Genomic DNA, 57,671 nt, shown 5'->3' on the forward strand with positions numbered 1-57,671 from the left:
CTGGAGTTTGATTCATCATTAAAACTTTCTTGAGTATTATTGACTTGGGTTGCAGTTGCAGTATCAGAGGAAATCGCTGAATGTGTTCTTTCAGAATCATGACCGAACCTTTTTAATGGCATAGTTTTAGAATTGAAACTTACAATATCATTAAAACCATTATCTAAAAAAGAGTTAGAAATCACATAAACACCAGTTTACAATTGTATTGTTATTATAAATAAATATTATTAATTACTGATTTTAGAACAGAGATGCTTTTTAGCCCAAACTCTTAATTATTTCCTCTATATTTTTTAGGACACAGGGGATCATCGGTGTATCTTTAATGATATATTTACTAACTTGAGTTTCACGTAAGTCTATGATCAAGCTCTGGAATCTTGAAAGATTGTCAGTTTCAAAAGCCAACATGAAATCCTGATCATCAATTCCAAATGAATATGTGGTATTAAGTCGAATTTCAGGATATTTTCTTCCAACCCTTATATGTTCTTCCATCATTTCTTTTCTTTTCTCAAAGGGCAAAAGATACCATTCCCGAGATTTAATAAATGGATATACTACCGCATACCGCAATGGCTCCTCTTCAGTTTCAAACCCAAGTTTAACCTGATTTGAATAAAATGATTTTCTAGTTAAAGAAAGATATGTGGATGTAGGTTCGATATATTTTCCCAGTATAGTGGTGTAAATTTTTGAAGCTAGTACCTGAATATTTTCTAGTGATGGCGACATGGTCCAAATCATAAATTCACTGTCGTGTCTTAAACCGATGGTAGAATAAGTTCTAATTTTTATTTTCTTGCGTGCAGCATTTAACAATTCAAGAAACTCGCGTGAAGCCTCATCTTTGCCCATCTCATTTAGCCAACGCCACTTGGGATCGACTTTATAAAATGTAAAAGTAAAGAATTTTTCAGGATTATTTTTATTATCGGATTCATCGGTCTTAGTACCCGGAAGTTCAGAATCCTTGGTAGTTGTAGTTGTTGAAGTGCTCACACCATCATCTTCTCCTACATTATTTAAATTATCAATTTTATTTTTTTTAATTCTAGATAAACTATCAACTTCTGTAGGGTTTTTATTCTTGTTTCGCATGACTTGTATGCTATCTTAAATTAATAAATAGTTTAATACATTCGCTCGGCTCTGTTCATTTAAAGAAATATCGTATCTAGAATGTTCTTCATTTGTGACTATAAGAAAGAAACTCAGTATGCATGCATGGTTTGTAGTTGTACTTTCTAAATCTTCTAGCAAGATATTTGAAGGATTTTCCTATTTTATCAAGCGAATCATGTTTTATTTAGGCAAGATAGGAAACAGGATTCGGCAGTATCATCTTCAAAGATTGCAAAAAGAAAGAAAACGTCTGACTTTTATGTAGATGGGATATTAAGCAAGGTGGGTTCTGTAGAATCCATTTGGATTTGGATAGGAACATAACTTACAAAGAGAAAATTCTCTTACCAAACTTGAGGAAGAGACACGTGCATATCAAAGCAACATTCATTGAAGCTTGGCCAAGATTCATGAATTGTCCTCTATCTCACCAAGAGGGATGTACATAATTGATATCCACAAGCGTACAGATTTCCTAGATTGAATCCTCTTCGATTCTTTTGTGAGAAAAATCGGACAGAACCAGTATGATTCATTTGTGATAGGAGACTCCACGCTAAAAGCTACTTTCTATATGACAGTATATTTTCTGCTACAGACCTGCACATAGATTATAACTATAAACTGAATAAACTGAATTGACAACCAAGAATAGCCAGATTTTGCTAGTTATTGAACACACCAGTAGAAATTCGTCATTATTGAGTTTTATTGTATAGTTTTTAGTAATATTTGGGTAGAAAGATGTTATTCCGGTCATTAATACATTCTTTTTAAAAATAAGTATACCAGTGCTGTGATATGCTGACCCATAAATCTAAACTAGAGATGCTCTATGTTTGGTTGAACTTTCTATCTCATATATTAGACGAAGAGAATGTAATGTTATATAAGCAAATTCATGTATATGCATATATAAAAAGGAAAATTCCTGACATATTTGTGTCCCTTTGTGTCGCTTTTATAAAACAAATGACGAATTGACTGATAAACACTATAATTAGAATATATTCATAAACCACTTATAAACAACTTGTGGTGACCATCGTGATCTGGTTGGGTTATCTAAATTACGCGATTAATATGCACTTTGCATTGTCCTCGTCAGACCAAAATATCATGATAGCAAGTACATCATTGAACTCATGTGTCCTTTTTTCATAAAAGATGGCATTGTCAATTGCTGTTTGCCAGGTTATGTGGTATTGTATATATTAGAACCTTCATTATTTTACTTTCGTGGCCTAGCTCCAGCGTCATCTAAAGAAATACTATCGGCGATAATATAGTATTAGAATTATTGACCTTCGTACCCTTTTTAGTCCTATATTGAATGTTAGCTCGTCCGAGAATTCTCTACTCGATAACCCCGTCAGATCCTAATAGATTTAACGTCTACCTCGAAATCCTCCATGGTATTTTTTAACTGAAGATCGGGAGTCTAACACACCGTTGACTTTACAATCATAAACTCAAAAACATGATTAGGATAGTATATAGATGTTTGGGAGGTATGTATCATAACCCTATTTTTTGGCCGCCCATAGTCCCTTCCCATTTTCTTCTGGAAGAGTACGGAGCCACTATATCGACAGTAAACCATCATGACAAAAATTATTCGTAAATCGAGGAGTGATTTCTTTGGGATGGGTTTATATATTTTAGACCACGGCTGGCATTATCTCTTTTATTCGAAACCTTTTTCTTTTTATCCTTATCTGTTAATTTTTCTCTAACTTGATCGTCTCTTTTGCTTTCCAAGTTAGTGTGGGCAGACTTAAAAGTCGCAGAATATGGATCATTAACAAATGTGCCTTGATTTTTTAACTCATTGTTTTTTATTATTCTTACCTTCTTTTTCATATCGAATACCTTTTCGTTCTGGACAACAGATTATCTAGGGATTACTCGCTCGCACCAACCGGATACCTAGATTGCAATTTGGTATAACCAAGTGAGAGGTAATAATAAAGTTATTTTAATTCATAAAATCAAAATAAGAATTCCGTAAATTATATTAATTCACCTAAACTAGTCCTAAAGTTATTCTTTTGCATACTTTTTTGATAAATGGAAGTTTCAATAAGCCAACTGTTTTATTAGAAATGGCTTCCTCGTTGACCCAGCTCGGTTAAAAGTGGGTCATTGCCCGGTTTTAGTTAACTCCGCATAGATATCTTTTAAACAGCATCTACTGATTCATCAGACAGTCCAAGCCAAGCATAACCTTTGGACTCTAATTCCTCCGATAGCTCCTTTCCGGCTGTTTTTATTATTTTTCCTTTTGACATCACATGAACCTTATCTAGTTTTTTCAAATAACGCAAAATCCTTGCATAGTGAGTAATAACTATTACTCCCGCACCAGTTTCAATTAATTTATTGATGGCTTCAGCAACAGACTTTACAGCGTCTATATCCAATCCAGAATCAGGCTCGTCAAGAATAGCAAGATTGGGTCTTAAGACCAGCATTTGCATTACTTCAGATCTCTTTTTTTCTCCTCCAGAAAAACCTTCGTTAAGATATCTGCTTAAAAAGCTTGGATCTAGACCCACATTATCAAGATTTCTTTTTAGATATTCGTGGAATTCTTTTACGGTTATGAAAACTTCTCGATCCTTTTGTTCGGCCGTCAGAGATTTACTTAATAAATTATAAGCATTGCGTAAGAAATGACTATATCCTACTCCAGATACTTCAGTCGGATATTGAAATCCTAAAAATAATCCCTTTCTTGCTCTTTCGTCTGTTTTTAAATTAATTATGCTTTCATTATTAACTAAAATATCACCTGAAGTTATGGAATAACGCGGATGACCCAATAAAACGTTGGCTAATGTGCTTTTTCCAGAACCATTTAATCCCATAATGGCATGGACTTCACCTTTATTGACATCCAAATTAACACCGTTAAGTATTTTTTTATCTTCAATATTGACATTTAGATCTTTGATGGTTAAGAATGACATAAAATTTTATATATCAATACATAATATAAATATTCGTCAAAATAACACTGTTATAAATATAAAATTTATATATTTTGTGTAAATTTTGGTTAATTAATTGATTAAAGTATAATATTTTATATGAATTTTTAAAAAAGAATACAAAGAAAATGAATTTTTAAAAAAAAATTAGGTTATTGTTATTGTTCCTTTCATGAATGGATGAACGGTACAATGGTAACTATGTTCACCTGGACCCATTTTTTCTGCAGGGACGCTAGCTTTAGCAGCTGGCATTATAATACTTGTATCCCATAGTTTTCCGGTTTCTGGGTCTTCAGGTCCGGTTCCGCTAGTAGCTGTGTGTGGAACAGTATCGTCGTTAACCCAAGTCACTAATGCATCACTAGAGGCACTAGCAGGGTCAGGTCCATAGGCAGGATTTCCTTGTGTTGATGAACCCTTTAATATTTGCACTTCAACCTTATTGGCAAATGCAGATTCATCTACAGCCTCAGATGATGAATCTCCAGCTGCATCGGTAGCACTAGCCGCAGGTGCTGGTGGAAGTTCTTGTCTGTAAATAGAATCAACTACACCCGCTTTTGGTGTAGCTGCAGTAAACAAATAATAAGCAATTATTCCGACAATAACCGCCATTCCCATAAGCGTTAAAAAAGCTCTTTTGTCAGTCTTATCAGCTTCAACCATATTGACAACAAATTGTATAAAACGCCCTTATTAATTTCTTTTATGATCTTATTTGACCAAAAAGACTGTAATTTCATATTTATTTACTATTAATGGAAAATGGAAAATCAGCTTGCGAATCCAAATGAATAACTTTTATTTCTGGTTTCTGTACTTTTATTGCAACGAGAGAATGCTGAAAGGGAGAGAAAAAATCAACTGTAGTATATGTAATGACAGAATTGGTGATTTTAAATACGAGGCAATGCCACAATGGAATATTTCAGGATTCTTATGTAGCAAATGTTATTCAAAGAAGATATCAGAATACTATATAAAACAAAACCCAGAAGAAAAAAAATTAAAGTAAAAGCACACTATATTAGACTAGCGGGGGCTTGGCAGGATTGGACAAAGCTGAAATCAAAACTAGCGGAATCATGAAATTATTAATTAATAATTAATCGACTTTACGGATTTCGACGGCCTTATTGTTTTCTATTATAGATCTAGCATTCTCAAAAGGTAAAATTGCCACATCATCTCTCTGATAAGGACCATATTTATTCATATTAACTCCTACAAATTGCTCCATGGAATCTAAGAACCTTATAATTACAAAATTCTGATTTATTGAAGATACGATCTTTTCTAAAGTTTTCGATTTTCCATCAAGTAGCATTTTTAGTACTATGTTAATTCTTTGCTCTCTTTCTCTATTTCCAAAAAACACGTATTTTTCTTCATCTGTAAGATTAGAATATTCAAACATATTTTGTGATTTTGAACTATCGAAAATTTTCTTGCATCTTAATACGAATATCAAAGTCGTTAATTTAACAACCAAATTTATCAAATTGGAACTAATTTCTTTGGAAATTTTCTCCGTAGCCCCATTATTCTCTTTTTCATTTTGATCTTTTAACAAAGAAACAAGATTTGAAATATTTTGATAAAAATTGTGAGGAACAGGCTGAGGTCCATTATCAAGATGGATCTCTGCTTTTAAGATATTAAAAATTTCATCTATTTTTATTAAATTTGTTGGCTTTCTTTGATCCATCAGTTCTCACACAATTTGTATACATGATAAGCTTAATTAGAGGTTTTTATTTTACTATATCGAATATTTCATTTGCCTTATAAAGTTATAGATGGAAAAATTGAATCTTTGAATTTTACCGCAGAACAAATAATGATGAGATTAAAGGATGAAGAAATTAAATTTCTAGATTTACAGTTTACAGGTTTAACTGGTAGATTCCATCATACTACAATGGCTTCCAATATGTTCAAAAAGGAAGATTTTGAATATGGATTGCCAAAATTGGATGGTTCTTCAATTAGAGGTTTTACTGAGATCCACGAATCTGATTTGATAATAAGACCAGACCCTTCTACGTATGCAATAATACCATGGATAAAAGAAGACAAAACAGCTAGACTAATTTGTGACATATTATCAGGAGGAGAAAATAGAAAACAATTCAAAAAAGATCCTCGAGGTATCGCAAGAAAGGCAGAAGAGTATGTCAGACATCAAGGTTATTATAATTCATTTTGGGGACCTGAGGTAGAATTCTTTGTTTTTGATAAACTAGAAGTGAACACAATGACGCCATATAGATCCCAAAGTTATAACATTATATCAAAAGAAGCGCCATGGTCAACAGAAGGTGTAGGGTATGCACTCAGATTAAAAGAAGGATACCTCCCAAGCGCCCCAGGTGACACATTAATGCAGTATCGTAATGAATGCGTTGATGTTTTGAGTAATAATTTTGGTATTATTTGCGATGCCCATCATCATGAAGTAGCAACAGCGGGACAATGTGAAATCGATATAAGATTTGATACTTTAGTTAATGCCGCAGACTCTGTTCAAAGCTATAAATATATTGTTAAAAATATAGCCAAGAAGCAGGGCATGATTGCAACTATGATGCCTAAACCAATCGCACTTGATAACGGTTCAGGAATGCATGTAAATGTGAGTTTATGGGACAAAGAAAAAAATCTATTTTATGATATTAATGATTCATATGCAGAAATGTCTCAACTAGCCCGATATTTTATGGCCGGAGTATTAAACCACGCTCCTGCATTGGCGGCAATAGTTGCTCCTACAACTAATTCTTATAGAAGACTGGTGCCTGGATACGAAGCACCCGTGTACATTGCATGGAGTACTGGCAACAGATCTGCGATAATTAGAAATCCAGCTCATTATAGGGGCGAAAGGTTTGCACACATGAAAAGGATAGAATTCCGAGCTCCTGATCCCTCATGCAATCCATATTTAGCATTTTCAGCAATAATATCAGCTGGTCTAGATGGGATAAAGAAAAAAACATCGATACCTGACCCAATAGACGAAGATATTTTCAAAATGGCACCACAGCGCAGACGTGAATTGGGAATTAGACAATTGCCACCTTCACTTAGAGAAGCATACGAGGAATTAAATATTGACAGAGAATTTTTAAAGCCGATATTTGACGATGAAATTATAGATTCAATAATCTTGCAGGAAGCTAAGGATCATCAAGACGTTACCATAAGACCCCATCCACATGAGTTCTCTCTATATGCAGATGTATGAAATATGGGTTGAAATGGTAGCCCAGACCAACGGCATGAGATAAAACAAAGGTTAATAACACTGGATTAACACAGTTCTAAATAATTTTTTGGAGGGGTTGTCTAGACTGGTTAGGATACCTGCCTTACACGCAGGTGGTCATGGGTTCAAATCCCATTCCCTCCACTGTATTCACGGGTATTGACATAGAGTTTTGAATTAAAAAATAGAAAATAGTTTAGTTAATGCTCCATACCATTACTAGCACCACCGCTGTCACTATCAATAATGAAAATCAAAATCAAATAGTTGAGGCAGAGAAATTTAATTTGCTTCAATGGATGCGAAAATGGTCAAATAATCAATTATTCTTAAATTATAAGACTAATTGAATTTATTCATTGGAATTTCATCTTTACTAATTATAGTTTCTTTGGATACTATTTTTGAAGGATATTCTAAAAATTTTGCATTTTTTTGTCAGACTCATATCATCTAAATCTGCACTACTCCCCCATCAACAAACAACTCTATCGGTGTAATGTAACTACTATCTTCTGAAACAAACAATAAAAAAATTAATAGTATAACTCTAATATACTGAGATATGCAAATCAATTATTTTTGAGTAAGTTATTTCATTATTATATCTTGCACTAACTGTCAGAGTATAATTTCCTGGAACAACAGTTTCAGTGGGACTGATATATAATGTTGTTTTGAGTGGCAGTAAAGATGATATCGGAAGGTCGGATACCGAAAATGTGCGTTTGTCAAAATTGCTGGTAAGATTCCATAACTGACCATTTTTGGCAATTGAAGATGTTGCAAACATGGTAATATTGAACGGTTTATCTGACAAATTGTCAAAAGACGACATTTTCGATGATGATTCATAACCATTGTAAGAGGAGATATCATCTGAATTGTTTAATTTGTTTCGAGAAACAAACACATCCACAGAATCTCCTATGTTTGCCTTGCTATCGATAATTATCTTATCTTTTGAAGTAGATAGCGAAATGGGTATGTTATTCATGTTCTCCTTTGAAATACGTCCGATTTTATTTTCAGTCCATTCTGTAAACCACACAGAACCATTATTGTCAATTGTGAACTTGAGAGGATTAGACGTGTTACCCCATGCAATGTTTCTTGTCGCTATATGATACTCAATCAATGTCTTGTTTTTTATGTCGTATTGAGCTATTGCATTTCCCTCATGTTCGTTAAACCATATCTTACCATCATAATATTGATTGTAATAGGGCAGTGTTGTTGTGTTTCTTGTTGATGCAGGTGAGGTTGCATACTGTTTTACTTGATTTGTTTTAGGATCAAGTACTAAGAAAAGATTTGATGCATGGTCGTTTGTCCAAACTCTTCCTTTATCATCTTGGGCTATGCTAATTGGAAGGCTCTTTGTCTTATTCAGATCATATATTGTATAGTTCTGTGTTTGCATATTGAACTTGACTATCTGTCCGCCGTATGGGAAGTCTACTGTAGAGAACCACATAGTATCGGCATCTTCCTTTTCTTCTGTATCGTTAAAATTAACTGTAACATTAGAACTGCTTGAATTTCTTTCTAAAAGGGTATTAGTTTTGCTCTTGTCAGTAGGACTGAAACTCATCGAAGATGGTCCCATTGTCTCAAAGTTGATCCTTTTGCCCAAATCTATTTCTCTAATCCCCATTGTTGTATTGTTTTTAACCTCTTCGGGATTTAGAATTCCTAGTTTCTTTCCAAAAACATTTGTAAACCATACCAAACCATTTGAGTCAAAAGTTAGAGATAAAGGGTATGAAGAATTAGTTGGCGATATGTATCTTTCAAATTTATTTTGCTTGACAAGATATTTCCAGACAGAACTGCTTTGCTCATCAGTAAACCAAAGATCTCCATTCTTATCAAATTTGAGATCCCACATCATTGAACCAAATGTAGTCTTTGGATTCCAGTTTGGAATCGATATATTTTTTATAAAATTGTTTGTCGATGTATCAAAGACCAAAAAACGTCCTATCCAGTTTGCAGCAATCCAGATGTTGTTATTTTTATCTGCTGTTAGCCCGACCGGCTGGCTACATGGAAATGGTATAACAAACTCTGTGATATAGTCGTTTGAGTTTGCCATGCTGTCCCCACAGACATATTTTTTATCTCTTTCTGCTACTGGTGTTATAACAGATCCTTTATCTAATTGAGAGGATAATGTATCATCCTCTTTTGTTGATGAGAAAAGCCTGTCAAATGATTTATCTATATTTAGAAGGCTACTAAAGAAAATACTATTTGTAAATAAGTAATTAAGAGAAAGATACGTTACAGTAGCCACAACAACTACTGAAATTATCATATTTCTAACGTATTTATCCATTGAATATTTTCTCCTTTATAATATCATTATGAACTATCTTGATAATCTTTATGAATATTTTGCTTCCTACTCAAATTTTTTTCTTCTTGTATAGTATTACAACTGCAGTCACGGCAAGTGGTAACACTATGATGATTATATATACAAAGTATACAAGGGTTAATGGAGATAAGTGACTAAAAGAGTTTGATACATTTTGAAACTCACTAGTTGTATTATATGGATTTTCATAAACAAAGGTTCCAAACTGTACAAATGCACTCTTATTGTCTGCACTTTCAACTTTGATAATAGTGGGTCCAGTGGAACTAAAGGCATATGTTTGAGAAGAGGAACCGATCTGAGCTATACCGCTTGTCCTAAATAATTCAGTGTTATTCTGTAAGATTACAAAATTGTATGGCCACAAATGCATTCGAGTATTGGCGGGGTACTCAAAAAAATCCATTATAAAATGTATAGGCTCGTTTGTTATAATGGAAGTGGGAGTCCATGAAAGTCCAATCTCAACTTTACTATCATCTGTGAAGTTGTATAGAGGAAAATCGTTGATCTTCTTTTGAGATTCATCGACTGCATATGAAGGAATGTTCATGTTATTGTCTTGAACATGGATTATACCCTCCATCCATGGATGTATCGTACAAAAATAATGATATGTTCCTGACTGATTAAACTTGATCGAGGTAGTACCTTTTGGATCAAATAACCCACTATCAAATAAACCATCAGGTTCGCCTCTAGAATTTGATAATAAACTGTTTAATCCGCCACCAGTACCGCTAGTTACAGTATGAGGTTCCGTGTCATTGTTGGTCCATACTATAGTATCATTTACGTCCACAGAGATTTCTGTTGGGTCATACCATTGTTTGGGCGTTAGATTTGTTATATCTACTTCGGGATTCGCAGATCCTTTTGGGATTGTAACTATAGTTTGATTTGATCGTTGCGCTTGAGCAGATAAAAAAGATAATAATTCAATATTACTATAAACATAAAAAATACTATACAATAGCAAAAAAGTAAATAAGACTTTAAAAATCGTCAAATCATGTTACTTTAGATATTGTTATTTATATGTAGTTTAGATAAAGCAGATCGAGTTCCTTTTTCTACGCGTTTTTAGCTTTGTAATATATGGATAATTATTAATTGAAATCTGATTTAGCATTAGAGTAAGTATTATGGAAGAATAGATATCAAGTATCCTCAACTGTTATTCTCACAATATTCTTAATTTTGTCAATCATGATACATACTGATAACATTTTGAATTATACGAAGGATCGTTGGCTAAAATTGTGATATACGGTTCTGATTCATCTAGTTCACAGATGAGTGATATACCATTTTCCAAGATTGTGACTCCGTTCATGAAATTATATTCAGATTACGAACTAACTCAAAGATCATGTTCATTTCTCATCATCTAAAAAAGTTAGAGTATGCGACTATAATTAATCCAAATATTGGCGTCACATGAACTAATTAATCAAAGTAAAGGCATACATCACACTAAAAATTAAAGAAATAATACCTGCATTGAAATATGGTGATATCAGATATATTTCATATTCTATTGTTATGAACTTCTATAGTTGTACAACAATAGATATTAATTCTATAAGATATACTTTCAAACCATAATGCTATTAACCAAATGCAGTATTGCAGGAATTTCTATTATTTCTAGTGTAATAATAATTGGACTATATATTTTCTCTATGAATAGTAGTTTACTAACTTTAACCAATCCTTTAGTTGTTTATGCAATGACTAATGCTGCTTCTCATTCAGAACATATGTCAGAAATGAACCATGATCCATCCAATACGACGACTTCAGAAGAAGACAAAAAGAGATTTTGTGGAGATGACATTCCAAACTCTAACCTGTACGTTAGTGAATATACCCTCCCTATTCAGTGTAGCCAGCCTGTAGGAATAGCTGTGGATAAGGATAACAACATCTGGATAGCATCTGGAAAGTTAGGAAGTTTATTGGTTTTTAATACAAAAACCTTAGAATTTGACAAAATTATAAAAATACCAAACTGGCCAGAACAAAAAAGAATTATTGGATCTATGATATGGGAAATGAAATTTGATAAGAACGGTAATTTGTGGTTTACTGATGAACTTAGCAATTCAATTTGGAAGTATTTTACCAAGGATGGAAAGTTTGAGAATTACAGACTATTAGAGGAAGGCGGATATCCACAATCGATCTCATTTGATTCTGATGGCAATGTATGGTTTACACAATTTTTTGGGAAGAGACTCGGATTTATTGATCCGTCAAAGGTAATAACAAACACCACAGAAGGCATTTCAGAATTGGATATGTCCAAACAAATCGATTTTCAAACTATGGGACCTATTTCAAATGGTTTTGGATTTACCAATACCAATACCAATACCACTAACACAAATGAGACACTATGGTTTTCAACTGCTATCTTTCCAATGGGAGGACAGATTATCAAGTATGATATACCTTCAGAGTCTCTGACCATTCATGATGTGACATATACTCATAGTGTTCCCTTCAGTATAGCAGAGGATGAAAACGGTATGCTTTGGGCTAACAGTCATATTGCAAATCTTTTCTTCTCATTAGATCCCAATACAGGTGCGGTAAAACAGTATGCCACATCCAATCCTTCTGCCTCTGGTAATTTAACCACTTTGCCTTATTATAATGAATATAGAGATGGAAAAGTTTGGTTTAATGAACACTATGGAAATGCTATAGCATCCTATGATCCTGAAAATAAAACCCTGGTGGAATATTATGTTCCATCTCAAAATCCATTATGGGTTAATTCCTCAAATCCACTTAGGTTTACATTTGATAATAATGGTTCTGTGTGGTTTACAGAATGGACTGAAAATAAATTGGGAGTTATTACAAAAGACAGATTAGATCAGATACCTATAACATTGGGGGTATCGAAGAATAAATTAGTCTTAGATAGTAAAAACAACAAGAGTGATTCTATAGACATTTACATTCATGAAAATATTTTAAACGCTAGTAAGATTATAAATTCTACTACTGGTAATGAGGCTGCAAATAGTATAAACAAGTCTCTGAATATAACTATGGATGTAACATCTTCTATCGCTAAAAATGGAAAACTAACTAACCTTACTAGTAGTTTTAGTCAAGACAATATAACATCTGGAAAAAAACCAGCAGATGAAACCGGACCATCGCCACAATTAAACACGACATTAACGATTGCTCCAACAAAAGACGTGATTCCAGGAAACTACACATTGACAGTTAGTGCAAAACCGAATAAAGACATCACTGTCTCAAAAATTGTGGATATAGAAATTAAATGATAGGGTTGTTGTGATGATGTAAAACTACTATTATTCCGTAATAGCCTATATTTTACTTTCTGACAATGACGACATTTCCTATAATATTAGTTTTTGAGAATATGCTAAATAGTTATACGCTAGAATGATTCGATGTCTAAAGATATGTAATCCCTCTTATATTTTAGAATAAATATAAGATGATATTATAAACGAGTAAATTCCTTTTGCATAATAATACAACAGAGATAATAAAGAGTAATGTAAAAATCAGAAAATTAAAAATTGTATTGGTTTTGATTTCTACCTACCTTGTTATAGAAATCCTGGCTGGGTTCTATACAGGGAGTTTGGCACTACTAGCAGACGCTGGACACATGTTTACTGACACTTTTGGAATAGGTATTGCTTTGATAGCCGCCATATACAGCAGAAAGGAAGCGACTCCAGTTCATACCTTTGGCTTTTTTAGGACTGAAATATTAGCATCTCTTCTCAACAGTATAATATTATCGCTATTGTCTATTATCATAATCTATGAAGCTTATAGACGCATATTCGAGCCTGTAGATATTCAAAGTTTGCCTATGATCATAGTAGCTATGATTGGATTAATTGTAAATGTTACAGGAATGTATATTCTACGTGGAGAACACGTTCACGATCATGGAAGTAGGAATAAAATCAATGACAATAATATTAAAAAATCACTCTCCATAAAGGAGCACCCAGATAGATCAAGTGATCCTATACACAAGGAACATTCAGATCAAGAAGAAGATCTAAACATAAAAGGAGCACGTCTAGAGCTACTAAGTGATACTATCGGTTCTATTGGTGTTATAGGTGGAGGAATAGCGATTGCAATAACCAATATTACAATAATAGATCCTATTTTAAGTATTGGACTAGCAATATTCATTTTACCTCGGGTATGGGGTTTACTAAAGAAATCTGTACACATATTAATGGAAGGAGTACCGTCAAATATTTCGTACGAAGTAATTCAACAAGCATTACTCCAAACTAAAGGGGTTACAGGCGTATTCGATTTACATATTTGGACCATAACTTCTGGATATCATGCTTTATCTGCTCACATAGTTGTAATGGATACAAGCAATTCTTATCAAGTTCTGCACGACATCAGTTCAGTACTTGAGAAAAGATTCAACATAATCCACTCTACTATCCAAATCGAAAAATTTCATCCAACAGATATTGATGAATGAATAATGAATTTATAGATAAAGATAATTGCAATAAAATAATTGTGGATATGATCATTACAAATTAGCTGATGTTTTTATAAGAAGGCCTCTCTTTTGTTAAAAATACACTCTCCGTATGAAGATTGGATGGAATATCCATTTCATCAATAAGATGTCTGATTTTGACAGATGAAACTTTGGATATTTATTGTTCAAACACACCTCGAAATATTCCTCGTCATTTTATTGCAATATATGCAATTATTTATTATTAAGACTTCATTCTAAAGATTTCATTTTTTAGTTTTTTCAATTCATTTATCGAACTTTTCATTCACTCTTTTTACATCTTTACGTGTCTTTGATTTCATAACAATAGATAATCCAATCAATGCGATTAATGGAATGTAAAAGTAGTAGTAATTCATAAAAAATGCTTTCAATAAATTGAGGATTCTTTCTGTTACTGGTAGTACGACATCAACCTCAAACATAAAATTTACGATATCTAAGATATAGAAAATGTCCTTGATATCCATATAAATAAAAGATATTTTCCGGGCTCACTGAAGGTATAATTAAAATCGTAATGCCCTTGACTAACCAGAGTAAAATTATTTGGATTTGAGAATACCGGCTTTCCGTCTTTAAAAAAATAAAAAGAAACAGGAAGTTTTATTAATACATCTCCGGCGTTGGAAGTAAGACGAAAAAGAAAAGATGTAGTTCTGTCAATAATGGGTTTTGATGAGTTTACTAAAAACTCTACAGTGTAATTTCCTATTGACTTAGTTTGAGTGCCATTAAAACTGGCATCATTACCTCCAAAAAAAATGTGCAAAAGCTAGTGGCTCAATGTTAAGTGGGGAGAAATAAATCACCATAAACAAAGAAAAGAAAGAGACAAATAACAATAACCAAATTTTTGACGTTTGAAAACGTCCAGAGATTCTGACTAATGAGGAATGATGGTTATTTACAATAGATGTTAAACCTGAAAAAATAACATATTTAGAAAAATACAAAATTTAATTAGATTTTTGGACAGTTTAAATAGGAGAACCACAAATGTCAGCTTTATCATAATTTTGATAACAATAGAGATAATAATCAAATTATTGGTTCAAATCAAATCAAATCCTCTAATATATTATCCATTAATGAAGAAAACTTCAACAACGCAGCGAAAGGAAAAATTGAAATTGTTTCAAAGGATCTTAAATCTCACATATCAAAAATTATTGAATAAAGTTCCACAGATTAATTAAAACAATGCGAAAACAACTATTTTTGCAGTAAATGAAATGAATTATTCAAATGTAAAGATAATATATAAAAAGTCTTATTGTAAACATAGTTCATGATACTTAACTTAAAAGTCGACCTCGGTAATGGTTATATTCATGGAATAGCATCAAATAATCAAAAATCTTTTAAAATAAATATTCAGGAAGGATCAGAAATTCATATGGTTATTCCAGAGGAGTTGCAAGTAAATTCCAAAGAAGGATCGATTTTTTTTACAACTGAAGCAGGATATGATATTTCTCTACAATTAAGTTTTAAAAAATTGGAAACAGATATGATTTTAATTTATACAGATATAGATACGTTAATGAAGTTAGCCAAAGATCTCCCTATTCAGATGGAGATAAAATAATACAAAATAAATATCTTTTTTTGGTAATGCAATACTCTCACATGATATATCATATCATAACTAGATTCTATAATTACTAAGATATGTATCATAAATCTAAAAAGTATTGGTCAAAGTATACTACAATAAATCATTCCATTTCTTTCCCTGTAATTTCGAACAAATATCGATAACCATTTCTTGTTCCGAGATATTTATAATCCTCTAGATTCTCTACTATATCGCCATCCATGATCCACTGAAAAGTTCTTTTCTCCTTTTCACTCATCGAATCATCTTCGATGCAAACTAGCGTATCATGTTGCTCTATGTTGAAATTGTAACCAATTACCTTAGTTCCCTTGGTTAAGAGAAGGGTAAAGGGACTTTGCTCAGTAGGTCCAGGATCAAATCTATGTACTTTTAATTTCATAAGATAAAATAACGATGTCTCTTAATTATTGTATTGTCCTAAACATAAGCTGATAAGTTTGATAATGATATATGATAAAGATTATTGTCTAATTAAATTGAACAGATTTTGTGATAATTAATAAGCTAACATGATAAATCAATGTTACAGTATTATAATTCATATAGATGAAAAATATTGAAGAAATAAACCGAAATATTATCCAACAATCTTACAACATCAATAAGCTTGCCAATACGATCAAAATTGATTACAAGGCGTATTATTTCACATACATGTATTAAAGAACAATCTAGTCACTGACTCTGGAGAAAAATATAGTATTCTTTAATCTATATTGAACCCTACAGACAAACACAGTTGCACTCATAGAAGTCAATAACTATTTCTATCTTTTGATCTTACTAATTCATTTTAGTTCCAAATAGAAAATCATAATAGTCATCAGATGGTAAACCATATTCTGTTGTTTTCATTCAGTTAACTAGCAGAGTCAACTTGTTGAGACTTTTCGTGACTTTTTTGGTTCCATTTTCCCGTTACAATTGACATTGAACTAATCAGAGCAGTAACAGCATCTAAAAAGAACTGTTTACTCAAACCATCATAAAATATTACCTTATATAAGTTAATTAACGGGGGAGACTTGATCATAGAGATATTCTTAGGTAATATGAGACTGTCTAACTCTATATATGTTAAATCTAGTTCTTTTCCAGTAATTTGGCTTTCAATATTTTTGTCCAGTTCAAAGGTTGTTCGGATTATAAAACCATCATCTAAATCCTTCTGAAATTCCAAAAAGAATGGAGTAGACAACCCCGACGAATAAGGCAATTGTGGAGATATTTGTGCTTGAAATTCGATACCTTCAGTTTTATTTTCCTTTGTTGCATCCTTTGTTTCATAGCCCCATTTTTTTAACCAATCAATTAACTCATAAAATTTTGATTCTTTTAATTTCATCAATTCAGTTCCATCTTTACCTGCGTCTTTTTCAACCGTTATCTCCTTACTTACATTACTAGAGGTAGATTCAGCCGCACTATCGGTTTTGTTCGATGTAGACATCTTCTTAATTAAAATTAGAATATTATATAAATAATGATTTCAATCTCAATTATGAGACTAACGTTTAGTTCAATATCATAAAAGAAACTTAGTTGTTCCTTATCAAAGTAGTCGCTCTTGCTAATTGAAGTGAGAGAGAAGGAATATTAAGATCGCTAGTATGATAAACATATAGAACCAATTAAGAATTAACAGAGTTGATCATGTTCTTATTTCGATTTGGATCCGTATCTCTTCATTCCAAATAGTCTATTATGAGGCTAATAACATAGATAAAACCTCTGTTACTAAGGTAATATACTGCAATCAAGGATTAATTGTAAGTTGCCAGCACTATTTAATAATGATCTTTATTATCGGTTTCGATTCTACATTTTAAAAATCACTGAAAGTCAACTGATAGTATTTCTAAATATTAGGAATTAGATGTTATAATAGTTAATTGGCATGGATGCTAACAGGAAATTTTGTTAGATCATTGGTTTTAAAGAATTGCAACCTCGTAAATTCATCATGCAAAGATTTTATGGACATATTGTGACAATTGGTTCTCATTGCATCAGACAAGAACTAATCAATGAATGATTAATTGTCAGTATTTGAATAGATTATAGAAGAGTTTGAAGGAAGTAGACATGGAAAGCAAAAAAACGTTAATTTGTACTAATATTTCATTAATTTGTACTAATATTTCATTAATCTGTACTAATATTTTATAATTTTTCATATAAAATTAAAATATTTATATAAAAGAACTGTATAATATATTTGATCAATATGGGTAAAATGTCAAAAGAAATTGCTGGGCCTGGTGTTGAAGGTACAGTACAAATGCTCAAAAAAGCATATGGCGCTGAATTATCTGCATTTCATTACTTTTGGTTCGTATCACAGAATATAGAAGGATTAGGAGTGTTACATCAAGGTTTCTTTGAAGATAGAGCAAAGGAAGAACTAGGACATGCAAAAAAAGTTGCATTCAGGTTAATGCAGTTGGAAACACAACCAACCGATGAACCATCACAATGGGAACAAGACAGCGGTCTTGGAAAGCTACAACCTTCAAGATATTTAACACTTAGGAGTGCATTGGAAAAAGCATTAGAATTTGAAAGGGCTGTGATTAAACATTATAATGATTTGGCAAATAATGTAAAAGATAAAGACCATGCAACATACCATCTTGCATTAGAACTATTAGATGCAGAATTAGAAGATGAACAAAACATAGAAGATATTTTAGCAAAGCTAGAAATCCAATAAAATATTTTTCTTTTATTTTTTGATTTAAAACAATAATATAAATATATTGTAAAAGTACTTAGTCAGGTTGACTGACACTATTTCTAAATATTCTACCTATTGTACAGTGTGTAAGATTAGCGTAAATTTATCAGATATTAGATTTGTTAGATTAGCAAATAATATGGCGACAATTGAAGGCAATTGTACTATTTGTGGTCTTAGGTTGATGAAGGGAAAGATTATGCCAAAAGCAGGAAAAAATCCTCTCCAAAAGAGTAAAAGAAAAAATAATAAGAGAAAATCAAATCCCTATAATTTGTTAAAGTCGAAGAAATAATTTTGAATAATTTGTAGTAAATAAAATGGTAAGGAAAGCAATATTATGTTTTGAAATTCATTTCATCAAATACGTTAATTAGCCATTATTTTCTCTTTTTCTGTTAGATGGAAGCTCCAAACCGATAATGCCCATCATTGACTCACCGATGGGTTCAAATATAGTTCTTAGAGATTCATCATCATAATACTTTGCTATATCAGACAACTTTGATTCGATTTTCTTTTGTTCAATTTTTAATAAAACATATCTAGCTATAAGGGCCTTAACCTCGTCTGCTTTATCTTCCTGAATTGGGTGCTTTCCTGATGAAGTAGAATTTGATGTATTAGTAGAAGTGGTTTTAGTAGGCAATACCAATTTTATTAGTTACTTCCTGATACTATGGTGCATCTTTGAGAACTACGATAGGACCATATCTTATGGCTGTCTCATTTAATGCAAAAGTCATTTGGTCGATTGAGTCAAGTATTCCATCTGTGTTTTCGCAAATATAGGTTATGAAATTGTCTTCAGACTCTTTTTCTTCATTTTCATTTATGAGTGACGATGACGATGGCGATAAGGATTGTTGGTGGTGGTCGGTAGCAGACATTAGTATGGCCTAATTAATCCAGCCTAATATTTAAATTGTTTCATAACAAAGAAAATCAAAATTATTTCTATTATTATGCGTACAAAATTTATTCAAAATAATGGAATGTTGTCATATTTCCATATCATTGCGTCTTTGTATAGATTAATTAGTTCGATTTTATTAACACTAAAAATAACCAGTCCATAATTGTAGAAAACGCTAAAAAGAAAACGAAATGGATGTTTCATTGAAGCTAATAATTTCTTGAATTTCTAATTTTTGTTCATTTTGTAACTTAGTTTTACATCATATACCCAGAACTAAATCTCATTTTTGAAAATCGAGATCAGGATTAAATAAAACTTTATCTCAAGTTACAGAAAAGTTCCAATGGACCTATTGGTTGACTTTGAATCGGTAAGAAAGGCTACAATCATGACATAAGTTCACATACCACTTCTCGGAGCAATATGTAACAAAATCATGAGTAGGTCATCCGTACCTAAAATGATGCCTTGATTACTGTTTTAGTGACAAACATTTCTATTTGATGTGTATATTTAATCAACCATGAATATTACCCAGAATTTTTCTTGACCTGTAGAATCAAAAACGAAAATCTAGATCAGGATTAAATAAGTATTAGAGCAATTCAATGATACTACTCGGAACTCAATAGTTCAAAGGATTTCCTCCAGTCAAACCTAACGTGATATTTGGGGAGTAATAAGGCTACAATCATGCGATAAGTATCTTCTATTGAAGAGTGTTTATGACTGAATGAAAGCAATATCATCCATACGGATTTATTGATGTTTTTGAGACCTTATTGACGCCTTCATTACTCTTCTATGTATCAAAATTTAAGAAAAAGTTGGATAAATCAATTACTATATGAATATATCAACAGGTCCGAACAAAAAACCAAATAGTCTAGAAATCCAGACTATTCTATTGTTGACCTAATGCGTTGTTACCATCATTCAAGTTGAATGACAAAGCAACGTTGTTACCGGATGCTGTAGAATTCCCATTTTCAGAGAATACTTCGCTAGATTGTCCAGTAAACTGATCTTGTAAAACTCCTTGGGTCGAGTTGTTTGATTTGATCTTTTTTGCAAAAACACTTTGGTTATCGGTGTTCACATTTAACCCACCTGCAACTAGCAGTGTGGTAGCAAAAGTAATTACTACTGCAAGAATCATTGATTTATTTTTAATTATAGACATCTTAATTATATTTCACATCAAATAATCGGAATATTTAGATTATCGAGTAAAAAAACTGTAAAATAATTCTATAACCTAACTAATTTTACATCCTAAATTTGCATGTCAAGTATTGCATCAATTATTCCCTTGCATTTTGCAGTCAATGGCTAACAAAATTCAAATTCATGTGCTTATTAAAACCCATTTTCTATAAAAAGATACTAAAAAGCAAAATATCATTTTTGGAAAAAAATGTCTACGTATAATGAAATATTAAATAGCATGACTAGATAATCTAGATCCTCAATTCATTTACTTTATTTTGGTTAAAGAAAATCAGGTTTGTATAATTTTGTCTGAAGAGGTTATTTACATCGACCATTGCCATAGGGTAAAAGAAACATCAGTGTTTCTCTAGTCAGTTAGCGTTACCTTCATAAAAATCCTAATAACTAAAAACTAGAAATTAACTTGCAATATACCAGTAAACAGTAATTATGTATTTTGATTTATTTATATTACCTAGTAATTTATTTTCATGATACAAAATAAAGATAAGATCTGCTTTGTTGCATAATTCCTTATTCTCCGGTTATCATCATGATCATCATGTTATATTCTTCTAAAAATGTTATACAATGATACTTTTATCATGATCTCCTTTACCATGTTTTGAAACCTGTTTGCTGATGTGTATTCACCAAACATTCTCTTTATAGCTGAGAACACAGTTTCAGATATCCATCTCTGTCCGTATTTTCTTTTTGTCTTCCATTTCAACAGATCCTTTGCTTGTAACTTTACTTCGTTGTTCCTTAACCTATTGTTTTTAGGAGAAACAATAGAGTTCCTTCTTACCTTTATACCTGGATTGATCTTTTTGTCCTCAAGATACACAAAGTTTGGATTTGAATCATAGGCTCCATCAGCTAGTACCGATTTTATCTTTACAGTGTTTGGTTCTCTCGAATCCAAAACATGATTGACTAGTTTCTTTAGCATTTTCCCATCATGTACCTTCTCATCTGTCACTTCCAAAGCAATGATTTTCCTGGTCTTTATGTCTACAGCAACGTGGATCTTGAGATATCCTTTTCTATTTTGTGTATTCCATTTCTCATCCATCCACTGACCTCTGTTAGTAATCTTGATACCTGTACTGTCTATTGATATTATTAGGTCATCATCGTCATCCATCTTGTCTCTTTTAATATCGATGTTTAGCTTGTTGATTCGTTTACAGATGTGACCATAACTTGGTGGATTAGCAGGTAACCTTTTTCCTGTGGCCTTAATTATACCTTGGGTTTGTCTGTATGGTAGGTGAAATAAATAGCGAATGTAACCAATGGCCAAGATGAAAGAATCTGGAAATACAAATGGTTTACCCTTTTTGTTTATATTCATATTCTCTATCTCTGAACCCCAACCATCAAGGAAATCATACGAGAAGAGGATCTCACCGCGTTGAACTAATGAGCGATTGTAAGAGGGCCAGTCTATCACAAATAATCAATCTGTTCATTCCAGCTAAATATGTTGAGTTAGGCGACAAAGCAGATAAGATCCACCTATTGAGTTAGTAGATGGTCTCCCATAGCAAGTTTTAATGGGTAATAACACCTAATTTACCATTCCTATAATCTTCGATTGCCCGATATATCTCCTGTTTTGTATTCATTACAAAAGGACCATATCTTGCTACTGGTTCGTTTAGAGGAACACCTGCAATGAAAAGAAATTGTAATGGTTCCTTAACATCTTTGGATGACTTTATCTTTATGTTCTCCCCGTCATTATTAAAAATAATTACGTTTCCTCTTTTTGTATATTTTTCATCATCTCCAAAAGTACCCTCACCTGATATGACATATACAAACGCATTATAGTTACTTTGAAGTTGATGGATAATTTCAGACCCGGAGCTTAAGGTAAAATGCAAATACTGAATTGGAATTTTTGTCTTGATGACTGATTTGACATCAAAAGCCTCTCCAGCAATTACCTTTACATGTCCACTATCCTCTGATAATTTGACAACTGGAATTTCTGAAGAAGGAATGTCTTGATAATATGGATTAATCATTTTATCTTTCTGAGGCAAATTTACCCACAATTGAAATCCGTGCAATCTTCCCCCTTTCTTCCTGAACTCCACTTCGGGCATCTCTGAATGGATTACCCCTGATCCGGCAGTCATCCATTGAATATCTCCGGCATTGAGCTTTCCCGAATTCCCTGACGAATCCTTATGTTCAAAAATACCCTCTATCAAATATGTTACCGTTTCAAATCCTCTATGTGGATGATCTGGTGCTCCCTTGGCTTCCCCAGGTTTGAAGTCCATTGGGCCCATTTCATCGAGAAGTAAAAAAGGATCTATATAAGATATAGAATTAGTCGGAAATGATCTATTAACTATAAACCCTTCACCTTCACTAGTCTTTAGACTGGTTATTATTTTATTTATAGAACGATTTTTGTTGACAGATTCTTTTGGATTTAGCTGCTGTTGTTGTATTTTTTCCACCATATTATTTCGTTAATCTGGTATATAACTCTAGTAGTAATTTATTACTTAGTTAGTTATTATTAGTATTAAACCATGATTTGGTGAATTCTTGTTTGTTACCTAAATTAATATACATGATAACAAAACCCGATGGAGTGTATTAGATACCCAAATAGCAATAAGATTTTAAAATTTTAATACCTGAAAAGCCATTATAATTTGGAAAGGAAATTCTTATGAAAGAAGAAAAATGTGATGTAGTGGACATATGGGAGGTATTAGGAAAAAGATGGTCACTACATATTCTAAAGAATTTGAGCACAAATGGAATAATCAGATTCAATGAACTTAAAAGATTGATACCAGAAATTAGTAGTACCGTTTTATCTCAAAGATTACTAGAGCTAGAAAGGGAAGGTCTAATATCAAAAAAAATTTATTCAGAAATTCCCGTTCGGGTAGAGTATAGTTTAACACCTAGAACGAAAGAATTAGAGACAATTTTGCAACAGCTTAATGATTGGATAAACAGATGGAAAGGATATGAGAAAAGAAAAGAAATCAAGAGTGTGACGGCTACCATATCAAAATCTACTTCAACATCATAAAGATTATAGAAGAAATTAATCCCCCAGGGGACGAGTAATTCTTTATTCTAGTAATTTAACATCTTTTCATTATTCCATTATGAAATAGATCTTTGTACTAAACTTTATACTCATTATAATAGTCATATCGTTGTTAAGATTCATTCATAAACTTAATTAATTTACAAAAACGATGGTATTTACTGACAAAATCATGCATGAACGCAAAGTCTTGACTTTTTGTACTTTTATGTTAATCATTTTTTCTTCAACATTTTCATCATATATCCAATTTTCTTATGGGGCTTATGCTAAAGCACCCCTGTCTCCTTATGGACCAACCGTAAATGACGATAATCTTACAGTCGAAAAGGTAACTGAAGGTCTTGACTTTCCTACAAGTATGTCTTTTCTTGGAAATAACGATATTTTAGTTACTGAGAAAGAAACCGGTATTGTCAAGAGGGTACTAAATGGTCAAATACAAGATACACCCGCACTAGATGTGTCCGTCGCCAATAGTATAGAGCGCGGGCTCTTAGGAATCGCAGTATCTAAACAACCCGATGGCAAAACATACGTTTTCTTGTCTTACACTGAATCCGGTGATGATGCAGACGGTAGTGATGTTGAAGACAACGTTGACCCGTCAGGCAACAAACTATATCGCTACGATTATGTTGATGGCAAATTGATAAACCCTGTCCTTTTGTTTGATTTAACTGCTATCCCCGAAAATGAAAGAGGAGAACATAATGGTGGTAAAATTCGCATTGGACCTGATAATAATGTGTACTTCATAGTTGGAGAGGTAGGAGGTCATCGAACTCAAGCTCAAAACATCGCTGATGGTCCGGCCCCTAATGGGCTTGGAGGTGTTTTAAGAATCTCCCAGGATGGTGGAATAGTGGACCCGGACAATCCTATTTTTGGAGAGGGGTTACCATTGAATGTATACTATGCTATGGGTATTCGAAATAGTTTCGGGTTTGACTTTGATCCTTTAACAGGTAATTTATGGGACACAGAAAACGGGCCTACAGTGGCAGATGAAATCAATCTTATTTTGCCAGGCTTTAATGGTGGTTGGTCTCAGGTTCAAGGCTATTTTGACCAGGATTTACTAGGACGAGGAATTACATCTGTAGACGAACTTGTAACTTTTGGGAACAGCAAATACACTGATCCAAAGTTTGTATGGGTTACCACAATTGGAGCCACAGCATTAAAATTCTTGAATTCTGAGAAATTGGGTAAAGAATATGCAAACGATATGTTTACAGGAGACATCAACAATGGCTTGTTATATCGATTTACTCTGAATGAGGCACGGGACAATATACTAATTAATGATACTTCTCTAGGTAATGTCAATCTACTAGCTGACAATCAGGTTGATGAGACCACCGAAAATCGACCTTTAATATTTGGTCAAGGTTTTGGAGGTATAACTGATCTTCAGGTGGGCCCAGACGGTTACCTTTATGTATTAAGTTATACCGGTGCGTTATATAGAATAGTACCCTTATCTGAAAGTAATACTCCCAAAAATCAACCCGCTTTAGCCGCTCAAAATGAAACCCAAAGTGCAAACTCTATACCTGTGGTCATTGTTGGATTAAAAGGTGATCAGTCATATTCACCTAACCCTATTAACATAGAAGCTGGCCAAACCATAACGTGGTACAATGGTGATTCCATATCGCATACTGTAACGTCAGGACAGGATAATGACGGGGATGAGGGTGCTGAATTTGATTCGAATGCAATCATACCTAATCAACAATATAGTCTGACATTTGATAGATCTGGAGAATACCCATATTATTGCATATACCACCCTACAATGGTCGGCGAGGTAATAGTAGAATAGGATAAACAAAACATATTTTTTAGAAATAGTATATTAATTACATCAGAACATGTTTAGTCCTTGGTAAAATCAGTTATAGTAACTAATTCAGCTACTCTAATTGGAGTACGATAATTGTAAAGAAATCCAACATGCTTGTAATTAATAATTGTTTAGAATATCAAAATTAATCGACTGTAAATTTATCATATATATATAATATTTGACTAAAGAGAAAATGTGAAAATCTCTGTATCGTTGATTTCGAAGTCTGTTGTGCTAGTTTTCACTATTTATACTTTTTTGTCCTTAGTTTTAGAATACGAAGCACAAGATGTTTCTAGCACAATTATCAACGAATCTTCATTTACGTCGATAAATCCGTCTATTTTGATAAATACGACCAAGGTGTCTAACTGCATACCGCAAGACACTACCAATAATAATGGTAGCGATAATTCAACCGCATTACTTAAGACCGAATCCAACAAAACAAATGAAGTAAATATCAATAATGAGACTACAGGTATTTGTAAAATTCTTAGAGTATCAGATTCGATTTCCTGCGCTGAATATAATGGTAATAGAACTGAAATACCCTGTGAATCAAACGATTCTGACGAAGAGGGTCTTAAGATAGATAATTTTGGCGACAATGGTCATCTATTAGCCGACACAAGATTTGATCAACAATATTCATTTGAATTAAATGATCCCGTGGGTCAAGACAAAAAATTCAGGGTAACTATGGACTTTGATAAACACACACAAAGCGAAAATAACGATATAAACTCACCTCGATTAGAGATAGTGAGAGAAGATTCAGAAGGAGTACCAGATATGTCTGCTGCAAAGAATCAGGAAATAATATGGCATGGAAACATACATGAGTATTTTAAAGAACCTAAGGATAAATTTGAAAATGAAACTTATATATCTCTTCAATTTAATACCGGGCGTCACGGAAGCAATGACCCAGATGAAGAGCGTGGCTTTGGAATATTGTTTGATGTTTCTGGCAGTAGTAACCCTAACCTATTAGAATACCGGGATGATGGCAAATATGTAAAATATGATTTCAATACTACAAAGGAATTAGCACAAGATAGTTTTATTTTCCATCAATTGGATAAGAAAGGTAATCCCATATTTAATAACAATTTGACAAACAAAGAAAATGTAGAACTTAAAGTAAGAACATTGTTGACAGATAACGATACTAGAATGGTCGAAACATTTATTGATAATGGCTCGGGTAAGGAAATCCCCTATTGGACCTTAAATAATCTCTCCAAGTTAAAGGAACAAGAAGATGTTGATGACCAAAACGGATTCATGGAGACTATAAATCAAGGGTCTGGATATATTATTGCACGTACTGATAACATTGATACAAGGCCTTCGTCCTTTAAGTCATTTTCTTTTGATTTATAGTAAACCGTATATCTTAATTTTATGAGTTTTTTTTTTGGTTGTACAAAAATCAACCAAAGTCATAAACCAAAATTTTTTTGCCATAGGATGAGTTAATCAGTCAAATAATCGGAATGATATAATATTTAATAAGAAATATCATATTTAGTCTGGACTATTCAAAATCAAACATATCATCAGGGGAGGCATCTTTACGATATTCATCCTTGTAAAAATAATAACCCTCATCTTGCCCATCACAAACATTGTTTTTTTCTGATTGATTTCTTTCATGAAGTTCAATTCCAAAGTTGTTATTAGCAGTTATTTTTTCGATTTCGCCGCTGTCTAACCAAATACCTTCACATTCTGGACATTTATCTAATTCCACGCAGAATCTGGAGGTCAAGACCATTTCTGAAAAACAATTAGGGCATTTCAAAATATTAATTGATTTTTGTTAATGATATATATAAAATGATCTTATTAATTAAATTCTTAGAATAATTATTGTTATTTTATTAGATAATACAATTTCTATAAGTTCACTTCTATAACACTAGAAAAATTGGATTGAGAATCCAGATCTATTGCTACAACTAGCTTCTGTAATTATTTTCATGGGTTAATATCATAATAGATGTCAATCAATAATCTTATTTACTATAGAGATAAATTTAATTAATGAGCGAATCTACGAAATTTAATTATTCGATAGTTAGAGAGAATTCAATTAATAATTTCATTAAGGATCTGCTAGAGGACAGGATTGAATTTGATTATTCAAAGGGTATTAAGGAAGATAAAAATGAAGTTTTTAATGCTGCTATGGATTTAAAGACAAAAATAATTCCATATCTGGCTGTTGAAAAGGACTATGCCAATAAAGAATATCATAAGCTTCAAGAAAACATATTTTCTTGTTATCTGACCTTAAAAATTTTTGGAGTAATACGTCCAAAATTAAGTTAAGTTACGTATCTTTCATATGTTTTATGAAAGAGAATCATCACATTATTCAACTGACATAGACAGTTTAGTTTTATGATGACCATCCTTCCTTACGTCTTTTGTTTGATATTAAGTAATCGAAACTAATTTTCTACTCTGACTAAATATTCCTCTAAAAGACATACAGTCCAACTAATTAGTAAGTAAAAATCGTAACCAACTGGATGAATTTTTTTTGTGTAGTATTATGATCAACAAACAAATTTCTAATTGGTAATATTTATGGATAATATTTCCTGTATTTAACATTAAAGTACAAGATTTATTTACAGATGTTATTATGACTAATAATTTCATTGGTGTTGAAAAAACTACAAAAAGTTTTTTAGATAAACTACAAAAAAATCCTGGTCCCCCTATTTACAAATTATCACCTACCGATGCGCGAAATGTGTTGTCAGGTCTTCAATCAGTACCAGTTGCAAAGCCTGCAGCTGACATACAGGATCTCTCCATCTCCGGCAAATCTAATGAAAAAATAGATATTCAAATTGTGAGACCGTCTAATAGCGGCGATAAAACCCTCCCGGTTGTGATGTATTTTCATGGTGGTGGATGGGTTTTAGGAGGAATAGATACTCACGATAGACTTGTAAGAGAATTGACCAATTCCATTAATGCGGCAATTGTATTTGTTAAATATAGTAGATCTCCTGAAGCTAAATATCCAACAGCTCTAGAAGAAGCCTATGATTCAATAAAATGGATTTCAGAAAATGGTAAATCATTGAATTTAGACCCTTCTAGAATGGCTGTGGTAGGAGACAGTGTTGGCGGCAACATGGCAACTGCCGTTGCGATGCTTGCCAAGGAGCGTCAGGGACCAAAAATTCTTTATCAGGTTCTTTTCTATCCGGTTACCGAAGCAAATTTTGATACCGAGTCATATCAATCTTTTCAAGAGGGTTACTTCTTGACTAGAGAAGCTATGAAATGGTTTTGGGAAAGTTATGTTTCAAATAAAGCCGATTTGAAAAAGCCCACGGTTTCTCCGTTGCTATCTTCAGTAGAGCAGCTCAACGGATTACCACCAGCACTTGTAATAACAGGCGAATTTGATGTATTAAGGGATGAGGGGGAAGCTTATGCACATAAGATGATGGAAGCTGGCATAAACGTAACTGCGTGTAGATATCAAGGCACCATTCATGATTTCGTAATGTTAAACGAAATTACAGGTACGCCCGCAGCTAGAGGTGCAATTGAACAGGCATCTGATAAATTAAGAAAGGTATTATGGGAAGGAGAATAGATATTTTAGACTATTCTCATTTCAAATTATTTACTGAAGAGAGAAAGACGATTATTTTCAATAGTTTTGTTATACCCCATAAAGTATGTATTTCTATTTAGAAGACTAGAAAGAACACGTTACTAAACATTATTGTTATTATTTTCAATATTTTTGAAGTACCTAATGATAGTTGTTTAAAGGATATAATGTAATTGGATTGGATTTTATCAAAAGGGGGTAATACCTGTAAAGATGGCTAATTGATCTAAATGTTCAGATTTAAAATCCCATTTGTTGATGGATGTATGTTTATGAATATCATTTTTCAAGTTTTTCATACAGGATTTAAATCGACATGATGAATTTATTAAATATCAAGACAACAAATAGGTAGAAAACATATTGGATAAAGTACAAAGTTATCACGTTGAACCTCACATAAAAGAAAGTAACTACATTAGAGACATTGTTTTTGGCTTTGGTGATGGAGTTAATACTTCTTTAGGAATAGTAGCCGGCATAGGTGGTGCCTCTGTAGGTGTTGATATAGTCATTTTAGCGGCGATAATAGGAATGTTTACTGGTGCTAAAGCCATGGCCGTACAAAATTATCTTGCTGTTAAATCTCAAATAGAAATTTTACAATCTGAAATCAAAAGAGAAGAATATGAAATTGAAAATACTCCTGAGGACGAAAGAAAAGAGATAGAAGAAATCTACAAATCCAAAGGGTTTGCCGGTGAAGAATTGAACATGGTTGTAAATAAGATTACATCCAATAAGGGAGTTTGGTTGAAAACGATGCTAACAGAGGAGTTGGGTCTGAATCTAGAAATCCTAGGCAATCCTATAAAGGGGGCTATTGTTATGTTCATTTCATTTTTAATAGGAGGTATATTACCAATACTACCATATTTCATAGTCAAAACTGGTTTAATCAACAATTTTACGGCACTACTAATAGCCATTTCTATGAGTTTAACGTCATCTTTCATGATTGGTGCAATCAAAGGTAGATTAGCTAAGAAAAGCTGGGTAAAAGGAGGATTAGAAATGTCTCTATTAGGAACAGGCATTGCGTTACTCGGTTACGGAATTGGATCTGAAATGAATAACCTAGGAGTAGTTAACTTTGAATAACTGGTATGTGTGATGCTGAGGCCTTACAATTTAGATATATATGTAACAGATGAGAAATAATTTAAGAGGAATATTTTTTTTTCAATTTCTTAGCTAGTTTTGGACCTATTTTTGGGATCATAGATAGTTTTGATTCTGAAATTAGTAGGAGATCGTTAGGTACGTTGATTCCAGCCCCATGAAGTGATCGCGCTCTTGCCCTTCCGATATCTTTAATCTGTACCAATGGAACAAGCTCTGCCTTTACTCCATGCTTAATTCGACTTTCGAGTGAAAAAAGAACGGGTAAAAGATCGTTTCTGTTTAACAATTTACATATTTCGAATATTGAAGAGACTAACCAATTGGACACTTCGACAATTCTATGGATATCGCCTGGCTCCACACCAATTCTCTCATTCATCCTTTTTTCTGTAGACTCATTGATCCATTCGTAAAGAGTCCATAGACTTCTAGAACAATCCATTATGTCTACGTCTGAAAAAAAGTCATCATAATTGTTATAAAATAGATAACTGAATTCTTCGATGTCTTGTTTTCTGAACGAGAGTTTAGGATAAAAGTCTGGGCAAGTGGTAATCATATGAAGGAAACCAAATACATTGTTGATTTTTACAGACTTTGGTTTTATATCATTGATGGTGTTTCTAAACGCAACAGCAGTCTCAGGATTAAGATATAAATTTGAAACTAATTTTCCAAATCCAGTCACATTATACATATTGTTTTGCAATCGAATTAGATCTTCCTCTAGAAAATAATCTAAAGATGAATCTATTTTATCAAATAGGGAAGTATTGTTACTATCTTGAAATGAATAAAATGTCTTTGAGAACAGGTCATAGATATCATCCAGACTAATTCCGTTAAATGAAGCAATTACCCCCAGTAGATGGATTTTAATCGCTATTATATTTCCAAGGTTTGAATTTAGAGGCTCGGGAATCCCTAATATATAATGATCATACAAATCTTCATAAGATGTTCTTGAATCTGAAATAATTATGGATTCTCCATAAGCATCATATTGAGGTCGTCCAGCTCTGCCACAAAGTTGTTTATATTCAAGCACACTAATAGGAACTGAAGCACCGTATACAAAATCATACCGGGTTACGTTTGTTATTATGACCCTACGTGCAGGGAGGTTGACGCCAGCAGCTAGTGTGGGTGTTGCAAACAAGGATTTTATGATTCCATTTTTGAATGCCTCTTCAACAACCCCTCTACTTGAAAGACTTAATCCTGCATGATGAAACCCTATACCAGTAGATATCAAATTTGACAAATTTTTAGTTAAATCCGTGTCATCACCCTCCTCCAAAATTTGTTTAGAAACCTTTAAGGTATTTTTCTTTTCTTCTGGCGATAGGGTCTTGGATACAACCTCTGAAACCTTCTTAGCTAAGGATACGGCTCGTTTTCTTGTTTCAACAAAAATAAGATTTTGTCCATTACTATTTAGAGAATTCATGATTAAATCGATAGCCATCGAAGTGGTGTCCTTACCTGACTCAGAAACTTTAATTCTGGAATCGTCATTAGAATATATTACTCCATCAGAATATACCCCCTCTATCAATTTTGTTGGCCTCCAAGTGCTTTCTATTAATCTTGATCCTAACCATCCTGCAATTTCGGAGGCATTAGTGATTGTAGCGCTTAAGCCAAGGATCTGAGATGAGGAATAGTATTTCTTTATTTTCGTTAGGACCATTTCTAAAACCGGTCCCCTATCTTGATCGCCGATTAAATGAATTTCGTCTGAAATAAATAATCCAACATTTGATAACCATGAAGCATTATGTCTAAGAATCGAGTCAATTTTTTCGTTTGTCATAATAATTATGTCGGCTGAACTTAAATCGGCGTTTGAAGTATTAAAATCGCCAGTGCTAATCTTTATTCTTATTTTTCTGGAAAATATACCAGATTTATCTATAGAAGTAAATTCTAAATATTTTTCATAAGCTAATGCTCTTAATGGTGTAAGATATACTACTTTCTTATTTTTTTCTAGGGATTTAATTGCAGCCAGTATGGCAATTAATGTTTTTCCGCTTGCGGTAGGAGTAGTAATTAAAATATTGGAATCCTCTAACAAGCCTTTTTCTATAGCCAATTGCTGTGGAGGATATAGAGAGGTATAACCTAAAAATGAAAGATAAGAAGAAATCCTATCATCATCTAACTTCAATTGCATGTATAAATTACTAATATTAAGAAATCATATTACATATTAAATTTCTTTCATTGGTATACAAGCTATTGTTATTAAGGATAGGTAAGGATGTGATCGATAAATTTTTTGCTTGTTTCATGAAGTGTTTTTGAATCTTGCTCGTCTTTGATTGACTAAAATGAACTAAAAAATGCTTATGATCACTATGATTACAATAATTGACACATTTTCCGTCTGTTGAATATTATTATAATATTACCAATAAATTAATAACAATTAATAAGTAAACTTTATATTATTAATAACCAAATTATTTTCATGCGAGAGAATTATAAGACTTGGATCTCTTTTTGCTTTATTGTTTTAACTATAACTTTATTTTCTTCAATCATACCAAAGTCTATTGCTACCACTAATTTATCTCAAAATAATAATAATATTATCAATGAATCAAAGGGTCAGGGCGTAATTACATCAAATAATACAAACCTAAAAATTTTCGCATCTTTTTATCCGATTTATGATTTTGTCAAGAAAATAGGCAAAGACAGAGTAGATGTTTCAACTATAGTACCTGCCAGTATAGAACCCCATGATTTTGAACCCACAGCCAGACAAATAATTGAACTACAAAAAGCTGATGTAATTTTTATTAATGGAGCTGGATTTGAATCCTGGATTAACAAGATAGGAAATGCAGCAATAGTTGACTTGAGTAAGGATCTTCCAATTGAAAGTATAGGATCTACTCCAGATCCCCATATTTGGCTTGATCCCAATTTGGTTAAAGCATATTCAAAAACCATATTTGAAAAATTAGTATCTTTAGATCCTCAAAATACAGATTATTATACAAACAATCTTAATGAATTTAATAGCAAACTAGAACTATTAAATTCAGATATTAATACGAACTTGACTAATTGTAATCTGAATGATTTTATAGCATTTCATGATGCTTTTGGCTATTTTGCAAAAAGATACGGGTTAACTCAGCATTCAATTAGTGGTCCATCACCTGAAGGAGACATTAACCCTCAAAAAATTGCAGATGCAATAAAATTAGCTAAGCAACTAGGTGTAAACATTATTTTTTCAGAAGATAATGTTGAGCCTAGACTTTCAAACACAATAGCAAATGAAATAGGAGGGAAGGTAATGATATTGAGCCCGATCGAAATGATTACACAGGAAGAACAAACTTCAGATAAAGATTATTTCTCAAAAATGTACGATAATTTAGATAATTTGAAAATAGCGCTCAGATGTGAAAATTAATTATTTGAATTATATAGAATATGAAAAAAGAATTGAATAGCAATGATTGAAATTCTCCAGTATGAGTTCATGCAACGTGCCCTTATTTCTGGAATAGCAATTTCTATAAGTTGTTCGCTGATTGGATTGTTTCTTATATTAAAAAGATTTTCTTTGTTTGGTGATGCAATGTCGCATGTTGCTTTTGGAGGGATTGCATTAGGATTGTTTCTAAAATCTAATCCTATTTGGGTATCATTAATTGTTTCAATAATTGGAGCATTAGCAATCATAAAATTGAATTCAAGCAAAAGAATCTATTCAGATTCATCTATCTCAGTTCTATTATCTCTTGGGCTAGCGATGGGATTGGTATTAATCAGCTTATCTGGAGGAATTTCTATAGATATAACAAGCTATCTTTTTGGAAGTATATTATTAGTCAATATCGAAGAAACAGTTAGTACCGTACTTTTAAGCGTTATAGTTATTGCATTTGTTATATTATATTACAAAAAATTAATATATCTTGTATTTAATGAGGAACAAGCATTAGTAAATGGCATCAATACAGTTGTATTAAATATTTTATTCATTACTTTGGCAACCATTGCAATTGTAATGTCCATTAGATTGATAGGAGTACTAATGGTTTCGTCTCTCTTAATAATTCCTAATGTTTCTTCGTTGCTACTTGGATATGGATTCAAGAAAACCATACTATTCTCGATTTGTTTTTCTTTGATATCTGTTATTTTGGGTATAATATTAGCATTTGAATGGAATATTACACCTAGTGGAATGATAGTGATAACCTCTGCTGGAATATTCTTTGGAGTAAATGTATTAAAGTTTTTTTCTTCAAAAATAAAAATCAAGACCGAAACAAAGATAAGATCTTGACAATTAATAGTTTTTATCAGCTATTACCCGATATTATTATGTACTTGTATAACCAGTATGTTTTTAAAGAAATGAATTTTGGTATGAAATTTACATTTGTCTTTCTTTTTGCTTCATCACTTTTGTTTTTTACTTGCTTACTTATTTTTGATAATATCACAGTATCTGCTCAACAGGAAAATAAAACAACAACAACCATAAATGCAGATGATCAATTCGGTATTGAAAAAATATATCCTACCAAATCCGATGGCAGGGAATGGTATGTTAACATGTCGAACCCCAAAAATGATCCAAATGTAACTTTTACCTTTAACCCTAGATTAGCCAAACAGGATGATGGATCTTGGAAAATAAGGGATGACAAAATTCGAATTAATGTAGACACATTAAATGGGACAGAAGAATGGAAAAATGTTGAAATTACTGGATATGTAAAAATAGACTCGATAATCAACCCGCGTAAAAGTGTTATTACAGATATTGACTGGGTAGCAAGAACTGATCAACATAATGAAGACTTTCCGTGTCACGGCTTGTCCCTTCATGGTGGCATTTATCCCGATGGTTCTGCAGCATGGAAAAAAGAAATTTGGTTTACCGGAGGATATACTAAAGAAAAATCAGTTCCTAAAATAACCGACTCATTGATGAATAGATGGATTGGTTGGAAAACTGTGATCTACAATACAAATAATGATTCCGCGGTAAAAATGGAATCATATTTAGATAACTCAAATTCTAATCATTGGGTCAAAGTTTTTGAAATTACGGATAACGGGGGCTGGTATGCAAGTAGTTCAGATAAAGTATTCTATAGTGCAAATTGTGGTAGATCCAAAGATCATATGGTTTTGAATTCAGGACCTATTGTTACTTTTCGTGCAGATAATGTGGTTTTGAACTTTAAAGATTTGAGCATAAGAGAAATAGAGCCACCAAAGTAGGATAATGATGATACGGATTTATACAATGGAAACCATTCGTAAATGGAAAAAACAAATATTATGAAATGATCATAATAGAAAACATTGCCAATCATAAGCATTTCACTGAATGAAAACATAATCCAAGAACTAGATAAATTGCAAAAGTTTTTGGGGTTTTCAGGCAGATCAGAAATCGTAAGAGCTAGTGTTAGAAACCTACTTTTAGAAGAGAAAAGAATAGACGAATTGTCAGGAGTTCTACATTCAGTTCTTCTGGTAATACATGATGAAAAATCTGATCAAGAAATTAGTGAAATTCGACATGGATTTGATAAAATAATTAATACCCACATTCACAATAAGATAGACAAAGACAGATGCCTTGAAATTTTTGTACTTTATGGTGATGCAAGAGAGATTAAAAATATTACAAAGAAATTTCAAGGGAACAGAAAAATGGATCAAGTTAGGTTAGTGGTAACATAGTAGTTCAACATATTAATTTGAAAGCCATAAGTGGGATTTGAACCCACGGCCTAAGGTTTACGAAACCTTCGCTCTGCCAGGCTGAGCTACTATGGCGGCAGCGTTAGAACCAATCTGCAAATAATTTCCAAGTATTAGAAGTATGAAAAAGTTAAATAATAATGTATTTTTTTCTATGATGTGACAAAATGCAACATACATGAATTTTTTTTTGACTGGAATTGTAATGATTGCAAAGAAGAATATAAGAATTTGAAGGGAACTAACAAAATTGATGAAGAGTCACATGAGGAAGTAGAACCAATAAAGGCAAAGAAAACAAAGAAGATTAATGATTACAAAGAATTCACAGAGGAGAGAGCTAAAAAACTCTATGAAGAAATTTTTTTGCAGTATTTAAAAAAGGGTAACATAAGTGAAGCAGAATCCATTGAACGCTCAAAGAAAATAATAAGAAAACAATGTTTAATGCGCAACATTGAGCCCTGGTCATGGGTTTAATCTATATTCAGAAATAAATAGTTAAGTTAAACCTAAATAACAAAAAAAAGTTATTTAACTTTATTGTCGTCACCGAATAATCAATCCAATATCTTACAAGGAAGTGTAAATAAGGACATCCTTCTAAAACTAAAAGGAAAGAGAACTATCAAGGGAAAGCTGAAAAGTTTTGATCAATACATGAACCTAACACTGGAAAATGCAACTGAAGTTTTAGAGGGAGATAAAGTTCAACAAATGGGAGAAATATTCATCAAAGGCGAAAACATTGTTATCATAGCAACAGATTGATTATATATAGAATAGTGAATCCTGATAATGATTATAATCACTAACTTGATTATAATCAAGTTTTTCAAAAAAAATTAAGTTAAATTATTTGAAACTGTCTCGATCTTTGGCACATTCAATAATTTCCGAGTCAGATAAATAGTTATCAATGCTAAATGCTCTATCAAAACATGCAGAGATTTCCTTTGAATGTTTGTTATCAGTCTTACCGTCATTGTCATTATTCTTTATGTTGTCGCTTAAAGCATAATTGTGAAGGCTATTTTGAGAATAACTGTCTCGATCTTTGGCACATTCAATAATTTCCGAGTCAGATAAATAGTTATCAATGCTAAATGCTCTATCAAAACATGCAGAGATTTCCTTTGAATGTTTGTTTTTGCCATCTAGAGACTCGCCTAATTCACTACTAGTTGGATTAGTATAGATATTTTTGTTGATTGATGTATGGAATGACTGGAATGAATACGGGTTAGATACTGGTTGATTCATATTTTGCTGTTGTAACCCCGAAAAGGTCGAAGGGTTAGATACTGGTTGATTCATATTTTGCTGTTGTAACCCCGAAAAGGTCGAAGGTTTGTCTTGGGGTGGAGACTTGACGAAGGTCGAAGGTTTGTCTTGGGGTGGAGACTTGACGAAGGTCGAAGGTTTGTCTTGGGGTGGAGACTTGAAGGTATCCATATAATTACCATTAGCTGAATTTGATGAATCAGAAGTAAAAGTGGGAGTACTGACGTCACCGTCAACAGTATTTTTGCTCTGAAATTCATGATAGAATGGATTGTTCTTACTTAAATTGTATGGATTGCTACTAGAGGAGGAAGATACAGAAGTGGTACTATCAGGGGCTTTGTCTGAAGAAGATACAGAAGTGGTACTATCAGGGGCTTTGTCTGAAGAAGATACAGAAGTGGTACTATCAGGGGCTTTGTCTGAAGAAGATACAGAAGTGGTACTATCAGGGGCTTTGTCTGAAGAAGATACAGAAGTGGTACTATCAGGGGCTTTGTCTGAAGAAGATACAGAAGTGGTAATATCAGGGGCTTTGTCTGAAGAAGATACAGAAGTGGTACTATCAGGGGCTTTGTCTGAAGAAGATACAGAAGTGGTACTATCAGGGGCTTTGTCTGAAGCTGTTGAATTTGTTTTATCTAGGTTGTCAGTACAATCAGAATTTATACCAATAAGCGCACTAGTCATCATACTCGTAATACAGTCAGTAGTTTGGGCGATCAATGAATTATCAGGAACCAAACTTATTTGACCGTACGAAGGAGTAAATTTTGCATATATAGTTGAAAACGATATCAATAAAAACACCATTAGAATGGGACTGATTTTATTTGCTATGTGCACGAAAAAATAAAACAATCATACTTTATAATGAGCACTTTAGAATGCTAGTATTAACTTAACAATATATCTATTATACATAAATAAGATAGATTTTTTTTATAAATTAAAAGGGATGGTTTAGTATGTATATGATGATCTTAGGCGGCCATATTCTTCTTTTATGTGTAAAGTGTTAAGGCGATACCTCGATAGAATCAATTTTGTACTATCTTTAAAAACAAAATTGTAGTTTTTTGGTTAAATTGACCCATATTATATATATAGATAATCTATAATAAAATAGTTGTTTTTGCCTAATTTTGAAGAGTTAGTAATAGGCACCGTTATCGCATCTATTATCGCTTTTCTAATAAATCTATTTTTGATGCCAAGTTTTATTAAATTTCTAAAACTCAAAGGAAAGGTTGTAAATGATAATCACAAACCAAATAAACCCAAGGTTCCTAGACCCGGGGGGCCGATATTATTATTAAGCATTGTCATTGGTGAGCTAATTTTATATTTTGTTACCGGGAATCTCGAGATAATAAGCATTTTACTTACTACGACTATTGCCTTCATAATAGGAATTATTGACGATTTTAGAATAATGCCAGGATGGTTTAAACCTGGGGCATTGATTTTAGCCTCAATACCTTTAATTATTTTTCACATATACGACAACGAATTAAACGTGATTTTTGGGAGTGTGTTTATCCCAATCCTATACATCCCATTAATATTAATATCAATACCACTAGCAGGAAATACAGTAAACTCGATAGACGTATTCAACGGAGTAGCAACAGGTTTCATGATTATAACGATGTTTCCAATAATTATTAGTACCTTTTTGTTTGGAGATCTAGAAATTCTTATGATCGAGATACCATTTTTAGCGGCTTTATTAGGATTTTATATGTTTCATAAATATCCCAGTAAAATATTTCCAGGAGATTCAGGTACGCTATTGATGGGAGCAATGTATGGGGCATTAGCAATTGCGTCAAAATCAGAAATAATTGCAATCATAGCATTATTACCAGCAATAATGAACTCATTTTTGTTCTTGAGTAGTGTAAGAAAGATTGTTGAACACAGAGAATTGAAATCTAGACCAACTATACTAAATGAAGATTTTACGCTACAGGCTTCAAAAGATAAGAATGCGCCTATCACTCTAGTTAGGTTAATTTTGTTAGATGGAAAACTTTCTGAAAGAGAAATAGTTATGAAAATTTATAAATTAGCTACCTTTTCGTCATCACTTGCACTAATAACAATATTATTGCAATTTATTATATCCAGTGGATAGAGTAGGAGTAGGAGAAGAAATGAATTTTCTAGATCTCAAATTCTTTATCTTGTTTATGTGGGTACTGGTCATGACAGCATGTATTTTTATTATTTTTGTTATAGCCCCAATCAGCAAATTTCAAATAGATCAAAATGATTCTCTATCTTTTCTAAAGACTTCATTTATTCAGGCAACATTAGCAGTTATTATAGTTGGAATTTTAATAATTGTACTGAATAAATTTAAGAAAGTATATTTGTTAAAAAAACTGTCGGGAAAAAAAAATGGTTAATCTATTTCCGCAGTATAAACCTGGATTAAATTAGAAAATCCCTTTTTCTCTACAAAATTCCAAATCTTTCCACAAATTGAACATGTTATTATATTGTCTTTAGATGAATACTCTAAGCTATAATGGCTACAACGAATTTGATATTCGTATTTGAGCGACTCCAATTCTTTAATCGTATCTATATGCCTGACAGAATTTTCTGTCAATATTATTCTTTAGAATCAACATAATATAATCTATTAATCAAGAAAATTAATATAGTTTGGGAAAGAAGTATATGATGATGGTCTGATTCATATAGATATAACAATAGTATTGAATTATAATGTAATAACTATTATTATTAAGAATCTATATATATCAATAATAGATAGGTATATTATTGAATAAATTGAATTCGGACATTAGAAAAATTCAATTTACAGGTAGATCCACATACATTTTATCATTACCAAAAAAATGGATTGAAGAAATGAATCTTAAAGCAGGTGACCATGTTTCTATCTCGAGAGGTTCAAACAATTCGCTATGTATTACTCCAGAGCAAGAGAAGAGATTACAGGACTCTACAAACGAAGTTAGTACTCAGGTATTGATTGATGAAGGTCCCAATACCCTAAAGAGAAAAATTGTTTCAATGTATTTATCAGGATATAACCTAATAAATCTAAAAGCGAAATCGGCAAGAATTCAACCTATACAAAGAGAGGCCGTTAGAGAAGTAGTAAGAAGAAGTTTGATAGGAACTGAAATTATTGCGGATTCCTCCGATATAATTACCATTCAAGTTTTATTAACACTACCAGAATTATCAGTTAACACGGCTGTACGGAGGATGTTTTTGATTGCTTCATCAATGCATAGAGATGCCTTGGTGGCGTTAAAAGAAAAAAATTATGATATAGCGATGGGAGTGATCAGATCGGATGATGAGGTGGATAGATTTAGTCTCTACATATTAAGAAATCTAGTCATGGGTACTAATAATGAAAGAGTATTACAGGAAATAGGGTTAAAAAATGCCTCTGATTGTCTTAGCTATAGAGTTACTGTCAAAAGTATCGAAAGAGTTGCCGACCATGCATCGAGAATTGCTTCAAAATCGATGGAAATTCAAAGCTTAATCCCTTCTTTGATAACTGAAAAATTGGAGAAATTGAGTAATTCTGCTTTGGAGGTTTTGACATCTGCAGTTGAGGCCTTCTTAAGAAGAGACTATAATTTGGCTGATAAAATTGCAGATAAATCAGATAACGTTCTTGGTATTGAAAGAGAGATCATGGTGTTCCTAGATTCGTTAGAAAATAAGGATATCGATAGTCACAATATCAACGCGGGAGTAAAATTAATACTTGAAGATATACGCAGAACTGTAGAACATGCAAGTGATATTGCAGAATCAGCTATGAATCAAACTGTGGGAGAGATAATCAAAGTAGAAAAGAAGGGAGAGAATTGAAATTAGATATTGTTTTGTAGTAAAATTTGATTTATTTTAAAACAAAGGCTACAGTGTATATTGCAATTATCATGAATACATACGGATCTAAGCGAATTACATACAAAACACCAAACTTGTTTATCCACGAAGTTAAGAAAATAACAATTATTATAAATATTATGAATAAATAATAATATTAATAAGATAATAGGTTGGAATCAAAATGTTATTAAAATATTAAATGGCAGACTCGCCTCTAGCCTTTGTTCTTATGTCTATTGCCTCTTGTGCTTCCGTTATGAAAATTTTGCCACCTATTTTATCACTAAGTGTATCCAATAAGTTATTGACTAGTTTATCTACCACATCGTCCTTCACAACTATTTCAATTTTTGTTCTAGGAACAAATTCCGGAGTGTATTGCATAGTACCTCTCCCAATTGAAACAGGTTCGGCTTTAGATATTCCTTTTCCTTGAACTCGATAGTGACTCATTCCTCCGATGTTATTATCCTTTAAAACGGCACCAACAGTTTGTAGTTCCCTGTCTGGAATTATTATTTCAATCTTTTTCACTATTATTGATCAACCATCATATTTTTTATATAACATATTTAAAACATCAATGTGTTCACTGCATTGCAGTGAAATAGTATCATAAAATAATTGAAAAAGATAATATTTATAAAATCTATTAACTATATTATGTGTGCATATTACTATATATAAATTTTAAAAGTATATCATGAAATAGTAAAGAAAAGTTGATCGAATGTTCTGATCGAAAGACATGATCGAATGGACAGCTTTTAATAAATACTTGATCAACAATGTTCTATTTGATAATAATGAAATATAGAAGTAGAACAGAAATAACTGTCTTAATACTAGAAGCAGCAAACGGTGGGGCTACAAAGACAAAAATCATGTACAAATCATTCCTTTCATATGCACAGTTAAAAGAATACTTTACAATGCTAATTGAGAATGGTTCGCTAGAATATGAAGCTGGATTGTTGAATATCTATAGAACAACAGAAAAAGGCTTACGACTATTAAAGATATATAATCAGATAGAAGAAATAATACCACAAGTTAATGTAAATTAGTGACGTTCATTTATTATCATACAGGCAAAACTAAAACTACTAGATTTCTATAAATAATACTTCCTAATTCATTGTCATTATTTTATATTTATTTAACTACTAGTACCGGAATTTTACTATGATGTAATACTCGGTGAGAAACACTGCCCAGTATGGCGTGTTTAAATTTCCCTCTACCTCTACTCCCTATAACAATATAATCAAAATTGTTTTTCTCGATATAATCAATTATTATAGACCCGACATTTTGTCCCTCCAAAAATATGGTTTCAGGCTCTAAACCATAGTTTTTTACTCTATTAACAGCATTTTCAAGAACAGTTTTGGCTTCTTTTTCTAGCTCTGCCATTATAGAGTTTACTAGTTTTTGTGATTGAATATAAACGAAAGGAGGGATTTCAAGTACATATAGGATTATCAATTTTGAGTCTAATTTAGAACTCAAGAAGGAAGCATGATCTAAGGATCTCATTGAATTTTCAGAACCATCCACTGGAGCAAGTATTCTGGAATTCATTAGATTATATGAGTGAATTCAATGATATAAATCTAATATTTTAGATATGTTCTTGTACAAAGTAAATGATTTAAAAAATTATATTTTAGATAGAAAAATTAGAAAAGTATACTAAAAAATGTCTTTATTAGAGGTATTTATTGTGCTTGGGATTAATTCTTCTATCTGATTATATATCTTTAATAGTCGTAAGCCTTTTTCTGTTGTTCTATACTTTTGAGTTCCATCTTCATATTCTAACAAAGCATTCTCAATTAGCATTGTAAAGTATTCTTTTAACTGTGCATATGAAAGGAATGATTTGTACATGATTTTTGTCTTTGTAGCCCCACCGTTTGCTGCTTCTAGTATTAAGACAGTTATTTCTGTTCTACTTCTATATTTCATTATTATCAAATAGAACATTGTTGATCAAGTATTTATTAAAAGCTGTCCATTCGATCATGTCTTTCGATCAGAACATTCGATCACATGATTAACATAATAATCTATTCCACAAAAAAATCTGACATTTACTAATATTGAGTCCTTTAAGAATGTAATTGAAAACCTCTATGAATTCTCATTGTTAGGTTATTTAGTTATCTAATTACGAATTTTCGAAACCAAGTTTTACCTATTTTACCTGGATATAAGCAATTATTCAATTATATTGAAAACAAATATAGGATATGGTCTCTAGGGTTCAGGTTACGATAATTATTTAAAATACAATCAGACAATGATCTTATGTCTTATGGGTCTGCTACTCCATCGGAACCTTCAACGAAGAAACTAGTATTAATTTTTGGTATTATTGCTATAGGTGCATTTATTGTCTTGAGTATTTTTGTATTCCCTGTTAAAAATTTAATCAGAGACGAAGTTACCGCCGAAGTTAAAATATTAAGCAAAAATGAAGGAATTTGTGTTGTTGATACTACTGATCATCCTAGAGGCATTAATCAATGTCCCTATGAGGTTGGAGATACGGTAATAGTAAAATACAAAGAGGGAACTTCAGACATAATAAGTCATGAATTAAAACCCTGAAAATAAATAATTATGTTGTACAGGTTTAGTTATTTGGGTTGAATTAAAGAAATTATTTTATTGTGCTTGGGATTAATTCTTCTATCTGATTATATATCTTTAATAGTCGTAAGCCTTTTTCTGTTGTTCTATACTTTTGAGTTCCATCTTCATATTCTAACAAAGCATTCTCAATTAGCATTGTAAAGTATTCTTTTAACTGTGCATATGAAAGGAATGATTTGTACATGATTTTTGTCTTTGTAGCCCCACCGTTTGCTGCTTCTAGTATTAAGACAGTTATTTCTGTTCTACTTCTATATTTCATTATTATCAAATAGAACATTGTTGATCAAGTATTTATTAAAAGCTGTCCATTCGATCATGTCTTTCGATCAGAACATTCGATCACAACAACATGGATAAAAAATTATCATCCTTTAGCGCTTTGGATACAGTATCAGAAGAAACAGCCATTTTGATTATTTGAGAACGGCCATACCTACCATGGCTAACGACGTTTGAGGTAATTAATCCAAGTTGGTCTAATTCACTAATTATTTGAGTAACTCTTCTTTGGGTCAGAGCATCATGTTCAATTTGTTTACATAATGAAGTATAGATATCATAAACATCTCCGGTCATACCAGTTTGAGATTTCATGACAGATAGAACAATCAATTTTGTATGTGTTGTGGAATTTTTGATAACCTCATAATTGGTGTCTTTTTCAATCTTTTCTTGTGCTTCTCGTATATGATTTTCAGTAACCATATCTGCCCTTTCTCTTTCCGCTATTTCAGCAGCTACTCTTAATAAATCAATTGCCTTTCTAGCATCCCCATTTTCCTTCCCGGCCACTGCTGCACACAAATTAATCGCGGCCTGACCAATGGATCCCTCATTAAATGCTAGTTTTGATCGGTCATTTAGGATTTCTTTTAGTTGAATTATTGTGTATGGATTAAATATTATTTCCTCCTCACTTAGACTACTTCTAACTCTCGGGTCTAGTTTGTCTTTAAACGTAAGACTATTAGATATTCCTATTAAAGATACAAATCCATCTCCCAGCATACGTTCATTTGCTCTAGTAAAGTTATATAAAACATCATCTCCGTTCCTATCAACCAAAGAATCAATCTCATCAATAATCAATACTACATGAAGATTATTTTTTTTCAAATATTCAAGGATCCTATCAGTGGCTTCGCCCATAGACAAACCAGTAAAATGGACTTTTAATTTCTTGTCGAAGCGATTAATCCCTATATCCTCCGCAATATCATATAACACCTTGTAAGAAGTATTTGAAGTCTTTGCGTTAATAATAGTAACGGTAATTTCTATTCCATGTTCTATTGATTTTTTTTTTAATCTAGTAATTACATTTTTTACAACGGCAGTTTTCCCTGTTCCAGGTTTTCCAAAAACTAAGAGATTAGAAGGTCTACCATTCTTTAATACGACTGATAGTACTTGTGCGATTGTTTTAGACTCTTCATCTCTAAATGGCAATTTTTCAGGAACGTAATCAATTGTTAATGTTTTTCTATTTTTAATTAAATTGGCTCCAATAACAGCCTTATCAAATATATTATCTAAATAATCTGAATCCATCATCATTTCCTTCCGTTAATGGTATTGATAAATCAACACAGACACACCCCTATTTTTCTATTCGAATGATAAAAAGATAATGTCATGTTAATATGCTAACTGTTATTAACATTTAATTTTAAACAGGTTAATCAATTATTTTATACATTATAATTAAATAAATTAATACAATTCTACTATCAAAATCAATATTAATTACATAAGAAATAGAGGGGTCTGTGTCCATCAAACAAAATTAACATTAACCTTAACAGTTAAAAATCATTTGATAATAAACGTGAATTAACCCCTTTATTTCCACTGGAGGAATTTTAAATTCATTAACAATGATAATAAACGTGAATTAACCCCTTTATTTCCACTGGAACTAGAAAAACCTTTAAGATAGATGATCAAATTAACTTTAGAAATATATACATCAATAATTCTGTGCTTATTTTAGTTAACAAAAACTAATCTTTTAGTTATCAATTTTTATTCCATATTGTTAAGTTAACATATGTTATCAAATTCACAGAGACGATAAATTGTCCACTGGAAAAAAGAGAATAAAAATTGAATTAGAGGATGCAGAGGGTGGAAAATATAATTTATCTCTAGAAGGGAATCTATCAAAAGACAAAATTCAAAAAGTTCTTCAGTTAGTGGAATCCTTGAACGTCTCAAAGGATGATTTAGATAACAATATCCAAGTTCCTATAGAACAAAATAATAGTTTACAAAAGTATGACATAGGACACAATTTATCTAATAACTCGATTGGATCAAAGATATGGACATTGATCGAAAACAATTTTGCCTTTAGTTCTTTTACATCTTCTAATGTTGCCGAATCCTATGAAGAATCATACGGTGAGCAGTTACAACTTAGTCTCATATCTACTTATTTATCAAGGTATTTTGAAAAGCAAAAATTGGTAAGGAGCAAAAGAGGGAAAGAATGGATCTATAAGTTAATTAAAATTCAAAAAGATATTATTTCGTCCGGCGGGACACCTACAACTTTTCGATCAAATCGTTTAATGGATTCACATTATTCGGAAGATCAGGGTGAGAATGACTTTTTGAAACAGAATGCTTTGACAACAGTTTACGACCTTCGACTGTGATAGTGTACCTAAAGGGCTTTGTGCTCATATCTCTATCTACCAATTTCTCTTCAAACAATTTTTTCATTAATCTTGAAGTGTGTTCTCTAGTCCTACCGATTACCATTTGAATCTCTCTAGTAGTCAAAGATTTATCCTCTAATTTTTTTAGGATGTACTCTATTGTACTATTCTGACGGTCTTCTTCCTGATCTACTGACTTGATGGAATCTTGTGATGTTATGTCGTGACTAGGTAGTGATGTCTCAATTTTTGGATTGCTTAAGTAGTTTTGGAATGGTGATATTACAGAGTTCTGTGACCTGATCTTATTGTTGTTAGAGATTATGTTTTCATCTAATAATTTAATTAAACCATGTATATCGGCTAATTTTTCGTTGGTCTTATTAGTTCTGTCGTATAAGACTCTAAATTGTTCAGAAATGAGATTAGTTTTATTAATTTGATCTTTTATTTGACTTTCAAGCGAAGTAATTTTTGTTTCAATATTGTATTTGTTAAACTTTTTGTTTTTTAACAGGTTGTAAATCTTTAAAGCAAGAATTGATACTGCTATTGCTGAAATAAACGGAACTAAGGTATAATTTAATATCAGTGATGCAATATCTATGCTCACACATAATTTAGTAATACAGTGTGATATAACTTTATTGTATGTGATAATTTGACATTTATTATTGTAAATTATGTGATATATCACATATCAATTATTCTATTGATTAAATCTTCTATCACATTTATCACATTATTTATTTCCCTATCGTGATATTTGGCGTGACTATCTTCAAGCATGCTAAGTTTGTTTGTCATAGAGTTTAAGGCAGTAATTTGGTTGTCATTCATTACATTTATTAGATTTAGCAGTAGAATAGAGTAAAAAAATTTCCGCAGTTTTATCTTTGATTGCTTAACTTCTCTGTAGTAAGCTCCTGAACTTATTTCCTTTGGCCTTTTCTCTTTATTCTTGAAATTATAAATTATTTGTATTTGTCTATTGGTAAATAGAGATTTTTCAATTAATTTGGATATAAATAAATTATTTATATCTTCTTTGTTTTCCATTAGCTATACAATATTGTATAGTTTTATACTCTTTAAATAGATACCAGCACAATCATTAAATTAAATTCAACTAATATACGTGTAGTATTATATTGAGTCGGGTAGAGAACTATATTAATGATGAATTGAAAAGGCATAAAAAAATATGTTTTGCTTTATTAGATTCGGAGAATTTTGAAGACATTGCTGGTGTTGCGAAAAAAGTTGAATCACTTGGTGCTTCAGCTATTTTGGTGGGTGGTTCATCTGCCATAGATCAACTGGATTTAGACAAATTAGTAATATCTATAAAATCTATAATATCTATTCCTGTTATTTTATTTCCCGGAAACGTTACAGGAGTATCTCCCAATGCCGACGCGATTTTATTTACCTCATTGCTAAATTCCGAGGATCCATATTTTATTTCTGGAGCTCAAGCATTAGGTGCATTGTTGGTGAAAAAGTATAATATTGAACCGTTGCCAACAGGATATATAATAATTGGAGATAATACTACCGCCTGGTTTATTGGAAGAGCAAAGGGTATACCCTTTGAAAAATCTAATATCGCCGTCATGTATTCGCTGGCCGCACAGTATTTAGGGATGAGGTTTGTTTACCTGGAGGCTGGATCCGGTGCAAAAAAGAATGTATCTGCCGAAATGATTTCAAATGTTAGAAAGTATTATGATGGCTTATTAATTGTTGGAGGGGGAATTAAGAATTCCTCAATAGCTAAAGAATTAGCGGAGGCAGGGGCAGATATCTTAGTTGTAGGAACATTATTAGAGCGTGATCCAGATTGGGAAAAAAAATTTAATGACATTATTCTGGCGATCCGTTCCTGAATTAGTGCGATTGAATAATTATGAATTTGATTGATGAAGCCAAAGTAAGATTAAGAAATATTTCAATTCCAAGTTACTATTTAGAGTATCAGATTAGCTTACTGGAGCAGGTAAATAAGCTTCATTTGGTAGCCGAAAAGGCAAGAAAAAAGGGGTTGGATGTAACAACATATGTTGAACCAAAAATTGCCTACGACTTATCTGATAGAGTTGCAAAAATGCATAATATAGATATATCAGACAGATTAAGGGCATTACTAAATTATACAACAAAAGAGAAAGCGGCTCTTAAGATAGCCGAGGAAATAGCAAAGGGGGAATATGGATCTGGAGATCTTAGGACTAGATTAGAAAATGCGGTTAGGGTTAGTTTGGCTGTTGTGACTGAGGGAGTCACTGTTGCTCCATTACAGGGTATATCTGACGTACAATTGAAAAATAATAAGGATGGTTCACAATACCTCTCAATCTCTTTTGCTGGCCCGATAAGATCTGCTGGAGGGACTGAAGCCGCACTAACTATGCTTATAGCAGATCATGTGAGAAGAGTGTCTGGACTTGCCAAGTATCAAACAAATTCCTTTGATGATGAAACTGGCAGGTTTATAGAAGAATTAAGATTGTATGAGAGGGAAGTAGGAAACTTTCAATTTAAAGTCTTAGATAAAGATGTTGATTTTTGCATCTCTAATTTGCCTGTTGAGATTGATGGAGTAGATACAGATCCAGTCGAATTAGTAATTCATCGGGAGATGAAGAGGATAAAAACGGATAGAGTTAGAGGAGGGGCACTCAGGGTTATGAACGATGGTTTGATAGGTAGATGTAGAAAACTCACAAAATTGGTCGAAACACTCGAGTTAGAAGGTTGGGATTGGCTTGCAAATATGAATGGTGCAATCCAAACGGGCGATGATGATACTGTGAGTCATAGGATGTCTGAAGTAATTACAGGAAGACCCGTGTTATCTATGAACAAGAAAATTGGTGGATTTAGGTTACGATACGGAAGGTGTTTTAATACCGGATTTGCAACGATAGGAATTCACAACACGATTCCTGTATTATTGAATTCTGCTGTAGTAGTTGGAACGCAAATTAAAATGGATGTCCCTGGAAAAGCCTCTACAATTGCCCTTGTAGACACCATTGAACCGCCAATAGTAAAATTAGATGACGGAACGGTCTTGCAGATCAATACCGTAGAACAAGCGCTAAATTTAAGATCACGGGTAGTCAAAATATTATACTTAGGAGACATTCTAATCAGTTACGGCGATTTTCTTGAGAATAATGCCCAATTATTACCAGCAAGTTATGTTGAAGAAATATGGACCCAGGAATTATTTGAAAAATTGAATCACATCAATGAAGTCAAAAATGACTTTGTTGTTGAATATGATAAGTTAGTTAAATTGAGTTCAAATCCCTCTATAATACCACAATTTAGAGATGCATTGAAAATATCGATGCAATTCGACATACCACTACATCCTAAATATTCCTTCTACTGGGAAGCTATATCAATAAAAGATTTTTTAATAATTAGAAATGTCTTGATATCTTTTATTTCTCTATTTAACAGAGATAAAGAGACTGAATCAACTGTCGAGGAAATGAGGCTATCATATGATCATAAACTAAAAAGTATTCTAGAAAAACTAGGCGTGTTCCATAGTTTAGATACACCTAGTAATACTATAGTATTGTTAGATGAATCTCAAATTTTTGCCTTAGTGTGCTTATGTATTCCAGAATTCCAATCTATACTCTCTTTGTTATATGAAACTCACAATAAAATCCATTTTTCAACATTTTCTAATTATATGTCGCAGGATGGATTTATAAGAGATATAGGCGAAATTGTTGAAAGCTTACAGTCGGAGAAGGGTGAAAGTAAAACAAATGTCATCAAATTAATAAATTCCATATCTTCCATTAAAATACGTTCAAAATTTTCTTCTTCCATATCGGTGAGAGTTGGTAGACCTGAAAAAGCTTCAGAGCGAAAGATGAAACCCCCAATTCATGTTTTGTTTCCAGTAGGTAACAAGGGTGGTCCCATGAGAGACCTCCTAAAGGCTTCAAATGCAGATTCTTTTTATTCAGAAAAATCAAATCGATATTGTTCTAATTGTAATATTCCATCCTTAGGTACTAACTGCAACTATTGCAATCAGGCGACTCCTATCAAATTTATTTGCAATGTCTGTAAAGTTGAATCTCTAGATTTAACGTTTGATCCTATTGATAATATAAAAAAAAGGAACAAATGTTTAAAGTGTGGTAACGAATATAAAACATTTTCTCCAATAAAATTTCCTTTAAAGACCTTGATAGAAAAAGCCGAAACAAGGTTGAGCTTTAGGGTAACCTCTCCTTTAAAAGGAGTGAAAGCTTTAATGGGGAAAGACAAGGAAGCGGAACAAATTGAGAAGGGCATTCTCAGAAAAAAATGTGGTTTATCTGTATTTAAGGACGGCACCATAAGATTTGACGCTACGAACGAACCACTTACTCATTTCATACCATGTTTTATCGATACATCCATTTCAAAATTAAGAGAATTAGGGTACAAATTTGATTATCTACAGAATAAACTTAATTCAGATAGACAAATCGTAGAATTGCTGATTCAAGATGTCATAATTCCATTAGATTCTGCAAAATATCTCTTAAAAACAGCTAAATTCATAGATGAAGAATTAGTTACCTTATATGATTTACCACCGATTTATAATGCCTATACTGAAAATGATCTGATTGGACATTTAATAGTGGGATTAGCTCCTCATACTTCAGTCGGTATTATTGGGCGTATAATAGGTTTTACAGAATCACAGGTTTGTTTGGGTTCTCCGATATGGCATTCCGCAAAAAGAAGAGATTGTGATGGTGATGCTGATTCAATTATACTACTATTTGATGCATTTTTGAACTTTTCATATTCTTTCTTGCCGGATAAAATAGGTGGATTAATGGATGCTCCATTACTAATACAACCTATTGTACTACCTCATGAGGTTCAACGACAAGCTCATAATGTTGACATTGCGGAAAAATATCCACTAGACTTTTATAAAAATACTTGGTTAGGGGTAAAAGCAGCTGATGTTTCTGATATGATTGAAATACTAAAAAATCGAATAGGGAGTGAAAAACAATTTTATGATTATGGGTTTACTCATACTAGTGGTACTTTAATATCCGACATAAATCGAAGTGCTTATTCTACATTAAATACAATGAGTGAAAAACTAGAAATGCAAATATCCACAGCAAATCTTATCAATTCTGTAGACACAAACGAAGTAATCTCTATGGTCCTGACGACACATATTATTCCTGACATAATGGGTAATATGCGTTCTTATTGTTCGCAGTCGTTTAGATGCAATAAGTGCGGTGATAAGTATAGGCGAATTCCTTTGTATGGTAAATGTCTTACTTGTAATAATATCTTGCTACAGACGGTTACTCGAGGTTCGGTAGAAAAATATGTTCTTTTAGCAGAAAACTTGAGTAACAACTTTAAAGTCACTAATTATCTACGGAGCAGAGTTGAATCACTTATTGTGGAGCGAAATTTTGTTTTTCAATCAAAGAAGGAACAACCTACATTACTTGATTATTTATAAAATCATTATGATTTTTGGTTTATTAGTTTGCAAAATTTATTTGATATGGTCTTAAAGTGGCCAAATTAACTACAATTGCTATACCAGGGGTAGGAGTAATTCCCATAGCGCGCTGAAAGGGTGTTTGGGTTTGCCATGCGCCAGAATTCACTACCAAGGTTCCCTTATAGCTATCCACATCAATTACATGTACGTGACCGGAATGGAAAATATCCGGAACGTCTTCAATAACCATCATATCTTCTAATTCTGGAGCAATAGGTGTTCTTTGACCGTATATAGGTGAGAGATGTCTTGATTTAAGTAAAATCTTCATCGCCTCTGCTGGTTTAGAATAACTTAAACCAGGAATTGTAGCAATCGTATCGTCCAAACTTTGACCATGAAACATTAATGTTTTTACTCCTTCCATATTGATCATGCAGGGATTTCCTAGCATGGTGATATTGTTTAAAGAGTAAATCTTATCAGCATATTTTCTTGGTATTGCTGGTTGAGGTAATGCTCGTCTTCCCAGGTCATGATTTCCTGGAATCATAAAAACCTTGATGTGTTTAGGAATTTTCGCCAACAAATTTGTAGCGTGCTCCATCTGGGAAAATGAATCCTTTTCAAATAATTCTCTGTCTTGATGCGGAAATATCCCTATTCCATCAATTAGATCCCCACAAATACAAATATACTTTATTTTAGAAACAATATCTTTATTCTCTTCGTTTCCATTTAACCAATTCAAAAACATTTGAAATTCATCTTCCATGAAGAATTTACTGCCTATGTGTAAATCAGATATTAACACACTATATACCTCAGAATGAGATCTATTTGGAATTCTGTCTGGCACGTCTAGTGAGAATATTTTTTTTATTATATGGTTCTTTCTTTTTGAATTATTCTCAAGTTCTATCATTACCATTTGATCCAAAATTAATGATGAAATCTGTTTTTTTAAATCTTCATCGTATGCAAATGCCTCTAATAATCCACTCTGGTCATCAATAGTCAAATTATAACTATTCTTTTTGATCTTCTTTTCCATAATTAATCCTGCTATGAATAAAGATTCTTCCAAATTCTCCTTAGACTGTGACTTTGGATTTATTCTTGATTGGTTAAGAAATTGTTTAATGAACGCTATTTTTTTTATTCTTTTACTGTCTGGTCTATTAGATAAAATTTTTAAGGATTTATCAAATCGGCTTCTAAAGAGTGAAGTATATCCTTCAACTCCTTCACCGCTATTAATACTATTATTGGAATCATAAATTATGTTGTTGACATAATAGTTATTCTCAAAATCATCGAAATCACGAGTTACTAATTCTAAAATAGTCTCTTCATTATTTTTTTTAGTATCAATGATTTCAGAATGATCTAGCTTGTTAACAATAGTAGTACCATTACTAGCATTATCATTTACGATTAGTGAACTATTTGTTGAAAACTTTAAAATATTCTTTATATCGTCGGATAAAATAACCTTAGACCCGTCTCTCTCTCTTTTGATCATGAGAATCTCTTCAACTATTTGATACACATCTACCTGTAGATTCTCAATCAACACTAAAGCATCGGGATGAATCTGAAATCCTTTACTAGTTATAAAGGAAATTATTTTTAAGAGATCGGAATTATCGGTCAATAATCAAATTAACTAGTTGATGATATTCTTTAAATCTTTTTATATAAATAATAAAGTATTATAATTGATAAAAAAAGTAATATAATTGGTTATGCTTATTACATTTAAAAAGAGACTGGTGTTTTTCTTTATTGCCATGTTGTTTTTCTTGAGTATTTTTTATATTGGATTTTCCTTTAGAATGGATGAATCATTTTCTAAGGAGTTATCAAAAAACTTTATTAATCAGATAAGTGACATAGACGAATTTGGTATATTCTTAAATAACCTTAAAATAGCATTAGTGATGTTTATTCCAGTTATAGGCCTCGTAATGGGAACTATTTCTGGATTTTCTACCGGTTTAGTGTTTAATTCGATAATGAACCTATCAGATGTTGCACATTCTAATCCCTTGGTAATTTTCTTGACACCATTTGGAATCCTAGAGCTAGTCTCATATGGACTAGCAATTTCTCGAGGCTGTATTTTATTTTTTGAAATACTAAAAAAAAAATTTACAAAAAAATCTCTATTTTATTTGCTAATTGAAGTAGCATTAGTTTCTGGAATGCTTTTTGTTGGAGCAATAATAGAATGGATGATGATTGAAAATATTCCAAAAAGATTATGATCATCTGTCATTCGTGCATAGCTTTCGGATTATTTTATATCAATGTTATAAAATGCCATAGTGTTTAAATAGTTTTAATGAAGATTTACGTACAGTGAATTATTAGATGCCAGTAGCAATACTTCCAGATGTTAGTGAACAGCATTGTATTGGGTGTGCTTTATGTGTAGAAATTTGTACAGCTCTTGGTCCAGATGTATTAAGAGTAAAACCTGTGGAAGGTTGGAAAAGAGGTAAAGCATTTGTCTTTTATCCAGAACGATGTATCTCTGATGGTGCTTGTATTGGCGTTTGTCCAACAAAAGCAATTTTCTGGATGAGACCAATGGATTATACACCAGGACAACCAATTCCATTAAAGAAAAACGCCATATTTACGAAAGGCTGGGAAGAGGGCTAACTCTCCACCAATTTTTATTTTTTCTCTAATTTTAGAATTCAATAACCATTATAAAACTGATAAAATTTACATCCGTGCATTAATATTCTAATATAGTTTTCTCTAATAATTAGTACTTAAATATCCAATAGAATTACTAAAATGCGAAATTGACAAAAAAATTGTATGTCATAGGTGTAGGTCCAGGATCAAAAAAATATCTTACGGATTTTTCAAAAGAAATTATCAAACAATCTCATTATATTATAGGATATAAATATACTCTAAATACTATAGATCACCTGCTTGATAGATCGTTTAATCAAGTATTTGAAATAACCATGAAAAATCAAGAGGAGATTTATTTGAATGTATATAATAATCTAATGAAAGAAAATGATATATGCACTGTTCCCTTTACAGGAGATGTAAATTTCTCGGAATCAGAAGTTGTGGACCGGCTTTTATACCTATTCGGTGATGAAAATGTCTGCATTATCCCTGGCATCAGTTCTATACAGGTAGCAGCTGCAAAATCTAGAGTTCCATTGGATAAATCTAACATCATGACTTTTCATGTCACTGGTGATATTGAAGAAAAAAAAATAGAACTGGTAAAGTCAATTGTGGATAAGAAAAGTGTAATATTAGTGCCAAGACCGTGGCCGTCTGAACCATCAAAAAACTTTATGCCCTCTGAAATTTCATTATTTATCAAAGAAAAAGGACTTGACACTTCAAAAATTGACGTTTGGGTATTTGAAAATTTGACAAATGACGGAAAGGAAACCACTTTTACTGGAAAAATGAGTTCGCTAGAAAACAAAAACTTTAGCGATTTATCAGTGATGGTTATAGATCAAAACAAACGACAAACTTACTTGGAGCTCTAAATTTATTCTTTCCCCATTTGTATTATTTCAGTTTTGAACGTAAATAAAATATATTACAATTAACTCTATATGATGTTGAATGAGCAAGAACGAATTTAGATGTTGTATTGAATGTGGTTCAAAAATGTCTAAAAATATTAAATTATGCCCCGCCTGTGGAGAATCTCAGGGCTAGATTTAAATATTTTTGTTAGACTCATTTTCCATTTTATTGATCTTATTTTTAGATAATCATGACAGTTATTTTCACTTATAGTCATTATTAAAATACCCCTATTTTTTAATAATTAGACGATGGTAAAAAAAATAACTCTCCTTATTCCCGTGATTATTTCAGCCTTTGTAATAGGGATTTTAGGAATTATCTTTGCTCCATCAGATATTAAGAACGCAAACATCAATTTTTCAAAAGGATCTATAAAAATAGACGAAAAACTTTTGACCGTCGAAATTGCTGATTCGGATTTTGATAGGCAACGATGGTTAACATTTAGGAACGACAGACCAAATTTGGATTCTGGGTTACTATTGATATATGATAAGCCTGATTTATATTCAATGTGGTTGTTAAATATAAAATATCCATTAGATTTAATGTGGTTTGATCAAAATGGCGATATAGTTTATCTTAAAAAAGATGCCCAACCCTGTGATAATATATTTGATTCATCCAAATGCACCTTTAAGAATACAAAACCGGCAGAATTTGTACTGGCTAGTTCGGCGGGATTTATCCAACACAACAACATAACAGAAAGTTCAAAATTAGAAATAATTTCAGCTTGAATTCTATTTTTCTCTTTTACTACACATTACTTTTATCAGAGCAATATCACTAACTCAAGTTCACTAACTCTTAAGTCCGGCTACAAGAAAGTAAAGGACAGAATTGCTTTAAACCGGGAATAAATAGAGCAGGATGTGGCTTAATTAGAGAATCAAGAGTAGCCATATCGTATTATTTTTATAAATGCTTATTTATTTCTTGTAATTCGTGAGTTATCTCTTCAATGGATGCCTCATCCTCAAGGGTAGTGATATCTCCAATAGTCTCGTTATTTACAATAGATCTTAGAAGCCTTCTCATTATCTTGCCACTCCGTGTCTTTGGTAACTTATTTACAAAATAAATCTTTTCAGCGGATGCAATTGGCCCTACTGTATTTTTAATGTGTTCATTTACCTCTATATCTAACTGCGAAGATAATTCAGCTCCTTTTCTTAGTACCAGAAATGCGATGATTGTTTCACCTTTGATTTCATCCTTTTTACTAGTGACAGCTGCCTCGGCTACTGAAGGATGAGAGATAAAAGCACTTTCAAGTTCTATCGTTCCTAATCTATGGCCGGCAACCTTTAATATATCATCTGCTCTTCCTAGTATCCAATAATATCCATCATTATCTACATATGCAAAATCACCTGCGAAGTAACTATTGCGTGTCTTTTCCCAGTATGTTTTTTCGTATCTTTCTTTGTTATTCCACAATGAAAGCAGCATTCCGGGCCAGGGTTCTTTTACAGTTAAATACCCTTTTTTATTGGCTTCTACTTTTTTACCATGGTCATCTACTATTTCTAATTCAATGCCTGGTAATGAAAATGTTCCAGAACCAGGTTTCATTTGGATATTCTCAATTCCAGTACACATACTTATCATAATACCACCAGTTTCAGTTTGCCACCACGTATCTATGATAGGACAATTATTTTTACCAATTGTATTGAAATACCACATCCAAACCTCTGGATTTATTGGCTCTCCTACCGTGCCCAATAATCGCAAACTTGA

Annotated in this window: 57 protein-coding genes and 2 tRNA genes (2 of these 59 only partly in view); 30 read left to right on the forward strand and 29 right to left on the reverse strand. The window is 32.3% G+C overall.

Going from position 1 to position 57,671, the window contains the following annotated elements; genetic code table 11:
• The 6 genes from NMY3_RS02495 to NMY3_RS02520 form a co-directional block, all read right to left on the reverse strand.
• On the reverse strand, positions 1-185 hold the start of the coding sequence (locus tag NMY3_RS02495) for a DUF1802 family protein (RefSeq protein ID WP_196817377.1). The gene continues 643 nt to the left of window position 1, outside the view; only the first 185 of its 828 coding nucleotides appear in the window; its start codon is at positions 183-185; its stop codon lies beyond the left edge, outside the window.
• A 76-nt stretch (positions 186-261) separates the two neighbouring features.
• Positions 262-1,104: a chlorite dismutase family protein gene (locus tag NMY3_RS02500; protein ID WP_196817378.1), complete on the reverse strand. Its 843-nt coding sequence runs from the start codon at positions 1,102-1,104 to the stop codon at positions 262-264.
• 1,638 nt (positions 1,105-2,742) lie between these two features.
• Positions 2,743-2,991 (reverse strand): hypothetical protein, encoded by a 249-nt coding sequence (locus tag NMY3_RS02505; RefSeq protein WP_196817379.1) that lies wholly within the window; start codon positions 2,989-2,991, stop codon positions 2,743-2,745.
• Between the two features lie 317 nt (positions 2,992-3,308).
• On the reverse strand, positions 3,309-4,100 hold the full coding sequence (gene sufC / locus NMY3_RS02510) for a Fe-S cluster assembly ATPase SufC (protein ID WP_196817380.1): 792 nt from the start codon (positions 4,098-4,100) through the stop codon (positions 3,309-3,311).
• 168 nt (positions 4,101-4,268) lie between these two features.
• The gene (locus NMY3_RS02515) at positions 4,269-4,790 is read right to left on the reverse strand and encodes a cupredoxin domain-containing protein (protein ID WP_196817381.1); all 522 of its coding nucleotides are present in this window, start codon (positions 4,788-4,790) and stop codon (positions 4,269-4,271) included.
• A 439-nt stretch (positions 4,791-5,229) separates the two neighbouring features.
• On the reverse strand, positions 5,230-5,832 hold the full coding sequence (locus tag NMY3_RS02520; RefSeq protein ID WP_196817382.1) for a hypothetical protein: 603 nt from the start codon (positions 5,830-5,832) through the stop codon (positions 5,230-5,232).
• 132 nt (positions 5,833-5,964) lie between these two features.
• Between NMY3_RS02520 and glnA the strand changes: the two genes are divergently transcribed.
• Together glnA and NMY3_RS02530 are read left to right on the forward strand one after the other, a co-directional pair.
• On the forward strand, positions 5,965-7,371 hold the full coding sequence (gene glnA, locus NMY3_RS02525; protein WP_196818452.1) for a type I glutamate--ammonia ligase: 1,407 nt from the start codon (positions 5,965-5,967) through the stop codon (positions 7,369-7,371).
• 90 nt (positions 7,372-7,461) lie between these two features.
• Positions 7,462-7,536, forward strand: a tRNA-Val gene (locus NMY3_RS02530).
• Positions 7,537-7,942: 406 nt separating this feature from the next.
• Here NMY3_RS02530 and NMY3_RS02535 read toward each other — a convergent pair.
• Together NMY3_RS02535 and NMY3_RS02540 are read right to left on the reverse strand one after the other, a co-directional pair.
• Positions 7,943-9,733 (reverse strand): hypothetical protein, encoded by a 1,791-nt coding sequence (locus NMY3_RS02535; protein WP_196817383.1) that lies wholly within the window; start codon positions 9,731-9,733, stop codon positions 7,943-7,945.
• Between the two features lie 70 nt (positions 9,734-9,803).
• Positions 9,804-10,784 carry a cupredoxin domain-containing protein gene (locus tag NMY3_RS02540; RefSeq protein WP_196817384.1) on the reverse strand — a complete coding sequence of 327 codons (981 nt, stop codon included), beginning with the start codon at positions 10,782-10,784 and terminating at the stop codon, positions 9,804-9,806.
• A gap of 676 nt (positions 10,785-11,460) precedes the next feature.
• Between NMY3_RS02540 and NMY3_RS02545 the strand changes: the two genes are divergently transcribed.
• Positions 11,461-13,086 carry a hypothetical protein gene (locus NMY3_RS02545; protein ID WP_196817385.1) on the forward strand — a complete coding sequence of 542 codons (1,626 nt, stop codon included), beginning with the start codon at positions 11,461-11,463 and terminating at the stop codon, positions 13,084-13,086.
• A gap of 206 nt (positions 13,087-13,292) precedes the next feature.
• Positions 13,293-14,297, forward strand: a complete 1,005-nt coding sequence (locus NMY3_RS02550; RefSeq protein WP_196817386.1) for a cation diffusion facilitator family transporter — start codon at positions 13,293-13,295, stop codon at positions 14,295-14,297.
• Between the two features lie 487 nt (positions 14,298-14,784).
• Here NMY3_RS02550 and NMY3_RS02555 read toward each other — a convergent pair whose 3' ends face one another.
• Entirely contained in the window at positions 14,785-15,117 is a 333-nt protein-coding gene (locus NMY3_RS02555) for a hypothetical protein (protein WP_196817387.1), read from the reverse strand.
• A gap of 519 nt (positions 15,118-15,636) precedes the next feature.
• On the opposite strand from NMY3_RS02555, the gene NMY3_RS02560 reads away from it, so the two are divergent.
• Positions 15,637-15,936, forward strand: coding sequence for a hypothetical protein (locus NMY3_RS02560; RefSeq protein ID WP_196817388.1), 300 nt, complete (start codon positions 15,637-15,639; stop codon positions 15,934-15,936).
• 130 nt (positions 15,937-16,066) lie between these two features.
• Here NMY3_RS02560 and NMY3_RS02565 read toward each other — a convergent pair whose 3' ends face one another.
• Positions 16,067-16,348, reverse strand: coding sequence for a hypothetical protein (locus NMY3_RS02565; protein WP_196817389.1), 282 nt, complete (start codon positions 16,346-16,348; stop codon positions 16,067-16,069).
• A 480-nt stretch (positions 16,349-16,828) separates the two neighbouring features.
• Positions 16,829-17,419 (reverse strand): hypothetical protein, encoded by a 591-nt coding sequence (locus NMY3_RS02570; RefSeq protein ID WP_196817390.1) that lies wholly within the window; start codon positions 17,417-17,419, stop codon positions 16,829-16,831.
• A 786-nt stretch (positions 17,420-18,205) separates the two neighbouring features.
• On the opposite strand from NMY3_RS02570, the gene NMY3_RS02575 reads away from it, so the two are divergent.
• Positions 18,206-18,682 carry a ferritin-like domain-containing protein gene (locus tag NMY3_RS02575; RefSeq protein ID WP_196817391.1) on the forward strand — a complete coding sequence of 159 codons (477 nt, stop codon included), beginning with the start codon at positions 18,206-18,208 and terminating at the stop codon, positions 18,680-18,682.
• A gap of 397 nt (positions 18,683-19,079) precedes the next feature.
• Here the strand turns inward: NMY3_RS02575 and NMY3_RS02580 are convergent, their stop codons facing one another.
• The 5 genes from NMY3_RS02580 to NMY3_RS02600 all read right to left on the reverse strand — a co-directional run bounded on the left by NMY3_RS02580 (position 19,080) and on the right by NMY3_RS02600 (position 23,323).
• Positions 19,080-19,361: a hypothetical protein gene (locus tag NMY3_RS02580; protein ID WP_231100196.1), complete on the reverse strand. Its 282-nt coding sequence runs from the start codon at positions 19,359-19,361 to the stop codon at positions 19,080-19,082.
• A 22-nt stretch (positions 19,362-19,383) separates the two neighbouring features.
• Positions 19,384-19,596: a hypothetical protein gene (locus NMY3_RS02585; protein ID WP_196817393.1), complete on the reverse strand. Its 213-nt coding sequence runs from the start codon at positions 19,594-19,596 to the stop codon at positions 19,384-19,386.
• A gap of 933 nt (positions 19,597-20,529) precedes the next feature.
• A complete protein-coding gene (locus NMY3_RS02590; RefSeq protein WP_196817394.1) occupies positions 20,530-20,808 on the reverse strand; it encodes a hypothetical protein in 279 nt (92 codons plus the stop codon).
• 594 nt (positions 20,809-21,402) lie between these two features.
• Positions 21,403-22,296: an IS5-like element ISThar1 family transposase gene (locus tag NMY3_RS02595; protein ID WP_196815659.1), complete on the reverse strand. Its 894-nt coding sequence runs from the start codon at positions 22,294-22,296 to the stop codon at positions 21,403-21,405.
• Positions 22,297-22,396: 100 nt separating this feature from the next.
• A complete protein-coding gene (locus tag NMY3_RS02600; protein WP_196817395.1) occupies positions 22,397-23,323 on the reverse strand; it encodes a pirin family protein in 927 nt (308 codons plus the stop codon).
• A 215-nt stretch (positions 23,324-23,538) separates the two neighbouring features.
• On the opposite strand from NMY3_RS02600, the gene NMY3_RS02605 reads away from it, so the two are divergent.
• From NMY3_RS02605 to NMY3_RS02615, 3 genes are all read left to right on the forward strand, one after another.
• Positions 23,539-23,910, forward strand: a complete 372-nt coding sequence (locus tag NMY3_RS02605; RefSeq protein WP_196817396.1) for a winged helix-turn-helix transcriptional regulator — start codon at positions 23,539-23,541, stop codon at positions 23,908-23,910.
• A 193-nt stretch (positions 23,911-24,103) separates the two neighbouring features.
• The gene (locus tag NMY3_RS02610) at positions 24,104-25,762 is read left to right on the forward strand and encodes a PQQ-dependent sugar dehydrogenase (protein ID WP_196817397.1); all 1,659 of its coding nucleotides are present in this window, start codon (positions 24,104-24,106) and stop codon (positions 25,760-25,762) included.
• A 282-nt stretch (positions 25,763-26,044) separates the two neighbouring features.
• On the forward strand, positions 26,045-27,175 hold the full coding sequence (locus NMY3_RS02615) for a hypothetical protein (protein WP_196817398.1): 1,131 nt from the start codon (positions 26,045-26,047) through the stop codon (positions 27,173-27,175).
• Positions 27,176-27,329: 154 nt separating this feature from the next.
• Here the strand turns inward: NMY3_RS02615 and NMY3_RS02620 are convergent, their stop codons facing one another.
• Positions 27,330-27,596, reverse strand: coding sequence for a zf-TFIIB domain-containing protein (locus NMY3_RS02620; RefSeq protein ID WP_257719998.1), 267 nt, complete (start codon positions 27,594-27,596; stop codon positions 27,330-27,332).
• 242 nt (positions 27,597-27,838) lie between these two features.
• Between NMY3_RS02620 and NMY3_RS02625 the strand changes: the two genes are divergently transcribed.
• From NMY3_RS02625 to NMY3_RS02635, 3 genes are all read left to right on the forward strand, one after another.
• Entirely contained in the window at positions 27,839-28,126 is a 288-nt protein-coding gene (locus NMY3_RS02625; RefSeq protein WP_196817400.1) for a hypothetical protein, read from the forward strand.
• A gap of 319 nt (positions 28,127-28,445) precedes the next feature.
• Positions 28,446-29,417, forward strand: a complete 972-nt coding sequence (locus NMY3_RS02630) for an alpha/beta hydrolase (RefSeq protein WP_196817401.1) — start codon at positions 28,446-28,448, stop codon at positions 29,415-29,417.
• Positions 29,418-29,801: 384 nt separating this feature from the next.
• Positions 29,802-30,539, forward strand: coding sequence for a VIT1/CCC1 transporter family protein (locus tag NMY3_RS02635; RefSeq protein ID WP_196817402.1), 738 nt, complete (start codon positions 29,802-29,804; stop codon positions 30,537-30,539).
• Between the two features lie 61 nt (positions 30,540-30,600).
• Here NMY3_RS02635 and NMY3_RS02640 read toward each other — a convergent pair whose 3' ends face one another.
• Positions 30,601-32,742, reverse strand: coding sequence for a DEAD/DEAH box helicase (locus NMY3_RS02640; protein WP_196817403.1), 2,142 nt, complete (start codon positions 32,740-32,742; stop codon positions 30,601-30,603).
• A 297-nt stretch (positions 32,743-33,039) separates the two neighbouring features.
• On the opposite strand from NMY3_RS02640, the gene NMY3_RS02645 reads away from it, so the two are divergent.
• The 4 genes from NMY3_RS02645 (at position 33,040) to NMY3_RS02660 (ending at position 36,296) form a co-directional block, all read left to right on the forward strand.
• Positions 33,040-33,999 (forward strand): metal ABC transporter substrate-binding protein, encoded by a 960-nt coding sequence (locus tag NMY3_RS02645; protein ID WP_196817404.1) that lies wholly within the window; start codon positions 33,040-33,042, stop codon positions 33,997-33,999.
• A 42-nt stretch (positions 34,000-34,041) separates the two neighbouring features.
• Positions 34,042-34,881 (forward strand): metal ABC transporter permease, encoded by an 840-nt coding sequence (locus NMY3_RS02650; RefSeq protein ID WP_196817405.1) that lies wholly within the window; start codon positions 34,042-34,044, stop codon positions 34,879-34,881.
• 83 nt (positions 34,882-34,964) lie between these two features.
• Positions 34,965-35,828 (forward strand): hypothetical protein, encoded by an 864-nt coding sequence (locus tag NMY3_RS02655; protein WP_196817406.1) that lies wholly within the window; start codon positions 34,965-34,967, stop codon positions 35,826-35,828.
• Between the two features lie 84 nt (positions 35,829-35,912).
• On the forward strand, positions 35,913-36,296 hold the full coding sequence (locus NMY3_RS02660; protein WP_144734578.1) for a CopG family ribbon-helix-helix protein: 384 nt from the start codon (positions 35,913-35,915) through the stop codon (positions 36,294-36,296).
• 22 nt (positions 36,297-36,318) lie between these two features.
• Here the strand turns inward: NMY3_RS02660 and NMY3_RS02665 are convergent.
• A tRNA-Thr gene (locus NMY3_RS02665) sits at positions 36,319-36,392 on the reverse strand.
• 84 nt (positions 36,393-36,476) lie between these two features.
• On the opposite strand from NMY3_RS02665, the gene NMY3_RS02670 reads away from it, so the two are divergent.
• Both NMY3_RS02670 and NMY3_RS02675 read left to right on the forward strand, forming a co-directional pair.
• Complete coding sequence (locus tag NMY3_RS02670) at positions 36,477-36,797, forward strand: hypothetical protein (RefSeq protein ID WP_196817407.1); 321 nt, start codon at positions 36,477-36,479, stop codon at positions 36,795-36,797.
• A 63-nt stretch (positions 36,798-36,860) separates the two neighbouring features.
• Positions 36,861-37,088, forward strand: a complete 228-nt coding sequence (locus tag NMY3_RS02675) for an LSM domain-containing protein (RefSeq protein ID WP_196817408.1) — start codon at positions 36,861-36,863, stop codon at positions 37,086-37,088.
• Positions 37,089-37,172: 84 nt separating this feature from the next.
• Here NMY3_RS02675 and NMY3_RS02680 read toward each other — a convergent pair whose 3' ends face one another.
• The gene (locus NMY3_RS02680) at positions 37,173-38,402 is read right to left on the reverse strand and encodes a hypothetical protein (RefSeq protein ID WP_231100198.1); all 1,230 of its coding nucleotides are present in this window, start codon (positions 38,400-38,402) and stop codon (positions 37,173-37,175) included.
• A gap of 328 nt (positions 38,403-38,730) precedes the next feature.
• Between NMY3_RS02680 and NMY3_RS02685 the strand changes: the two genes are divergently transcribed.
• The 3 genes from NMY3_RS02685 to NMY3_RS02695 all read left to right on the forward strand — a co-directional run bounded on the left by NMY3_RS02685 (position 38,731) and on the right by NMY3_RS02695 (position 41,474).
• Complete coding sequence (locus tag NMY3_RS02685) at positions 38,731-39,741, forward strand: MraY family glycosyltransferase (protein WP_231100199.1); 1,011 nt, start codon at positions 38,731-38,733, stop codon at positions 39,739-39,741.
• Between the two features lie 19 nt (positions 39,742-39,760).
• Positions 39,761-40,015, forward strand: a complete 255-nt coding sequence (locus tag NMY3_RS02690; protein WP_196817410.1) for a hypothetical protein — start codon at positions 39,761-39,763, stop codon at positions 40,013-40,015.
• 382 nt (positions 40,016-40,397) lie between these two features.
• Positions 40,398-41,474: a phosphate uptake regulator PhoU gene (locus NMY3_RS02695; protein ID WP_196817411.1), complete on the forward strand. Its 1,077-nt coding sequence runs from the start codon at positions 40,398-40,400 to the stop codon at positions 41,472-41,474.
• 219 nt (positions 41,475-41,693) lie between these two features.
• Here NMY3_RS02695 and NMY3_RS02700 read toward each other — a convergent pair whose 3' ends face one another.
• Complete coding sequence (locus tag NMY3_RS02700; RefSeq protein ID WP_196817412.1) at positions 41,694-42,032, reverse strand: P-II family nitrogen regulator; 339 nt, start codon at positions 42,030-42,032, stop codon at positions 41,694-41,696.
• A gap of 272 nt (positions 42,033-42,304) precedes the next feature.
• Here NMY3_RS02700 and NMY3_RS02705 point away from each other — a divergent pair, with 272 nt between their 5' ends.
• The gene (locus NMY3_RS02705; RefSeq protein WP_196817413.1) at positions 42,305-42,565 is read left to right on the forward strand and encodes a winged helix-turn-helix domain-containing protein; all 261 of its coding nucleotides are present in this window, start codon (positions 42,305-42,307) and stop codon (positions 42,563-42,565) included.
• A gap of 88 nt (positions 42,566-42,653) precedes the next feature.
• Here the strand turns inward: NMY3_RS02705 and NMY3_RS02710 are convergent, their stop codons facing one another.
• Positions 42,654-43,082: a universal stress protein gene (locus NMY3_RS02710; RefSeq protein WP_196817414.1), complete on the reverse strand. Its 429-nt coding sequence runs from the start codon at positions 43,080-43,082 to the stop codon at positions 42,654-42,656.
• Between the two features lie 111 nt (positions 43,083-43,193).
• Positions 43,194-43,469: a winged helix-turn-helix domain-containing protein gene (locus NMY3_RS02715; RefSeq protein WP_196817415.1), complete on the reverse strand. Its 276-nt coding sequence runs from the start codon at positions 43,467-43,469 to the stop codon at positions 43,194-43,196.
• A gap of 342 nt (positions 43,470-43,811) precedes the next feature.
• On the opposite strand from NMY3_RS02715, the gene NMY3_RS02720 reads away from it, so the two are divergent.
• Positions 43,812-44,114 carry a hypothetical protein gene (locus NMY3_RS02720; protein ID WP_196817416.1) on the forward strand — a complete coding sequence of 101 codons (303 nt, stop codon included), beginning with the start codon at positions 43,812-43,814 and terminating at the stop codon, positions 44,112-44,114.
• A gap of 52 nt (positions 44,115-44,166) precedes the next feature.
• On the opposite strand, the gene NMY3_RS02725 is transcribed toward NMY3_RS02720, so the two are convergent.
• Both NMY3_RS02725 and NMY3_RS02730 read right to left on the reverse strand, forming a co-directional pair.
• The gene (locus tag NMY3_RS02725; RefSeq protein WP_196817417.1) at positions 44,167-44,421 is read right to left on the reverse strand and encodes a winged helix-turn-helix domain-containing protein; all 255 of its coding nucleotides are present in this window, start codon (positions 44,419-44,421) and stop codon (positions 44,167-44,169) included.
• Positions 44,422-44,501: 80 nt separating this feature from the next.
• Positions 44,502-45,713: a Cdc6/Cdc18 family protein gene (locus tag NMY3_RS02730; protein WP_196817418.1), complete on the reverse strand. Its 1,212-nt coding sequence runs from the start codon at positions 45,711-45,713 to the stop codon at positions 44,502-44,504.
• 527 nt (positions 45,714-46,240) lie between these two features.
• Here NMY3_RS02730 and NMY3_RS02735 point away from each other — a divergent pair.
• Positions 46,241-46,822 (forward strand): hypothetical protein, encoded by a 582-nt coding sequence (locus NMY3_RS02735; RefSeq protein WP_196817419.1) that lies wholly within the window; start codon positions 46,241-46,243, stop codon positions 46,820-46,822.
• On the opposite strand, the gene NMY3_RS02740 is transcribed toward NMY3_RS02735, so the two are convergent.
• The gene (locus tag NMY3_RS02740; protein WP_196817420.1) at positions 46,710-47,438 is read right to left on the reverse strand and encodes a hypothetical protein; all 729 of its coding nucleotides are present in this window, start codon (positions 47,436-47,438) and stop codon (positions 46,710-46,712) included. The genes NMY3_RS02735 and NMY3_RS02740 overlap by 113 nt on opposite strands.
• An 80-nt stretch (positions 47,439-47,518) precedes the next feature.
• The gene (locus NMY3_RS02745) at positions 47,519-47,884 is read right to left on the reverse strand and encodes a hypothetical protein (RefSeq protein ID WP_196817421.1); all 366 of its coding nucleotides are present in this window, start codon (positions 47,882-47,884) and stop codon (positions 47,519-47,521) included.
• 86 nt (positions 47,885-47,970) lie between these two features.
• Here NMY3_RS02745 and NMY3_RS02750 point away from each other — a divergent pair, with 86 nt between their 5' ends.
• Together NMY3_RS02750 and polC are read left to right on the forward strand one after the other, a co-directional pair.
• On the forward strand, positions 47,971-48,714 hold the full coding sequence (locus NMY3_RS02750; protein WP_196818454.1) for a geranylgeranylglyceryl/heptaprenylglyceryl phosphate synthase: 744 nt from the start codon (positions 47,971-47,973) through the stop codon (positions 48,712-48,714).
• A 20-nt stretch (positions 48,715-48,734) separates the two neighbouring features.
• A complete protein-coding gene (gene polC / locus NMY3_RS02755) occupies positions 48,735-52,352 on the forward strand; it encodes a DNA polymerase II large subunit (protein ID WP_196817422.1) in 3,618 nt (1,205 codons plus the stop codon).
• A 22-nt stretch (positions 52,353-52,374) separates the two neighbouring features.
• On the opposite strand, the gene NMY3_RS02760 is transcribed toward polC, so the two are convergent.
• Entirely contained in the window at positions 52,375-53,994 is a 1,620-nt protein-coding gene (locus NMY3_RS02760; protein ID WP_231100201.1) for a DNA-directed DNA polymerase II small subunit, read from the reverse strand.
• A gap of 136 nt (positions 53,995-54,130) precedes the next feature.
• Here NMY3_RS02760 and NMY3_RS02765 point away from each other — a divergent pair, with 136 nt between their 5' ends.
• The 4 genes from NMY3_RS02765 to NMY3_RS02780 all read left to right on the forward strand — a co-directional run bounded on the left by NMY3_RS02765 (position 54,131) and on the right by NMY3_RS02780 (position 56,665).
• Positions 54,131-54,607: a stage II sporulation protein M gene (locus NMY3_RS02765; protein WP_257720046.1), complete on the forward strand. Its 477-nt coding sequence runs from the start codon at positions 54,131-54,133 to the stop codon at positions 54,605-54,607.
• A 106-nt stretch (positions 54,608-54,713) separates the two neighbouring features.
• A complete protein-coding gene (locus NMY3_RS02770) occupies positions 54,714-55,007 on the forward strand; it encodes an NADH-quinone oxidoreductase subunit I (protein ID WP_196817424.1) in 294 nt (97 codons plus the stop codon).
• A 149-nt stretch (positions 55,008-55,156) separates the two neighbouring features.
• Positions 55,157-55,879, forward strand: coding sequence for an SAM-dependent methyltransferase (locus NMY3_RS02775; RefSeq protein ID WP_196817425.1), 723 nt, complete (start codon positions 55,157-55,159; stop codon positions 55,877-55,879).
• A 294-nt stretch (positions 55,880-56,173) separates the two neighbouring features.
• On the forward strand, positions 56,174-56,665 hold the full coding sequence (locus NMY3_RS02780; RefSeq protein WP_196817426.1) for a DUF192 domain-containing protein: 492 nt from the start codon (positions 56,174-56,176) through the stop codon (positions 56,663-56,665).
• A gap of 178 nt (positions 56,666-56,843) precedes the next feature.
• Here NMY3_RS02780 and acs read toward each other — a convergent pair whose 3' ends face one another.
• Positions 56,844-57,671 carry the end of an acetate--CoA ligase gene (gene acs / locus NMY3_RS02785; RefSeq protein WP_196817427.1) on the reverse strand. The gene runs 1,107 nt beyond the window's last position, so 828 of the gene's 1,935 nt are visible here — the last part of the coding sequence; its start codon lies off the right edge, out of view; its stop codon occupies positions 56,844-56,846.

Source organism: Candidatus Nitrosocosmicus oleophilus, from assembly GCF_000802205.1.
Lineage (GTDB): Archaea > Thermoproteota > Nitrososphaeria > Nitrososphaerales > Nitrososphaeraceae > Nitrosocosmicus > Nitrosocosmicus oleophilus.

What these genes read in the sequence shown, in the direction of transcription:
- NMY3_RS02535 (WP_196817383.1), bottom strand. Translation starts at nt 9,733, where the DNA reads ATGGATAAATACGTTAGAAATATGATAATTTCAGTAGTTGTTGTGGCT.
- NMY3_RS02730 (WP_196817418.1), bottom strand. Translation starts at nt 45,713, where the DNA reads ATGGATTCAGATTATTTAGATAATATATTTGATAAGGCTGTTATTGGA.
- NMY3_RS02505 (WP_196817379.1), bottom strand. Translation starts at nt 2,991, where the DNA reads ATGAAAAAGAAGGTAAGAATAATAAAAAACAATGAGTTAAAAAATCAA.
- NMY3_RS02650 (WP_196817405.1), top strand. Translation starts at nt 34,042, where the DNA reads ATGATTGAAATTCTCCAGTATGAGTTCATGCAACGTGCCCTTATTTCT.
- NMY3_RS02625 (WP_196817400.1), top strand. Translation starts at nt 27,839, where the DNA reads ATGAGCGAATCTACGAAATTTAATTATTCGATAGTTAGAGAGAATTCA.
- NMY3_RS02705 (WP_196817413.1), top strand. Translation starts at nt 42,305, where the DNA reads ATGAAATATAGAAGTAGAACAGAAATAACTGTCTTAATACTAGAAGCA.
- NMY3_RS02765 (WP_257720046.1), top strand. Translation starts at nt 54,131, where the DNA reads ATGTTGTTTTTCTTGAGTATTTTTTATATTGGATTTTCCTTTAGAATG.
- glnA (WP_196818452.1), top strand. Translation starts at nt 5,965, where the DNA reads ATGATGAGATTAAAGGATGAAGAAATTAAATTTCTAGATTTACAGTTT.
- NMY3_RS02715 (WP_196817415.1), bottom strand. Translation starts at nt 43,469, where the DNA reads ATGAAATATAGAAGTAGAACAGAAATAACTGTCTTAATACTAGAAGCA.
- NMY3_RS02780 (WP_196817426.1), top strand. Translation starts at nt 56,174, where the DNA reads ATGGTAAAAAAAATAACTCTCCTTATTCCCGTGATTATTTCAGCCTTT.
- NMY3_RS02520 (WP_196817382.1), bottom strand. Translation starts at nt 5,832, where the DNA reads ATGGATCAAAGAAAGCCAACAAATTTAATAAAAATAGATGAAATTTTT.
- NMY3_RS02560 (WP_196817388.1), top strand. Translation starts at nt 15,637, where the DNA reads ATGATACTTAACTTAAAAGTCGACCTCGGTAATGGTTATATTCATGGA.
- NMY3_RS02645 (WP_196817404.1), top strand. Translation starts at nt 33,040, where the DNA reads ATGCGAGAGAATTATAAGACTTGGATCTCTTTTTGCTTTATTGTTTTA.
- NMY3_RS02515 (WP_196817381.1), bottom strand. Translation starts at nt 4,790, where the DNA reads ATGGTTGAAGCTGATAAGACTGACAAAAGAGCTTTTTTAACGCTTATG.
- NMY3_RS02770 (WP_196817424.1), top strand. Translation starts at nt 54,714, where the DNA reads ATGCCAGTAGCAATACTTCCAGATGTTAGTGAACAGCATTGTATTGGG.
- sufC (WP_196817380.1), bottom strand. Translation starts at nt 4,100, where the DNA reads ATGTCATTCTTAACCATCAAAGATCTAAATGTCAATATTGAAGATAAA.
- NMY3_RS02500 (WP_196817378.1), bottom strand. Translation starts at nt 1,104, where the DNA reads ATGCGAAACAAGAATAAAAACCCTACAGAAGTTGATAGTTTATCTAGA.
- NMY3_RS02585 (WP_196817393.1), bottom strand. Translation starts at nt 19,596, where the DNA reads ATGTCTGCTACCGACCACCACCAACAATCCTTATCGCCATCGTCATCG.
- NMY3_RS02745 (WP_196817421.1), bottom strand. Translation starts at nt 47,884, where the DNA reads ATGGAAAACAAAGAAGATATAAATAATTTATTTATATCCAAATTAATT.
- NMY3_RS02575 (WP_196817391.1), top strand. Translation starts at nt 18,206, where the DNA reads ATGTCAAAAGAAATTGCTGGGCCTGGTGTTGAAGGTACAGTACAAATG.
- NMY3_RS02725 (WP_196817417.1), bottom strand. Translation starts at nt 44,421, where the DNA reads ATGAAATATAGAAGTAGAACAGAAATAACTGTCTTAATACTAGAAGCA.
- NMY3_RS02610 (WP_196817397.1), top strand. Translation starts at nt 24,104, where the DNA reads ATGCATGAACGCAAAGTCTTGACTTTTTGTACTTTTATGTTAATCATT.
- NMY3_RS02565 (WP_196817389.1), bottom strand. Translation starts at nt 16,348, where the DNA reads ATGAAATTAAAAGTACATAGATTTGATCCTGGACCTACTGAGCAAAGT.
- NMY3_RS02655 (WP_196817406.1), top strand. Translation starts at nt 34,965, where the DNA reads ATGAAATTTACATTTGTCTTTCTTTTTGCTTCATCACTTTTGTTTTTT.
- polC (WP_196817422.1), top strand. Translation starts at nt 48,735, where the DNA reads ATGAATTTGATTGATGAAGCCAAAGTAAGATTAAGAAATATTTCAATT.
- NMY3_RS02630 (WP_196817401.1), top strand. Translation starts at nt 28,446, where the DNA reads ATGACTAATAATTTCATTGGTGTTGAAAAAACTACAAAAAGTTTTTTA.
- NMY3_RS02690 (WP_196817410.1), top strand. Translation starts at nt 39,761, where the DNA reads ATGAATTTTCTAGATCTCAAATTCTTTATCTTGTTTATGTGGGTACTG.
- NMY3_RS02605 (WP_196817396.1), top strand. Translation starts at nt 23,539, where the DNA reads ATGAAAGAAGAAAAATGTGATGTAGTGGACATATGGGAGGTATTAGGA.
- NMY3_RS02570 (WP_196817390.1), bottom strand. Translation starts at nt 17,419, where the DNA reads ATGTCTACATCGAACAAAACCGATAGTGCGGCTGAATCTACCTCTAGT.
- NMY3_RS02545 (WP_196817385.1), top strand. Translation starts at nt 11,461, where the DNA reads ATGAATAGTAGTTTACTAACTTTAACCAATCCTTTAGTTGTTTATGCA.
- NMY3_RS02600 (WP_196817395.1), bottom strand. Translation starts at nt 23,323, where the DNA reads ATGGTGGAAAAAATACAACAACAGCAGCTAAATCCAAAAGAATCTGTC.
- NMY3_RS02720 (WP_196817416.1), top strand. Translation starts at nt 43,812, where the DNA reads ATGTCTTATGGGTCTGCTACTCCATCGGAACCTTCAACGAAGAAACTA.
- NMY3_RS02590 (WP_196817394.1), bottom strand. Translation starts at nt 20,808, where the DNA reads ATGTCTATAATTAAAAATAAATCAATGATTCTTGCAGTAGTAATTACT.
- NMY3_RS02640 (WP_196817403.1), bottom strand. Translation starts at nt 32,742, where the DNA reads ATGCAATTGAAGTTAGATGATGATAGGATTTCTTCTTATCTTTCATTT.
- NMY3_RS02710 (WP_196817414.1), bottom strand. Translation starts at nt 43,082, where the DNA reads ATGAATTCCAGAATACTTGCTCCAGTGGATGGTTCTGAAAATTCAATG.